This is a genomic window from Sporomusa sp. 246TCP1, from assembly GCF_057319775.1.
The window spans coordinates 450,001-507,516 of the sequence record NZ_CM170492.1 but is presented as its reverse complement, the minus strand read 5'-3'; the positions used below and the strand labels follow the sequence as shown (position 1 = coordinate 507,516).

Genomic DNA, 57,516 nt, shown 5'->3' with positions numbered 1-57,516 from the left:
GCTTAGGATTTTATTTTATTGGCAAAGCCAATATTATCCAGAAACAAGTAGAAAGTTATATCACCTCTGCCAAATCCTATGTGGATAATGTTGCCGAAAAATATCATGTTACTGCAAGTTTACAACTAGTCAATCAACATCAAATTTATTCTATATACTGCGCTTATCCAAGCAATACAGCCTATACCATCATTTTATCTGAATATTCATCGTTACCCTTATATGCTACATCTTCGGGAAAACTACTTATACTCTACAACCTTTATGATAATAATAAGCTATCAATAAAAAACCTCGAATTCAAAAAATATACACCTCATACGATTATGTCTGAAGAGGCTTTACTAAAAAATCTTGACGAAATACGCAAAAACAAATATGCTTCTGAAATTGAAGAATTTGAACTTGGTGTCAGTAGTCTGGCTGTACCTATATTGAATCAAAGCAATCAATTAATCGCAACAGTTAGTTCAACCTTTTTTGTTAACAACCTTATAAATATTAAAGATAGTTTACTTGCAGATCTTTCAGAAATTGCAAATCAAATATCAAATAATTTTTTAAAATAAGGGAGGTTAGAATGAGCATTGATTTAGCGCAAATTCGGCAATCTTTCGAAAAATTAAAAGTTATTGGTCAAAATGAAGCAGGCGGAATTACCCGGTTATCTTTTTCTCCTGAATTTAGGCAGGCACAGGTATTGATTAAGTCCTTTATGGAAACCGCCGGTATGAAAGTTGAAATCGATTCGATTGGTAATTTAATTGGAACCTATGCAGGGCGCGACCAATCTTTGCTTGCTGTTGTCAGCGGTTCACATCTTGATACTGTTCTGAACGGCGGAGCTTTTGATGGAGCATTGGGGATAATTGCTGCTGTGGAATGTGTACGTAGTTGGCATGAACAGAACTGGCGTCCATCAAGAACCGTAAAGGTGATTGCCTTTATCGAAGAGGAAGGAACACGGTTTGGAACGGTTTGTTTTGGCAGTCGGGCAATGCTTGGTGAATTTAGCGGGAAAAATCCCGAAAGTTTTGTCGATGCTTCCGGTCATTCGCTTTTAGGCTTTCTCAAAGAGATGGGATTGGGAGAAAAGCCATTTAGTAAGGACTCCTTTTTTCAGAACGGTTTTTGCTTTATTGAACTTCATGTGGAACAAGGAGGAAAACTTGAAAATGAGGGTATTGCTGTCGGCGTAGTGTCTGCTATTGTTGGTATCAGCCGGATTGTCCTGATCATACGTGGAAAAGCCAATCATGCCGGCACGACTTCCATGGATCTTCGCCAGGATGCTTTAGTTGCAGCCGCTTCTCTCATATCTTATATATATGATCAAGCTTTGGTATCAAAGGGAAGTTATGTTGCTACTGTTGGCAAACTGGATGTTTGGCCTAATGCTGAAAACGTGATTCCGGGAGAGGTTAGGCTGACTATTGAAATTCGGTCCGAAGATGTCGTCAGGCTTGAAGGAGTTCGAAAAGAAATCATAGGGAAATTGAGAGAAATTCAGAAGGATTATAAGGTAAATGTGGATATAATAACAGAAAATCAAGTACCACCTATCCCTATGGATGATAAAGTGATACATTCTATTTGCAATATAGGGAAACAGTTGGGAATAACCTGCAGAAAAATGCCCAGTTGGGCGGGGCATGACGCAATGATATTTGCCCAACATATACCTACAGGTATGATTTTTGTCCCTAGTATAGGAGGTATTAGCCATTCTCCTGCAGAGGAGTCCGATTGGGACGCTATAGCAAAGGCTGCGCAGATATTGGAAGGTACCCTAAAGGATTTAGCATCAAACAGCGAAGACTTATGATACCTAAAATGGCCCTTTACTGTATTTATTGTACATAATCGTGTTTAAGATTGTTTTTGACCATCAGGATCTTCAAAGAAGCATAACTGCCATTTGGCGGCTTATGCTTCTTTAAATTTTGCTATTTCCTCAATACTAGTAGTCAAACCCATATCTGTAATATTATTCTATAAATTGACGAATACTATCGTGAATACTGTCTGCAGGGGAATAGTCACCATGAATGCATCAAATAACTTTGTTACGAAAATAGCTATGAGCACAAGTTCCGAGACCTTAGTTTTTTTTTCATTGGAGATCTTTCGCTTGGTCAATATATAATCCAAAACGACCCCTACATCTGTTCCTACAATTAGACCAATCAAGCCCCAGATTTAAACCAGAAACCCAAGTGACTTATCGGGTAGCATTTTTTTGTTGTAGAGATTTTATAGTCTCCATGATAAATTTTAGCGTTACTGCGATGAGAGTATATAGGGGAAAACTATAATAATACTTCCAATTCAATAGTTCATAGATACCCATCCAAACTAAAATTGGTTCAGCTATAAACGCACAACATGCCGCCACGATAAGTGAAGCGATTATGAATGCCTTCCATTGTGAATAGGACTGATAAACCTGCATAAATATAATCGGCAATATGGTAATGTCTATGGACAACATATGAGAAAACTTAGGAATCAATCTAATAGGGTACGTCCATACGCCATTGGCTACTCCTGCTGTATCTGCTGCTTGCACTGCAATGAAAGTCATCGCGCCATAACACCAGATTTCTAACAGCCTCCTTTTGTCTACCATTAGCCACCAAAAATACCAAGGAATTACCAGAATAAGCAGCAAAATCCACCACTGCCAGGTAAACAAGGCATGTTGTATCCAGTAGTTATAGCTAAGCTGCAAATATAGAGCATGAGCCTCACCAATTTGGATGAGTAAATCCCGCGCTACTTCCATGGCATCTTCTCTCCTATCGAATCTATCCATGTCTTTTTAATAGCGAATTATAAACAATCCGCCGTGTCACAATTGCTCATTACTTAATTCCATGACTTATATACACACTCGTCTAAAGGTAGTATAACCGTAAAAATCGTACCTTTTCCGACAGTACTTTCAACTTTTATACTTCCACCCTGAAGGGTAGTGTATTCCTTAGATATTGCTAATCCCAGGCCTGATCCCCCACTATGAAGAGTTTTATTATTTTCTCCCCGGAAGAAGCGATTAAAAATATGTGGTAAATACTCTGCTGAAATTCCCGACCCATTATCTTTGACGGAAATTACAGCTGTCTTTTCACTTTTGTTAGCGCTCACATAAATACTACCACCTGGGACTGTATAACGCAGGGCATTATGTAAAAGGTTAACAAATATTTGTACGGTTCGATCCGCATCAACGTAAAGTAGAGCATTCTCCAATAAAGGATCTATATTTATCCCAAAATTGACCTTCTGTCTTCTGGCCACTTCGAGAAAGGGTTCTTCTATCCTGGCAAGAAGATCGCTAACCAAAAAGAGTTCCTTATGGAAGGTAAGCTGTTTATTTTCAGCTCTACTCAATTCGAAAAGATCGGAGACTAATCGATTCATCCTGTTTGTTTCTTCTTGCAGTGATGACAATGTTTTTTCATTCCAACTGATTACCCCATTTTCCAGAGAATCTAAAATAGCCTGGCTCACGGCTAACGGCGTCCGCAGTTCATGCACAACGTCGGCTTGAAGTTGTCGCTGCAATTGCCTTTCTTCTTGTAGTCGATCTGCCATAAAATTAAAGTCTGCCGACAATTCTTCAAGTTCATCATGAGACGTGATGCTAACTCTATGGTCCAAATTGCCGTTGGCAATCTTGCGAGCAGCTTCTGCCAATAACTTAATTTTTTCCATTAAATAATTGGAAAAGAAAAAAGCGATAAGAAAAGCCACCATTGAAGCAATAATAATCGTCCAAATATTGCGAAATACTAATGGCCCTAATAGATAGTTACGAGAAAACTCTAACACGCTGCTGTCCTTGGGTATAATCCATAAGGTGCCAACAACTTTATCTTGTATTATTAAAGGATAGCCTGGCCCCACATGGCTGTCTGCTAGATCCTGACCTAAACGAATATTCCCTTGCTCATCTTCAAGCAAAACACGCCAGATACCATCAACATGAACCTTGTGGATAGTAATTTCTCTATTAAGAAAGTGCTTAGAAAGTTGTACGTGTACTTCTTTTTGCAATATGCTCTCATCATTGATGTTATCAAAAGAACCATAAGTCTGATAGTAAGTAATTAATTGATTTATAATAGCTTTAGAATAAGCATCTTGTATAGCATTATTAAAGTATTCTACGGAACGCTGATTTAGATAATAATTAATCGATATATTAGTCATAGAAGTGATCACGATTAATAAAATAAGATATTTATGAATTCGCTTTCGCAATCTCATATCATGTCTCCAAATCGATATCCTATTCCGAAGACTGTTTCAATATAGCGGGGTTTTCCGCGATTTGATTCAATTTTTCTGCGCAAATTAAAAATATGAGTATCAATGACTCGCTCATAGTTTTCATAAGATTCTCCTATTGCTCCCTCTAATAATTGCAACCTGGTAAATGCTCTTCCCGGTTCTTTAGCCATCATACTCAGTAATCGAAACTCCGTTGGCGTCAGAGATATTCTATCACCATTTTTTAGTACACGAACAGTTTCAAGATCTATCGTAAGTTCACCCAAATACAGCACCTTTTTTAAAAATTGTGCCGGTAAGCGACGGCGCAGCACCGCTTGAATGCGCGCCACAAGTTCCCGCATCCGGAATGGTTTTACAATATAATCGTCAGCACCTTTGCCTAGTCCGGTAAGTATGTCCTCCTCAGAGCCCAAGGCAGTCACGATAATAATGGGAATGTCACTATCCTGCCGTACAATTTGACACACCTGAATACCGCTTAGTTCCGGAAGCATGATATCAAGTATCATTAGATCAGGTATTTCCGCTTTAATCTTCTTTACTGCATCCATTCCGTTATCAGCGCTGCAAACAGTAAATCCTTCACTGATGAGAAATTTTTCTACACTAATTCGCAACTTTTCCTCATCTTCGACTACTAATATTTTCGCCACTCCGATTCACCCCTATACAATTTTAGTATTCCAGCACGACCTTAGAAACCCTTTAGCCAGTTTAACCTATGAATTTATTGTCTATTAAGGAAAGAGGCCGACCTAAATTTTTTTAGGTCAACCTCTTATATCACTTATGGTTACATCATGAAAAATCGATGTTGATCATGAAATCCTTTATTATAAAAAGCTGTTCTGATATTTTCCATAGGTTTTATTGGGAAATTATCAAGATTTTTGAAGTATTAACTGTTTTAACTTAGTACTTATTCCCAAAAGAGTAAACCACCTAAACATTGGGTATTTATCAAAAAATAAAAAGATAATCGGAATCGCAATAAGTGTAAAGAAAGTAGATGAAAGCAGGCCGCCAATTATAACCCATGCCATACTGACTCTCGTTTCCGAACCAGCTGTCATTGCTAAAGCCGTTGGCATCATCCCCGAAATCATTGTTAATGTCGTCATACAAATAGGCTTTAACCTGGTTTTTCCCGCTTCAATGATGGCATCCTGGGCATTCATCCCACCTTCCATTAACGTTAAAGTATAATCTAACAACAAAGTACCATTTTTAGCCACAACGCCGTCCATAACCAAAATACCAATCAACGAATACAAATTGATCGTATTATAAGTAATTGCCAAAAAGGCTAATGAACCAATTAAGGGTAAAAGCGGCAATTCCTATGCAAAATATAATCACTATACCTATGAGCATCATAAGTTTTGTTCGTTTCCTGTTTGCGAAAAATTGGCGTACCATCTGTTTATGGCCTTCTTTCATCCCTTTTCCGGTGCATTGCATTAAGAGTTGAACTTTTGTTTTAAGATAACAAATATTAATCCAGATTTTATTTATAAATTATCAAGATTTTGTCAAGATTTTTTGTTCATCCCACGAATTTGGAACTTGCCCTATACCTTGGCTGCGTTTCAGTGCCCTCAATAGCAGTACGCTGACTGGTCGCCGCTTGTTGACCACCATCGACAAAGGTTGAATCTGTTCGTTGTTCCTTGCTGGTTATTCCGGTTAATTCAAAAAAATGGCGTATTCCAACGTTAAATGAACCACATCCACGCTGAAATATGGCTTGATAAAAAATCCCATATGCGAACAAACTATAGGAAACAACAAAAAAATCAGGCTAACCGCTTAGAGATAACCGTTGAAAAGAAAGTTGTTTTTTGAAAAAAATGGGGGGCAAAATGATTTGGAATTTTATTAAACAAATCGTTGAACTGGCTCAGTTTCTTATCCAAGGAAAAAATGTTCTGCCGCAGAGCAAAGCCGTTTTTGAAGCGTTAGCAGAAGCAATCGTACCACATACCAACAAAGTTACTGAAAAACAAGCTGCTGATAACAATAATGGAGCGTTGGAATTACATACTGATCAATTTCAAATATATATTCTGGACCATTCTATTTCGCTTAAACTTGTTCTAATAAATGTTCCGTTCTATCTCGCCAATATAACTGCATCATTGCTTAATGAAGCTGCCAGACAACTCATTTTTAAAGGGGAAAATGAAAAACCGGTAGACTCCTTAGCAGCGTCTGAAAAAGGTATATTTGCCGCACTTCATACAGAGGATCGCTGTCGAGCAATCCTGCTATTGGAACAGCTAGAAGTTAATCTTGCAAACTTACCCATCCCTTTTCGCAATAATCCGGGAGCTGTACTTGCCACAATCAGTATCATAACCATGCTAGCCACAAGCGGATACTATTCAGAATGGTCCGGTTATGGTTCCAGCCGTTTGGAGACGCCTGAAGAGCGTGAAATGGAGCAGTTCCCCGCAATCTGGAGGCAAATTGGATATCCAGGTCCTTCCATGGGCTATCATGGCTATCGAGGCCACTTAATCGATAACTTTACTGAATAGGAAGGGTACAGATGACATATGACGCTGATGTTATCATCATTGGAGCGGGTGGAGGCGGTCCTGTTGCTGCCAAAGAACTTGGTGAAAAGGGCCTAAAAGTATTATTACTTGAAGCAGGACCGTGGTATGGACATAAACAATGGCCTAATCCAAATAAGGAACAAGGTGCTATTGGCGATGCCGATCCGGAAAATTTAAGCCATGAACTCTTAGCTAAACACTTCACAAATCGCGAAGATGATATGAATAACTATGTAACAGGCAGATTTCGTTGGGGCCAGGCAGATAGAAAAAAACCACCTTGGTTGCGGCATGTTCCCCATGGCGGGTTTATCTGGCAAAGCGCCGGAGTTGGCGGCACCACACTGCTCTATTTCGGGAATTCACCGCGGGCGTACCCAGCTGCCGTAGAAAATACTTGGCCTATCTCCTATCGTGAACTGATCCCCTATTATGAAAAAGTGGAAGCAACACTTCCTGTCACGATTGCACCAATGACAGCCAAAGAGGAATTATTCTTTTATGGTGCTCAAAAAGCCGGGTGGTCACTTTTAAAAACACGAAATGTGACAAGTCCGGGATATCGTCCCCAACCAAATGCGATTTTACCCATTGATCCAAATATAAACGATCCGACTTTTACATTTGACGGTAAAAACCTAGGGTGCACGCTCTGCGGTCACTGTATTAACGGTTGTCACATTGGTCCCACAGTAAAAAAAACGGCCAAACGCTCAACATTGGTCAGTTATATTCCCCTTGCTTTGGATACAAGGATGGTAGCGGTTAGGCCAAACACCTTTGTAACAAAAATTTTGACCGAAGGCGGAAAAGAGGGGTTAAAGGCTGTAGGTGTCAGATGCCGGAATACATGGACAGGAGAAACGGGTGAGTTCAAGGCAAAAACAGTTATCGTTGCCGCTGGTGCCGTTGAAACTCCTCGTCTTTGGTTGAATTCAAAATTACCGGACAATCCGTGGGTTGGAAAAGGACTCACAACCCATTGGTTCGATTGTGTATCTGGCGTATTTGATGAGCAGGTTTTGCTAAACATATTAGGCACGCTTGATGTAAAATCATATGTGGGACAAAATTCAGCTGTAAGATTTGATTATCCGGGTGTCGGCGTTATTCAGGGATTGGGGTTAAGTCCGGGATTGTTTTCTTCATTACAATTTACCTTAAGTAAAGAATATAATTTTTTACGCCGCCCAAAACCAGAAGAGCCTTGGGATATCAAAGGGAAAATCGTCGGTCAGGAACTGATAGAATTGATGTTGGACTATCCAAGGATGCTAAGTCTTTTGATATTTACTGATGATGAAGTTAATCAGAAAAATGAAATTACTCTTACCTCCCTGCTTAAGGATGAGCACGATTCAATACCAACAATTAACCATCGACCAAGTAACAAGGATAAACAAAAAAGAGATACGCTGGCTACGATTGCAGCCGATATCCTCAAGAATGCGGGCGCTAAGAAAATTATTCGTTCCGACTGCGCCCCTTATCTATTTGTTCATATGCAAAGTACGATGCGTATGGGATATGTTGTTGATCGCAATTGTGAAGCTCTTCAAGTAAAAAGGCTGTTTATCACAGACAATAGTGTACTCTATAACGGCTTGGGTGGGCCAAATCCTACACTGACAACCCAGGCGCTATCAACCCGTACAGCGGAAAAATTGGCAGAAATTTACTTTAGCGGTACATAAAAATGTCGAACAACAAACTTCTTCTTCCGCGCACTTTAAGCAGTAGTCCCAATCGATATCATCATAGTGAGCAGCCATCATATATTGAGCCCATTCTTCTGGATCACCCCAATACGTAACGGCTAACAAACGATCTATGATAATATCTTCAATGGAGAGCATATATACAATTTCCCCAGACTCTAGTACCACCGGTAGCACCTTATCCCACGATCCACCTAGAGGGCTCCGCGGAAAATCGACGATAATCGTTGGATCTTGTTCAAATACCCATGCACTATCACATTTTTTAAATCCTAATGCAGGTATTATTTCATTTGCATAAGAATCACCGGTATGACCATGTCAATATCCTGAGTAAGGTAGCTGGATAATGTATAAAATTCTACAGCTAATCCGCCTACTACGACCGGGGTAAGTTTATACTGTTTAAATGCTTCGCTAATTATCCCGGCAACCGTCATTTGTTTTTGCAATATCTCATGAATCGCTTCGCACTTCAAGAGTAAAATTCCTAGAATGACTTAAAAATTAGACCATTTTTCAATGGTTTCCGCCTGTCCCCATGTCCCTTTAAGTTACTTATATTTTATTCGCAACCACATATGCCCATGTCAAACATGCTTACTCTTGCACATCAAATAAGCACAAGCCTTAGTATAAGTCGCCAGTAAACAGACCGCCTTTACAATAATAAGTTTTTCTCAGTTTCTTGATCAAATAAATGAAAAGATTCCGGGGTGAAGGCAATATTCACACTTGTACCCATAGAAAACGCTACGTTTTGAGTTACTCGCGCAACAAGCGGCCTGTCACTTATTCCCCTAAGATACAAGTACATTTCTGAACCAAGGTTTTCAACTAATTCAATGTTCCCAACAAAAGTATCCTGCTCTGGCTGTAGATACACCTGGATATTTTCAGGACGTATACCGAGAATAACCTTACGATTTACAACGCTTTCTCGAATAATATAAGCAGCGTTTTGTCGTGGAATCTCCATTCTGAAAGATTGGTGCTGGAAGTATAGCTCACCATTTTGTTCACTCAACTCCCCTTCAAGAAGATTCATCATCGGTGAACCAATGAAACCAGCCACAAACAAATTAGCAGGCGATTGATATAGTTCGATCGGCGAAGCAACCTGTTGAATCATTCCGTGTCGCATGACAACAATCCGATCACCCATGGTCAGGGCTTCGGTCTGGTCATGCGTTACGTATATGGTTGTCACTCCCAGTTTTCTTTGTAGTTTACTGATTTCAGCACGCATCTGAACCCGCAGTTGCGCATCAATATTTGAGAGGGGTTCATCCATCAAAAAAACCTGTGGCTCCCTTACGATAGCTCGGCCCAATGCCACCCGCTGCCGTTGTCCCCCGGAAAGTGTTTTTGGTTTTCTTTTCAGCAGATGGGCAATATCAAGTATCTGGGCAACTTCATTTACTCTTTTATCTATTTCCTTTTGAGGAGTTTTACGTAAGGAAAGTCCAAAAGACATATTATCATAAACACTCATCTGAGGATACAAAGCATAACTCTGAAAAACCATGGCAATATCCCGCTCTTTTGCTGGCACATCATTAACACGACGGTCACCAATATACAGTTCTCCCTCCGAAATTTTCTCTAATCCGGCCGTCATCCTTAGCATGGTAGACTTACCACACCCAGAGGGACCAACCAATACCAAAAATTCATGGTCGTTCACTTCCAGGTCGAAGCTTTTGACCGCAATCATATTATTGTCATAATGTTTGCAAATTCCCTTATACTTTATAGATGCCATCATAATCGCCTCACTTATTTATAAAAACTGGATCTAAATGCTCTTCCCGTTAGAACAAATACTATTCAATTTAACAATTTATTTGCTTCTATGGCTGCATCGCTCAATGCCTGTGTTGCAGTTTTCTGTTGAGCAAGGGTTGCTTGAATAGCATCCTGTGTAATTTTATAAATGCGTGTACCAGTTTTTCCCGGGAAATTATACCATTTAACCATGTCATTTACCTGGAGATAAGTCGTATTAGCCGGAGGATTTTCCTCTCTCAGATACTTGCCTAGCATTTGGTCGTCGTCAACCACACTTTTACGGGAAGACATATACCCCATCCCTTTCGCCATAATTCCGTAGCCGTCCTTAGACGTAAGGAATTTCACAAATTCCCAGGCTGCCTGCTCTTTTTCTGGTGTCGTTTTTAAAATAAATAAGCTATTACCGCCTGCCGGAACTTTCCTTTTATGAACTCCATCTACCGGAAATACAGTTGTGGCTATGGTAAATTTGCTATCTTTCTGCAGTTGAGGCAAATACATTATTGTACTAACAAAAATACCTAACTTGCCACTAGTAAAGCTTTGCATAGCCTGCTTACTATCAATGACCGGCATAGATTGATCAGTAACTAAGTCATTCCAATACTGCAGGGCATTTACGCCTGGCGCTTGATCAAACATAACCGTTCTCCCGTCGTCAGCGATCATCTGTCCACCCATAGTTTCCACCATCGCCTGAAATAGCCAATTACCGCTTATAGCATAATCAAAATATATGCCTTTCTGATCGCCTTTAGTCAACTTGGCGGCAGCATATTTAAGTTCAGCAAAAGTTTTCGGAGGATTTTCCGCATCCAGACCAGCTTCTTGAAACATTTGCTTATTGTAGTAAACTACTGGAGTACTTACGGCAAAGGGAAGGCTATAAAGTTTCCCATCTTTTCCCTTGCTTAGTCCGAGCATTGTCGGATAAAAATCAGTTAGATCCACTTTATCCCGGTCAATAAGGGGTTGCATGGAAACAATCGGCATATTTTCTTGTATATACGATGTATAAGTAAATCCCACCTCCGTCAATACCGGAAGTTGTTTTGTTGCAGCTTTAGCTTGCAGCTTTTCGATGATTCCTTCATACGTCCCCTCAATAAATACCGGCGTAACGTGAATCTTATTTTGCTTTTCGTTAAACTCTTGCGCTAGTTTCTTAATTACTTCCCCATGCACTCCACCATGAATGTGCCAAAATTCTATTTCAACAAGATTTTTTTTATCGGCTGCAGCTTCTTTTGATGTAGAACTAGAATTGAAGCAACCAGTGAGAGTGAAAACCATAATTAACATAATCATTAACAATACAAAAATGCGTTTCATGTCTTTTTTCCTCCTTCATCTTCGTAAAACCTTACCCTTTAAGACCGCTGTTAGTGGACCCTTCGACAAATTTCTTTTGCGTAAATAAATAAAGAATCAATACTGGAATCGTCGACAGGGTTGCAACTGCCATTGTTGGGACCCATTCCGTAAAACCTTCGCTCTGGAAATGAACTAAAGCAATCGGCAACGTTAATTTTTGTTCATCTGTAAGCACAAGTAACGGCCAATAGTATTCATTCCAATGATTCACAAACAAAATAATACTAAGCGCCGCCACTGCTGGAATCGCCGCAGGCAGGTATACGTGCCAAATAATGCCGAGTTCTCCGCAACCATCAACAGCTGCTGCATCGGCAAGTTCTTTGGGAACGGCTAAAAAAGACTGCCGCATTAGAAATATTGCATAACCACTTGCCAGGTACGGAATTATAACTCCGGCAAGTGTGTTAATCATGCCAAATAAGTTAATAGTAATAAATGTAGGAATCATCAGCGCCTGAACCGGTATGATCATGGTAGCCAAAACAAAATAGAATAATATGTCTCGTCCCGGAAAGTTAAACCGTACAAAAGCATATGCCGCTAAAAAAGCGATGACCACTTGTCCGCAAGTCGATACTCCCGCGATGAACATACTATTGTACATCCAAGTAAAAAACTGAGTTTCCTCAAATACTTGCCTGTAACCGTCCAAAACAATTGTTGTAGGAAAAAACCACAGCCCCCCTTGAAATACTTCATTCGTTGGTTTAAAAGAAACGCTTACCATCCATAAAAAAGGTAGCAACACCGCTATGGTAATGAGAATTAAAAAAAAATTGTTAACTATCCCTACGACGTATTTGCCTTTCATTTGGTCCTCCTACTGATAATGAACTTTGGATTCACTAAACCGTATTTGCAAAATGGTAATTAGCAACACCACTATAAACATCACCATAGATAGTGCACTAGCTTTGCCAATATCAAAAAACTGAAACGCTTCCTGCCATACTTCATACACTAAAACATTGGTAGCGTTATTTGGTGCACCGTGGGTCATTATATGAATCGTAGTAAATAACTGAAAAGAATTAATTATACTTACGAGCAACACGAAAAAATGGACTGGTGACAACATTGACATCGTTATAGCTGTGAACTGCTTCCATTTCCCGGCGCCGTCCATTTCCGCCGCTTCATATAATCGCTTATCAATACCTTTTAAACCGGCAATATAAAGAACTATGTTATAACCTAGCGCTTTCCATACTCCGATGATCATTAAGCTCAGCAAAGCCCACTGGGGATCATTTAGCCAATTAGGCCCTGCAATCTCCAGATAAGCTAATAGGGCATTGATTAGCCCATTCGTAGGGTTCATAAGCAACATCCACACATAGCTAGTCACCGCAAGCGAGGCAACCACCGGAATGAATAACAAAAATCGGTAAACTTCACGATAACGTCCTGCACCTTCAACTAATACTGCCAATCCCAGCCCCAGCAACATGGAAAGGGGAACCGTAACAACTACATAAAAAGCCGTGTTGGTTAATGAAATCCAAAAAACTTTATCAGCAAACAGGTTTTGATAGTTTTGCAAACCAACAGGTTCAATATCCGGGCTAATTAAATTCCATTGCATAAAACTTAAATAAAAAGTAAAAAAAAACGGAAAGATAAAAAAAACTCCATAAATAACCAGCGCCGGCAGCAATAACAACACTGGCCAGAGTAGTTTTTTTGTTTTTATCATATCCAGTAATTTTACCGGTTTCCACACCTTTCTTCCTTTAAGCAGGACAATTTCTGCTCCCCCCTCCATAGCTCTCACTCCTTAATTGTAATAATTGATTTCAGAATTTTGCCATCGGCAATCGCAATTTCTATGCCAAAAATACCAGCGATAGTCGGCGCAATATCAGCAATATTGCCTTCGGGAACAACACAACTTGGTTTAATGCTTGGGCCGCAAGCTACGAGTATTCCCTTCATCTCATCTTTTTCCGGTAGGTATCCATGAGTTGCCTTTTTATCAAATTGCCTACTCACTACCTGATTATCTCCGCCAGCATCTTGTATTAAATAACCAGGAGCAGCTTCGACAATAAGATCAGCTTGATGCGGATGGTCTTCAACATTTGGTAATCCCAGCCTCTCAAAATGCTGGTTTTCAAAAACTCCTGCCACACCTTCCGTTGCCAGCAGCAATTTCTTTATTTCTTGCACCAACTGATCCTTATATTCTTCATCAAAAACATATATATAACCTGAGCCGTCATTGGAAATTGCGATAACTCTGCTCTGTTCAGGTGAAAGCGAATTGTACCAGCCTTGTTGCTTAAACAGCACATTGGGGCGAATTGCACTATGAGCATCCATGAAACCATGATCAGATATCACAAATACATCGGTACTGTCATACAACCCCTCTGCTTTCAATTTTTCGATAATCTGCCCCAAACGTTCATCCAAGTATTCCAGCGACCAAAACACTTCCGGACTACATGTCCCATAGTCATGCTGAAAGCTGTCAGCTAGCAGAAAATGTGCTAGGATCAAACCGGGTTTCTGTTTGCCTATCAAGTATTTTACGACTTCGGTTGTTAACCAATCCTGCATTTGTCCCCGTGAATGCTCTTTACTCCAAGGGCCATAATTGTTTACTAGTATCCCTTGTTCTTTGAGTTCCTGCCAGAAAAGCGGCGTAGAGTGCTGCTCAAATAGTTCCTGTTCGTAAAACTCGGGAATATTAAAATCGATATGTTTGGCACCACGGGTAAGCGGCCAACAAATTGCTGCAGTTTGAATACCCTTTTGATGAGCTAGATCATATAATGTTGGAAACTTGACCACATCTTCCTTCTCAAATACCCGATCTCCATAATACTCCTTAACATGACGCGAAGACTTTTCAACTACCCAGTTGCCAAGTATCCCATGTTTGCTTGGTGAAACACCAGTTACAATCGTAGTATGGGCCGGCCAAGTGCAAGAAGGATACGTAGACGTCATTTTTTCCACTTTTGCTCCTCCAACAAGCAGACTTCTTAAATTAGGCATCTTGCAGCGATCATCGCTTAAGTAATATGCTGCCATCCCATCAATACAAACTACTATAACTCTTGGTTGCATTCTTCAGCCTCCTAGCTTATCGCTTATTTGGATTCACAAGTTCGTCCAATAACTCGCCGATGGTATTCACCACAATGTCTGGTTTACATTTAGCGTCCCTGGGAAACTTATTTCCGTGAGAAATCCACACCGTAAACATTCCGGCAGCGTGAGCCCCCTGCATATCAGTATAAGGATTATCACCAACCATCACACATGCTTCAGGGTCGACTGCTATCTGCTTAGTAATCATCTCGAAAGAGTAAGCAGCAGGTTTTCCTATTGATTCCACTTCACTAATACCAGCGACAGCCTTTATGGCTTCAACGAAAGCGCCTGTCTCCGGAATTCTATGGCCGCCTTCTCCTGGGTGATAAAAATCAAGGTTTGTAACTACCAGCTTCCCCCCAATAGCCAGTTTCTGTGAGCAATCGCAAAGTTTCTGATATGTAAACGATTGATCGAGACCAACTACCAAAACATCACATTTCTCCTGACTTCCCAAAGGAAACACCCGATGCCCCACTTGTTGCAAACACTTTTTAAGCTCTTCCGAGCCTACGGCTTGAAGTTGTAAAGCACCGTACTTATCCATTAAATATTGGCCAACAAGTTCCGTTGTCGCCAAAATTGGTGCACGTTCTACCGGCAATCCCATGGATAATAATTTTTTACGGATTGTATCTGAAGTTTGCCAAGAATTGTTACTGAGAAACAGCACGTGTTTGCCAACCCGCATTAAGCTGTCAAGCAATTCCTTAGCAGCGGGATATACCGTATTACCGCTATATATGCATCCATCCAAATCAAAAATAAAAGCTGCATATTCGTCCATAGATAAATTCATTTAATATCGCACTGCCCTTCTATAATTCGTGTACGTCTACAATACTAATGTCCAAAGCTGCCGTTCGCCTATGGCAACCGCGTAGGCTCCTGCATCTAAAGCCTGAGCTATTTCTTCCTGCGTTTTTATTAATCCAGCGGCAACGATTGGGCAGCCAACAGCTTGACTCAGCTGCCGGATTATCCGCGGCATAAGACCAGGCATTATTTCAACCATATCAGGCTTGGTGTCTAAAACGTTTTTTATAGCGATCTCATAAGCCTGTGTATCAATTAAAAACACTTGATGTATGGTAAGTAATCCTTCCTTTTTTGCTGCATGAATCAGCTGATTTTTCGTTGAAACGATCCCATCGGGTTTTATCCTTTTCGCAATGTACCTAAGCCCTTCTTTGTCATTGGCGATTCCCTTAATCAAATCAATGTGCAGAAAAATTTTTTTTTGATATTTCCTCGTTGCAGCGACGCACTCCTCAATTGTAAAAATGTCCCCGGACATAAGAAAGATCACCTCAACCCTTGATTCAATGGCCTCTTTCATGTGGTTTACATCTCTGACCGCAGCTATAATAGGATACTCAAGCTTTTCCATTTGTTAATCCCTCTTATAATTAATAAAAAATACCCTCGTACAATACCAATAATTCCCAATACACAGTTAAAAGTCCACAACTGTGTATGTTGTTCGGCTGCATTGTACATGGGTATTCTCATAAACTCAACCCATTATTCAATTTGTCTTGTTTTCATTTTATCAAAGATTAACACCAAAAGTATTATGCGTAAGTTAAATGTTTGTAAAGTTTCATTTTCCCTGGTCTTACTAAAAGTCCGCAAATCACAAACGCAGGGACAGGGACTCGTCTGACATCAAATCCCAGTCCTCTTTTCTGTTTTTAAGGTTCGTTTTAATACTATTATCGGTCCCACACTTAGTGCCTGGCCAGAGAATGATCATGATACCCACCCAGAATTATTAAAGCCGTGGATTGCTCCGACCAACGCGAGTAACATATCCCAGTGTGTATCCCAAACATCGCCTTGGGTTCCAAGAAAGACTTGCGCGGCTTCCCCTGTGCTAGAGCAACGCCAAACTCGATTAACTCATAGCTTGCACTAATGGCCAAACAAATACAAACGACGATAAAAGCAAGCCATTTCCCCAGCTCTAAAGGCGACTTTCGCAACAATATCTCCCTTGCAATAATGGCAGAAACAAAGCCTTGCGCGTGGATCCATAGTAAGATGTAAGCAAGGTTAGTAAGCCTTGAACTTACTATAAAACGGCAACTTGACATAATTAAAGGACTTGTGATGTCCACAAACCCTTGATTTCTCTGGCAAGCCTGGAAGGAATTGAACCTTCGACCAACCACTTAGAAGGTGGAAACATTGCTTTTGTTTACGTTTTGTTATGTTTGAAAATGCTTGTTTTATACGGGTTTCAAGGTTTTTGGTTCTTAGAACATTTGTTCTTTTTTGAGCTCTTTTTTGAAAATAAACGGCAAATAAACGGCAAGTTTACATAGTTGTTATGTGGCGTATTGCTTGGATTTATAAGGCCTTGAAAATAATAATAAACGGCAGGATTATATCATCGTCTTGAACTTAACAATATGTCAATTTCAACTACTCTATTCCTGCTCAAGAGATTTTAGCAGTTTATAAAAGTACTGCGGATCCTGCAATTTATGAATCTTGTACCAACAATCCAAGGTTTCATCCGAAAATACGGATAGTTTCTTGAAAACCTGATAAGCCAGTTCTAGCGGAGCCATCCCTCCAGCAGTAATCAGATTGCCATCACTAACCGCGCTCTCGAATCGATAGTTCTCTTCTCCTTTATAGTCTGGACAAACCTTTTTTAAATACGGAAGATCATTGCTTGTATGCCGGTAAGTATCCAAAACGCCGGCTGCTGCAAGTGCCATAGTCGCACCACAAATTGCGGCGACAGGAATACCGCAAGCCAAAAATTCTTTCGCCTTTTCCAACACTATGGCATGAGTTGACTCCAGCCAAGTTTCGCCACCGGGTAACAGTAATAATTCGCAATCCTGAGGGCCAATTTCATCAACGCCTAAATCAGGTATTATGCGTAGTCCGCCCATGGTCGCAATCGGTTCCTTAGTTAGAGCAAAAGTCTTAATCGTAAATGGAGGAATTCCTTTCTTGAAAAACCGTCCGGTTTTCAATTCAGCAGTTACGTATCCCCACTCCCAATCGGCCATAGTATCAAGGATGTACATGTATACCGTGTTTTTACTCATAACGTCATCTCCCGTATTCTAAACTATCGTTTTTGGTAATTTCATTGCTCTTAGTTAGCATAAGCTTCAAAACTTCTCTCTTTTTTCTACTTTCACAAATTTTGATTTATCACTGTTAGTCTACCAACATTTTGCATTTATTCACCATCTATTTTCTTCTTAATATTGTGTTTCCCTTTAAATAAAATCGTACACCAGGTACCTTTTTTATAGTAAAATAGCGCTTATATCTCTGGACAATTTGGACATTTTGCCAAATAAATGAGTAATCGACGGTAAGTTAATCCCGCCGATATACATACAACCTGATCTACTTTATTTAACTAAAGCATTTTCACGACTTCTTCATGTTTATTTCTTCTAATTTTTTTAATAAAATCATCAACTATTTCCATAGTTAATGTAGTATTTTTCTGGAGATTTGTTACATATTTATCATTTTCCACTAACAATGCACAATGATATGGCGTTCCTAATACATGGTATTGCTCTGTTAATTGCCTACTCCTTTCTATTACATCAACATCCTGAAGCGAGTAAACTTTATCTTCTAATTCTACATATCCAGATCTAATATCATTACTATCAACTTTGTATTTACCATTAATTATTGAAATATCATAACACTGCTTCCCATCAAGTTCATACTCTTCAAGAGGACTTAAATCCAAAATTAGTACATCATCATATTCAGAATCTCCTATATACACCCACACTCCATTAAGCAACGCTTCTATCTCATTCATAACTAAAATTCTACTATCCGAATTATATTCTAATTGTAATTCAGAAATATACATGTTCCCTGTTCCTGTGTTGAACCAAAGATATTTACCAAATTCCTTTCTTAAAAGATTTTCTATTAACCGCTCTAAGATTTTAGGATCACTAACGTACGTTATCTTCTTGTAGATTTTGGGAAATGATGCTCTTAGAGCATCGTTAAATTTATAAATTGAATCCCATGGATCTTCCTTAATCTTGCTCTTTTTTAATCTTTCATAAGTCTCTATGATTTCCTCAATACTTTGGAATCTTTCATTCTGATCCTGCATAATGCATTTATTAATAATTAAATCAAAAATATCCATATCTTGCTCTTGCATTATTGAAGTAAGTTTTTTTCTTCCAGTCCCCTTATGTGTTGAACTAGTAACAAACCATTGACAGACTTGCCCTGCAGCATAGATGTCCATATTCGGATGTGGATCCTTTGGCGCACTATTTTTGTAATACTGTTCAGGTGCTGAGAATTCATAGTTTCCAATTCTCTCACCCTTTCCAGTCTCCGCCTTTATTAGATATCGTTCCGAGTCATAGCCAGCAATCCCGAAGTCAGCTAAAACAAACTCTCCATCCGCATTTACTAAAATGTTTTCTGGCTTTATATCTCTATGAATTACCCCATGTGAATGTATATATTTTAAAGTACGAATTAAAAACTTGAATAGTTTAACAAACTCGGTATAGTTAACATCAAATTTTTCCTTATATTTTGCTAACGAACAATCATACTTTTTCATCACGATAACTGGAATTAATTTATCCTCTAGCTTATATTCCTCATAGTTTATATACTTAACAATATTTTTATAATTATTAATTAAACTTATATTAAAATATTCTGCCTTAAACCTTAATAATTTTTGTGAATCCTCCTGAACTAAAAATTTTATTGCTACATCATGACCATTTTGTTTACCACCATATACAAGACTATTTCCTCCTTGACCAATCTGGATAAGCTTATCACACTCTCCTAAAAGCAAACTCATATTATTGTTATTCTGTTTAATGTGTTTACTAATAATACTTGCTAACATTGTATCCTCCTGTTTGGGTAATCCTTCCATATTCTTTATAGCACTTGAGTCTATGAGCCTTATGATGGGAATACCATAGCTTTAATTTTTTATTTTTACCTTAAATATTTTTGCTTTGAGGAAAATATAGTCGCCTATTCTCTTAATGTCACTATAAATTTTAACACTTCCACTACTTCCTCACGTAATGTCGATACTTCGCCAACAAATTTGACAATCTCAGCACCGTTAACATATCCACCAGTAGCTCTTGCTGACGATATAAAACGCGCCAATGAATCAAACCATAACACAATTGTATCTTGGTGCTCAACGGAAATGTAATCAAGTAAAATGGCTAAATGCTTATGCCATTCTGAATCATAGATTGTATGTTCAACATAGAACAATTTATCAAATAAGTTGTTTGTTGTGACTTGTTCATATAATATATCAATTTTAAAAAGACTGAATTCAATTTGCCGGTGTAATTGAGCTTGAGCAGTAAATTCTTGTACTCTTTGTGTGAAAAATATGTTTCGCTTAGTAGCATTAACACTGCCAAAGTAGCTACCTATAGCACCTATTAATCCTCCAACCAAGGCACCTAGAAATCCAATCCATGCAGCACTAGTAGCGTCCAAAGTATACTTCCCCCTTAGCAAAAGCCCCATATTCGTTTTCTAGTTTTTATTATAAATCACCAAATCTTTGTATCACTCAATTTATAACAGTCCGTCTTGAATTTAATTCCACGCCTACCAATAAAGCCCTGCACATAAATTCTTTTTTGCGTCGCTTACATGTGTAAATCGGACAATTACCAAATTAGAAAGATCGACGAGAATTAACCCCGCCGATCTTTCTAATTTGCTATCTTTTTATTTACTGGCACAATCACCGCTGCCGCTAGGCGCTCAATCTCCCTGGCGATTGCTGCCGCTTTCCCGCTCTGCATACCATGCCGCTTACCGGCCACCACTTCTATAAGTATTGTTCTAAGACAAAGCAGCTCTGCCCAAACAAATCTTTCATCCACTTTTAATTTAGGCACCGCTCATACCTCCCCTTTTAGCCTGTTCCGACTTACCCCAGGCTATCAAATCATCAGCAAACCTACTGCTATCCCGAGAAAATCGGAATGTCGTATTATCTTTAAGTACTACGGCCATCATTTTATCTTGCCATTCGTCAACTGTCGAAGCACCTGCAATAAATACCCGGCTTTGCTGCTCATCCGCAGACATAACTATGATTAAGTTTGTTGATTTACTCATTTCGCGCCTCCCGGCCAACGCAATCCTTTAAAGAATCGCTAAAGCCTTGACCAACAGCATTAAGAATATCCCTTACGTCCACAACATCCTCAATACGCCAGCACCTGTGGACATCCTCGCCTGGTACCGTTCGGGCTATCGCCTTTAATATGCACGACGATCCCTGCCGATCAAAATCTACTTTTCCGACCGGTAACATTATATAAGTGGGCGTATACTTGCCATATTGCCATACTTCTAAAGTACCGCCTCTATTTAAATGCTCTTTATATGTAAGCCCCGCTATATCCAGCATGCTATCGCGCATTCCATCACTAATGACCATGCTACACCCTCTCCCCACCTGTATTTTAAGCACCAATAGGTATCTTTCTCTCATTCATATATGGAATGGCCTGATTATAGGCGCTGTAATGCCGCGCTAAAACATTCCGTCCCTCCGGCTTTATAATCACATCATTTGCAAAAGGTTTCCGTTCTATATACCCGTCAGCCATCTCGTTTATAGCGCAGTTCTGGCATACAAATACCAGCGGTGTAGGCGAACCAGTAATAACCGGCGGCCACGACCAGGTAACATGTAGACGGTGCCCACATACAGGGCAGGTTTGATTTGATAAAAACATCTTATTGCCCCCCATCAATATTCATTTGGTGATTTACCACAGTTAGTAATTCAACCACAGCCCTAGCCAAAGCACCAGCAGCAGCCTGCTGTGAGTTCTCTGGGTACCGCAAACCATCGGTAATGACAAACAGCCACTTTTCTGCATCGGCTATATACCGGTCAAGGCGTTGACGCTCAAGCTCTTTCATGTCATGTTACCTTCTTTCCGGTTAGAGTCTCAATGATAAAGTGTATTCCATCAGAGAATCCATATTTATACATGGTATCAATTACAGTGCACTCAAATACCGTGGCCTGGTTACGCAAATTCTCAATCTCTACTTGTTTAGCGCCTGTTTCAAGTAATTTATTTATCATCTCTTGCAATTTATCGTAAGCTTGCTTCCATTCCGGCAATTTGCTCGGTTGATATGTGTTTACTGCCCTATCTGCGCCAATCGCTGCTAGTAATTCAAATATTGATATGTTGTCACGGTTTGAAGGAATATTACTAGTCATAGCATCACTCTCCTATCATTTGACTGGTTCCCCGCCGCCTGATAGAATGGACTTGACGGCGGGTTTCTTGTAGGTTCCTTGCTTGTCCTTGGCTGCTGAGTGGTGCAAACACTTAGCGGCCTTTTCTATTGCTTGACTGGGAATACTCGCGATTCCTTTAGAACGTATTGCCCATACCTCACAATATCGACTGCCCCCGCCTCCCTTAGTTTTATAAGTAGTTTCTGCGCTGCATTCCTGCCCCGCCCGGTTATAATCGCTACTTGCTTTGGCGTTAGCGGCTTCCCGGCGTTGCTTAGTGCTTCTAATACAGCTAACCGTTCAGGACTTAACTTGTTCTCACCCCGGGCTCTGCCTTTATATCTAGGCTCTATTTGCCTGGCATTCGGCACAGAAGTCAGCAGGTGCTTGAAATCTTGGAGATCATCCCCCGTTTGGCGCTCAGTTTTTGCAATCGCAGCCATTAAGGCTTGCTGCTCATTCAGACCCATAGCCTCAGCGAAGGCTTTACCTGTGAGTATATTCTCTTTAAGTATGTCGGCTGTGGTGCCTGGTGGTGGGAGTTGCTTTTCTTCGCCCTGGTCTTTGGCCCGGAAGTAGCTTTTGACCAGCATGCGTTGGACTTTCCAGGCTAGATCGTCGTGGAAGGATTTAACTACCATTAAGTAGCCGGACTCAGTAAGTAAGATAACTTTCTCAGGCGTGCCACCCTGGGGACGCTCCAAACCAAGCGTCCGAATTTCGGACGGCTGGTTAACTTCGAAATAATCCTCCTCTTTTATAAAATAAGTAATGTTGTCATTAAACCTCTTTCGCGCCGTTCCCTCCGGGCGCTGATGCACCGCATCAATATCCCGAAAGGTTATCACTCGCTGCCCCCTGTCCTTTTCCACTGGCAACTTACCATTTACCAGTTGCAAATTCATTGATCACACTCCTTTCATTACCGGGCGAGACCACCGCCCAGAGTATAACTAAAATTAAGCCCGTATCTTCCGCTCACCCCCGCCCGTAATGCTCTCCAGTGTGGCCACCAGTTTTCCGCCGAACTTGTCCAATACCCGGGCTAACAGGTTGGCGCCTTCTTTCGGCAGATATCCGGCCTTGTATTGCCCTTTATCGGCCACCGCAACAACCACGGCCACCGCGTTGGGATCTACCGGGTTATTGCCCTCATGCATCAGGTACACATGGACCAGTTCCCGTCCGTATTGCGCCAAGCGCATAAGAGCTTCCTGACGGCTGCCGATAGTCACGCCGACAGCTTTGGCAAAGAATCTGTTTTGCCGGGCCATACGCCAGGATTTTTGGAAGGCATGCGGGCGGGATATACCGCGCTTTACCAAGGCATTGCCAATAGTGGCTACGATAGATTTTAACATTTTTAACCCTCATTCCTGCTCATTCTAGTTATCATTTTGCTTGCTTGTACTATCTTTATGATAGCATGTCTGCGCATGCAAGTCAATACATTTTGCTCAATACGTTGCGCATTTTACAAAAATCATGGTACAATATGTTTAAAGGAGTGATTGTATGGCGATTAAATGTCATCTTAGCCGAATATTAGGCGAAAAGAGAATAAATATATCTGAACTATCAAAAATGGCAGGCATAGCTAGAAATACAGCAACAGCACTATACCATGAGGATGCTAAAGGTGTTACATGGGATGTATTAGAGAAATTATGTGCTGCCCTCAGCTGCCAGCCAGGGGATTTGCTGGAATACATACCCAATATGGGTGATGATAATGGCCGACCAGAATAATTCTGCTTCTCAAAATAACACTATGAGCACTGAAGATAAAGGTAAAGTAATACATTGCTTCCATTGCGGAAATGAAACTTTTGCCCATTTAATTGCTAACTATAACAAAATGAGAGAGTATGATTTAATTTGGCTGGATGATACTTGGAATTTATATTTATGTCCTGTTTGCTATAAGGTAACTCTGGAGCACATTTTTGTTGAAAGTGAAGATTGCGATTATGAATATGACCCCATTAATGATGAGCAGGTTATTAAACCTCGCACTGTGATTTTGTATCCTATTAATCCGATCAATTCATTGCCCGAGCCCCATAAAGATTTGCCAAATGAATTAATTAATGACTATGAAGAAGCACGTTCAATTGCAGACCTTTCTCCCAGAAGTGCCGCTGCTTTACTAAGGCTACTTGTAGAAAAGCTATGTGTCCATTTAGGTGCCAAAGGTAAAGATATTAATGATTACATTGCTTACCTGGTACGTAATGGCTTACCTGAAAATATACAAAAGACTTTTGACATTGTCCGCCTCATAGGAAATAATGCGGTACACCCCGGTACAATTGATCTAAAAGATGATATTGAAACTGTCAGCAAACTCTTTACCTTGATTAACAACGCTGTTGAATATCAGATAACCCAGCCAAAACTAATTGCAAAACTTTATTCTGGATTACCTCAACAAAAACTAGATGCTATTGCCAAAAGAGATGGTAAATAAATAAGTATTTGTACCGCTCTCAACTGCCAACCTGGCGACCTTATTGAATACATACCCTCTAAAGAGAGTCCTTAATGACCAAATTGGCGAGGTGATACCGTGGAACGAGTTGAACCTATCCAAGCAATAAGAAAAATTCTACCTGTTCGCAAAGCAATGCCGGATTACTTTGATTTTGAAACACAGTATCTACCAAGAAAAAAAAGGCAGTTTAGAGCCAAAAAATCCATAAAAAATAACTCCAAGCCTGATCCCTATAAGCAGCGCTCTATCGTGGATGGCGTTGGAGATCGGGTTGATTATAAGGTTTAGGTCCCGGTATTTACCGGGGTTTTTCCTTTTTTAGTCACAGTAAAATATGTCAGAATTTGTGAAGAGGTAAATGCTGCTAGTTGCCGAAAGGTGTATATAAATGGTAATACAGCAGATTATTCTTTTGGTTTGGAGGAAAAAATATGTTTCGCAGTCTAAATTTAGGTGATTTTGAAAAATTCATATTTTCATCTTCGCACTCAAAAAATTGGATAGATAGTCTTTCACATATAAATTTAATCGTTGGTACAAATAATTCTGGTAAAAGTCGGCTTCTTCGAAAAATCTTTCAAATTGATAATTTAAAGGGACTAAATTATACAATTGATCATGAAAAAATAAATGAAATAATTTATAAATATAAACAGGCTATAGGTAACTGTATTGGATCACGCAGAATAAGAGATTATAATAGACTTCGCCATACTTTAGATGTTTTGAGTGCAATTCCTTCAGGAATAAACAACACAGATTTTGTAATGCCATATATACAATTTATAGATTCTTTATTAAGAGATTCATCTCAACTAGATCGCGAATATCCAATTGATTCAGATGGAATTGGATTAAACGATCCTTCAAGCCTAAATTCGGAACTTCATAATCTTGCATCATCGTTTGAAACTGATTTATTTTCTGCCATAAACACTACATGCAATTGTAAAAAAGTATATATTCCAACTCTTAGAGGGCTGCGAAATCTTGCAAACAATATCGATCTTTATAAAAAGCGTACAATTCAAGACTATTTTCAAGATCATCAAGATCATCAAGAAAGTATTTTCACAGGATTAGAACTATTTAAACAAGTTCAAGATTTATTACTCGGCACATTAACAGAAAGAGAAAAAATTTCCAATTTCCAAGACTTCTTAGGTAATAACTTTTTTGATGGCCAAAAAGTAGCGTTAATTCCTCGTAATGGCTCAGATGTATTATTTGTAAAAATAGGTAATGAAGCTGAGCGTCCTATTTTTGACTTAGGAGACGGTATTCAATCAATAATCATCATAACCTTTCCTTTGTTTGCTCATTCTGAAGAAAGTTTATTAGTTTTTATTGAAGAACCCGAAATATTCATGCATCCTGGGTTGCAAAGAAAACTATTAGAAACGCTTACACGACCAGAGTTCAAAAATTTTCAATATTTTATTTCTACGCATTCAAATCATCTATTAGATATAAGCTTAGATATCGATAATATTTCAATCTATTCAATAAAAAAAGAGTTTGAAGAAACTAATTCTAAAGAGCTTGAACCTAGATGTATTGTTGAAACGGTAAGTACTGGTGATAATCAATTGTTAAGTCTACTCGGTGTAAAAAAGTCTTCAGTTTTTTTATCTAATTGTACAATCTGGGTGGAAGGCATTACAGATAGGCTTTATTTGCGTCATTATTTTAAGATCTATCAACAGAACTTAAAAAATGAAACTGTATATAAAGAAGATATACACTTTTCATTCGTAGAGTATGGAGGAAATAATATAACTCATTGGTCCTTTTTGGATAATGAAGAAGAAAGTGATTTATTATCCACTATAAATGTTGACAGACTATGTAGCAAACTATTACTCATAACTGATAAAGACAGCGATAAAAAACTAGGCCGACAAAATAAATTAAAAGAAAAACTCCTTGATCGTTATTATTGCTTACCATGTAAAGAAATAGAGAATCTATTAACTAAAAATGTTTTAATCAAGGTAATCGAGGAATATGAAAAAAAACCTCCTCTTTTCCATATATCGTTTGCCGAAAAAGATTACTCAAATAAATATCTCGGCAAATTCATTGAACAAAATTTAAGTGATAAAAATAGACATGGCTCCTATGCATCAAAGTCAGGTACAGTTTCCGATAAGCTTACTTTCTGCAAAAGATCACTTCATCATATTAATAATATTAATGATCTTACTCCTGAAACCATAAAGCTTTGCCAAAAAATATACGAGTTCATAACGGCGAATAACAAATAGATATGATCTGGGTATTTCCATTACCACCTGGGAACACCATCAAATACTTAGGGCGGGATCTTAGTCCCGCCCCTTTATACTTTGCATGAATATATTGACCCTATTCTGAGCCAGCAACTACCTTTCTCGGCCTGCCCCGCCCGACAGCATACTTATTAAACCCACATTTCGGACATGAAGCACAGAAAGACAGTTAATAACGATTATTGATAAATACAAACTCTATACAACCATTTTATAGTGATTATTTGTCGATTATATGCTCTCTGTCCGTATTAAAAGATCATACGTATATTCTAAATAGACATAAATTGTTGTAGATTTCTTGAGTCAATGATCGTTGAATATAAAATAATATGTAGTTTAACCAAAATCGCTTTGTACTCCCCAAAAATATTTTTGTCTATTGCAGATGGTATATGAGGCGATAAAGTCTGAAAAAGTGATTAATCTGGTAATATAAATTTATGCTACTTATTAATAATTGTTATTAACTATAAGAAATTTTTCGACCTCCGAAATGTGGGATTAAACCAGCCCGGCCGCCATTGCAGCTTATAAAGCGTAACCCCATGAATGCAGATAATCCACACATTCCTGAGGTTTACGACTCAAATGAGGGAAAGGACATAATATGATTACTCGTGATGAAATCGAAACCAGGTTCCGTGAGCTTGGCTTACAAAAAGGCATGTATATTGAAGTCCATAGCTCTCTCAGCAGTTTTGGTAATGTCGATGGTGGCGCTGAAACAGTAATTTCCGCATTGAAGAATATTGTTACACCGGAAGGCGCAATTATTATGCCTTCATTTCCCATGTCAAAACCATTTGAACTCACAGATGATGATAAGCAAAAAGGTTTAACCTGCAAAATAAAAATATTAGATCCCAATTCTAGCGAAAGAACCGGCATGGGGATTATTTCAGATACGTTTCGGCAAATGCCTGATGTAATAACCGGCAAGGGAATGCATAGAGTGTCGGCCTGGGGTGCGGAACAGGATAAGAATAGTGAAGGATTATCAAATCTACACGTTAAAGATGGATATGGCTTATTATTAGGCGTCGATATATATAAGCTCACTAGCATGCATTATGTAGAAGATAATCTTCCATCTGAAATCCAAGACATTTTTAGGCCGACAGCGGAAGTTCAACGTTATTACCCTAAAGAGCAATGGTATATCGAAACGGGAAAACCTCCCGAAAAGGCTTGGTATAAAATACAAGATCAAGCATATGCCAGAGGCTATATAAAAGATATCACTATCGGAAAAGCAAAGTGTATGTTTTTCAAAGTTAATAATGTAATAAATCTTTATAAAGATGCATTGGCAAGCGATGCTTTAGGTTTATATGGAATTAAGAAAAGTTCTCGGCATTAGCCGGTTTTTTCTTTTCCGGCCACAGAGGATAATGTCGGAATTTGCGAAGAGGTTTTTCTCTAATAATTCTCGAAAAACTATTAGCAGGTAACTATATATCTGTTATAAAAGCATCAGGAGACAAAAAATGAAAAAACTTATTGCCCTCACATTAAGCCTTCTTCACTACTGTAAAAGAACTGGGGATTGGGAGCCAGAATCAATAGCTCCCGTTGTACTAAACCTATTGGAAGTACTATCCACACACATTGATTTTGATAGTGTTTTTGAAGCTGACATTGCATATGCGGTGATCTTATCGGTATTATCACATGTAGAAGAACAACTTCCAAATGAATTTACTAATAATGATGCAACTAACTTCATTGAACATCTGAAGCTCAATCTAAGTGTCAACATAGATGACCATTGGATTATTATCCCTTTAAGGCATGCGACATTGAGTAGTAGTATTGCATTTAATAACTTTCACTTCATTACCGGTTCACGAGATGACAAAATCACGCTATTAAGGGACCTATGTCAAATAACCACTGAAACAGCTCACGATCGCGCTAACCATACTGAAAAATCAAGATCCCCAGGCTTTTTTGAACATCCACTGCTAGCAATCAACGTACGGCACCAGACCGGGTACGTGTCGAGAATCGCTCATTCTTTCGCATACGGTAGTATAGTCGCACTTGAAGCGCTCTATTGGGCTTGTGTATACCCAAATTACCCTAAATCCCTCTCCAATCATATCGTTCGTCAACCGACAAAGCATTTAGCAGTTTGGGCTCAAGACAACTGGCGCTGCAGACATGAATCTTTGAACTTTAACAACGCATGCCGTTTGAATTTAGATTGGTTAAGTAATACGGACTTTCAAGACCAGTTTTATAATGTATTTAATTGCTTGATCGCGAAAAGATCTGCAGATGGCTTATCAAAGCGTTTTTATAAATCTATAAGGTTTTATGGAAAATCTATTGCTACCCAAGAAATTAAAGATCATTACGACGGTTTAGGAGTTACTATTTTATATTTGATGATTAGCGCTGAAAGTATATTGCTTGACGGAGATAGCGAAAAAAGATCACGTCTCACCGCATTGTTACCGCGTCTAGCCCCGCTATCAGATATGTCCATAGAACATTGCGCTCAGGCTATAGACTGGGCGTACAGAGCCCGCTCGGATTACGTCCACGCCGGTAACGAGACCTATCCTGACTGGGATGAGGATTTCAACGACGGAGAAAACCAACAAAAAGCAATCATCGTGCAACGTATGGTTGCTAAACTCATAGTTGATTCACCGCAACATATTGAAATTGCCAAATCGAACTGTGAGTCTGATCCAATTTCAGCATGGATAAAACTATTACGGTGGCAATGGACTAAGATTTTATACGGCACCGAATAAACTACATAGGAAAACATTCTAACTCGGAGGTACTAATGGAAAATTATGTGGAACCACAATACGGATTAACGGGATTTACTTGCCCCCATTGTCAAGCATATACCCAGCAATGCTGGAATCACGAGCATGGGCCTTTAAATGAATGGCTACATAATTTATTTGAAGGCTTAGAGTTCTCTAAATGCTTAAGATGTAATGGTTTTACAGTCTGGGTAAATCAACAACTTGTTTATCCTTCGTGTAATGTAGCTCCTCCGCCACATCGTGATCTACCAACTGAATTGATGCAGGACTATTTAGAAGCACGTTCTATAATCCATCAATCTCCACGGGGAGCAGCAGCAATCTTACGACTACTTTTGCAAAAACTTTGTAAACATTTAGATGCGAAAGGTGAAAATATCAATGACGATATCAAGTATCTAGTAAGCAAAGGACTACCCCAAACATTGCAGCAAGCATTTGATATCGTTAGAGTTATAGGTAATAATGCAGTCCATCCAGGACAACTTGACTTAAAAGATGATACTCAAATCGTAAATAAATTATTTTCCCTAATTAATATAATCACGGAATACATGATTACGCAGCCTAATGAAATTGCAAAGCTTTATTCGGAACTACCACAAAGACAACTCACTGCGATTGAAAAACGAGATAAAACTGTATCTAACGATAAATAAAGAGAGATGCCCTAACAGTCAAGTAACCGCGCTACACGCCAATAACCGGATGAAAGAGATTGGTCCATTGGAGTATTATATTGAGTAGAGTACGCTGCCAAGGTATTAGATATATAAATAACTTGAGGTGAATCCAATGATTTCTGTTTTCCTAAGCTACCCCAAACCACATCTTGCTAAACAACAAGAGTTTATTGATTTATTATGTAGCTATCTAAAAAGCCGAGATTTCTGTCCGCGAACATTAGGTGTTACTGATTACGATATGGATGAACCACTAATTGCAATCCGTCGACTAATGCTAGAATCAAATGGACTGCTAACAGTTGCTTTTCGACGAGCTTATATAACCAACGGAACAGGAAAACTCAACTCTGATATACCCGGCATTGCTACTTATGATATATCCGGTTCCTGGCTAACGAGTCCGTATTGCCATATTGAGCCTGCGATGGCTTTTCAACTTGGCCTGCCAATATTGATATTCAGAGAAAATGGAGTTCTTGATGATGGTATTTTACAGCATGGCGTTACGGGCACCTACTTACCTGTATTTGACTTGGACAAACAACCTATAAAAGATTATTTTACTTCGCCAGAATGGACTCAATTAATTAATAAGTGGGAATCTTTAGTGCGTAAGGTATCAGACAATAAAGGACGCCCGCCAGTACTATATTAATTAACTCCATTGTAATCTTTGACTGAATATGTCTCGCATAATTTTAAAGTATTATAATCCGGGTCGAAAAACATTTTAATGACTACGTTAGGCTCGCATGGTATGCTTGCCTAATCTTATTTCAAAAGGAGATGTATGCGCATGTTAGATTTAAACTTAATTAGTATTGTTTGGGTATATTTAGGAACTATGTCTACCCTACGGCAACCAGTATACTCAAAAAAAGCCAACCAACAATCGCTATGTTTGGATAATAAGATTCGGCAACGTGTGGAGAAGCGTTTATTTGGACTTTTGGGCGCACTGTTTATAATGTTAGCGTTTTTGTGCCAAATGTTAAACACTATAGAGTATTGGAAGGTGCCTATTCCCAATTGGTGGTTATCACTAAGCTTTTCTCTAGGCGTATGGCTATTCTTCTTAGAAATAATAGAGCGATTGCAAATATGCTTAATCTCGTCAATAATGAAGCGGCATCACCCTTGTTAATTTGTACTTTCGCCAAAATCACGGCAATTGATATTTACACCTTGGAATAAACTCTTAAGTTAGTTCCTTGAACAACAGCCTTCTTTGTTCTGCCTCGCCCAACCGCATACTTATTACCAACCGGCCCGCCCCTTGCCGTCGTGATTGCCGGCGGCATTGATTTTTAACCAAGTTAAGGCCGTCATCATTTTTATTCGATATTAGTATTGTAAAAGAAAATCTAGGACTAACGAACCAACTCCAACCGGAGGGAAATAGCTTTGACAAACGAAAGAGCCGCTTGCCCATGTTGTGGTTACCCCACATTGCCTAGAAGAATCCATCCTCAAATGCCTCAGTGGGATATTTGCGTTTTGTGTAACTGGGAGGATGATGGTCAAACGGATACTGATGCTGATAGGGTATATGGCGGAGCAAACGGAGTATATTCTCTAACCCAGGCGAGGGAGAACTTCAAAAAGTATTTAATAATGTACTACCCCGACAATGACACAAGAATTATGCCTGGCAATTGGCCCGGGGAGTTAGATACTAAACAATTATTAGTTAAATACTTCGAAGAACTAAGAGCAACGGATGATGAATTAACAAAACAATCACTTTGGCAAGAAGTCCTTAAGCTCGAAGATAAACTACACAGCATTACCAGCGAAAAAATCAGAGAATACGAAGCACGGCTTAAAAGGTGAAACATGAGTATTGATTCGAATATCGTATTAAGGGCTTTCGTCAAATGATATACATGTGAGTTTGAAGTTAGTGGAATTGCCCCCTCAGAATAGCCAGTTAAAACTGCTCAGATAAAATGGGAGAGAACAATGGAAAAGATACAAGGATTGGATTATTACTTACAGAGTTTTTCTTGCAGAGATATGATTGCTGATAAATGTGTGTCTTTACTCCAAGGCGATATTTCTGGTGGACGCCTTACTAAAAATGATATTGATAGTTTAAAGGATTGCGATGCAACTGAAATATGGATTAGTGGATTAACTCAGGATACATTCGAGTACTTTATTGAAACTTATGGGCAGCAATTCAAAATTATATATTTCTGGAAGTGTCCTTTAATAACTGATTTCAAAAAGCTTGAGACCCTTAAGAATATTGAGTATTTGATATTTTTTTGGAATCAGCGAGTCACACATCTTTGGGATTTATCAAAAAATCCGAAATTAAGAGGTCTTAGTTTTGATGACTTTACACGGATGCATACGTTAGAGGAAATCCCCTTGGCACCTATTTTAAAAGAGTTGTATTTCGGAAATATGATATGGAGTAACTATATTTTAGATTCTTTAACACCGCTTTCACGCACAAAAAAGTTAAAGAAACTTATTTTTTCAGCTAAAAAAATTAATGATAATGATATTACTCCACTTGCCAAAATTGCGAATTTAGAAAGGTTAGATTTTAATAGTAATTTGTTTTCAACTGAGCAAATTGCTTGGTTGACAGCAAATACTGCTAATATCACTTCATTTGTACTTGCACCTTACAAAAAAATTAAGAATCCGCTTAAAACCAAGGAAAAGACAAAGGATGTTTTAGTTATTGGTAAACGAAAACCATTCTTGAATTCGCAAGAAGATAAGGTACGTCTTGAAAAGTATGTAATGGAATTTAATGACCTAATAAACAAGTACCGAGGATGTGAAAGACCGTAATTGACATTTTCCAAGACCAAATGACGGCCTTTATTAGCAATTTCTCCATTGGTAGTAAACTCTTTCCCAATTTCTTGGGAAGGCCAGCATATGAATATTAATACTTAAGGGCGGGATCTTAGTCCCGCCCCCATTTATATGCAAAAGTATGCTTACTCCAAGCCGGCTGCCGGTATTTCCGGTCGGCCGCTCCCTGAAAACGCAATCATTCACAGCGCAATCAATCGTTGCGTTTTCTTAGCGGTCGCCCCGGGCTACATTCCGTAATTGGCTAATATTAAACCGGTATTCCTTTCAGCCCGGGCCATCTTAATCGCCCGCCGGCAGTACAATAAAATATTATCAATCATAGCAATTACTCCTCGCCTGCCTTAGTATAAATGTTCAATCCAATCTTATAATCTGTCTCCGCAATAGACTGATTGCCTTCGCTGCTGGCCACAATCACATTCTTGCCGCTGCTGCTCTTGCCATAGCGTTTGGACAGGTCAACTGTGATCGTCAGAATATCGCCGGTTACTTCCATCTTTACATTTTTCATGAATATCTCTCCCCATTTTAAGCCCATGGCGGGCTTTTTATATTTTACTGGACAATTTACCTATACTTAATAATTCGCAGCTTTACGGGCGGGAAACGCACTCAGGTGCATCCTTTTTTTATGCATCTTATTTGCATCCAGCCAGGGTGCATTTTTGGGTTACAAAGTATACAAAGTATACATGCAAAATTCATCACCGCGGCCTACTGCAGCTGGCTTTTCAACTTCAAAAAAACCATAACTTTTCATAACTCAAAATACCATATTATTTGTGTCGGTTTCTGAAATTCGCTAACACAATTAGATGCATCACTTTTTACACATTCATAATGAAAACCCCGTTAATATCTGCAGCCTGACCGCTCCTAATATCCCCACAGCGCTCCTTTATTTATTACGGGAACGCTCCGAAACGGAATGTTTTTTTGGAGCGCTCCCCTATAGTACTGCTTATTTGTTGTACTCCAAATTAATGCAGGGCAACAATCCCGTTGTTACTCTTGGCGTTACCAATAACATTACCAGTTAGATGACCGCGTTACCAATAAACGTTACCGAAAAAACGAGCGTTACCATTAATGCAGGCCTAGTTTATGTCGGCTTATCCACCTTCCCTTTCCTCACCTGGCCCTTCTCGAACCGTAGCACGCCTTTCCCCCGCTTTAATGCTGTTGCCCACAGATCAGTACGGCCTTTAAGCATTTCCAATACCTCATCCTCGCTCAGCGCGATAATCTGCCGCGGCCGCCGAATAATGATTAGATTCATGCAACCATCCCGCCCGTTTTCAAATATTCACGTAGGTGATAGTAAAATGTGTGATAAATGAAGTTTCCTGCACATACAGCAGGGATAAAGTTAATCCCTAACCCATCTGGCTTCGTAAGTTTTTAACGCAGCTAAGAAGGCCTTTGGCTCATACTGCGTGCGGTACTTATGGCCCACAATATCTGCATAGCTGGCATCCTCGATCAAGAGCAGCAGCTTTGCTTTATTGGCCCGGATAAGCTCAGATTCAAACCGCGCCCGGTCCTGCGTCAAATTACCGCTGAGCTCTTCAAGGCCCCCTTTACGTTCAATGACAATATCGCCAACAAAGTAAGTGTCTCTGACTATACCCAGGGCGGGACTGGCCGGCAGCATAAGACTGTAATCGCCAAAATCAAGTTTGCGGCTAATATATATAATCTTCTGCTTATCAAAGTAGCTTATTATATGGCCATTCTCCTGCTCCCTAGTATCAATCAAAATGACAATACTCCTTAAAAGTTGCTTTAATTCCGATTCGCTGTAATGATATTGCATCATCTTCCTCCTCACGCTACGCCGATTACGCCGTTAAAGGCACGTTTGACATTAACTACCGACTGCAAACCTTCTATTTCCTGCAAAGCGGTTTCTACGATTACCTTGAACTCTTCCACAGTAAAGACCAGTTCCTGCTCAGTATGCCGCTTTTTAGCCGCAGTTTCCATCTTTGCACACACCCAGCACGCTTGTCCCAAAATTTCCTGATAAGCCGGCAGAACCGGTATTAAGGCGGCCCCCTTAAAAGTACCTTCATATATCGCCCGGATAACATCTTCCGCCGTGTTATAAGCTGGTGTTGACCGGGTATCCTGCCACCGCAAATACTCTATAATTCTCACCTTATTATCTCGAAGCGCCTGAATAAGCAGCTTGTCCGGTTCACCATGAAAGGAAACTTTTAGAGTCCCATTATCATTTAACGTTAAATTCCATATTTTTACTCTTAGCCATATCCAATAATACCTCTATAGAACCATCCATATATATACCCCCCTTATATATAAATAAATATATATATATATTCTCTTCTTATAGGCATAGTAGGCTATGTAGGCGTAATAGGCAGAGTTGGCAGAGTAGGCAAAATAGACTATTTTGGGTGTAAGTCTGCCTGTTGGGGACTAAAGTCTGCCTGACATTTTCTAGGGAGGCAGACTTTAAGCCCAGTATTTACGCGGGTTCGCGGGAACTCTGCCTACTTTGCCTGTTTGTACTAGAGAAGTACAGTTTTTTGCTGTTCAAAGTCTGCCTGAAGTCTGCCTGAGGCAGACTTTGAGGCAGAGTTCGAGGCAGAGTTTTGCTCTTTTGCAAGGTATTTACCATAGCCAACATTAGAAGCTAACCCAATTTCTACTAATTTTATTAGCTGCTTTGTAACAGCATTTGTCGTCTTGCCAATTGCCGTAGCAATATACCTTGGTGTCAAAGGTTCATTACTTGTCCTAAGTATTTCCAGAACATCCCTCCGCTCTTGGCTTTGCTGCACCTCGATTGCACTGCCAAGAAGATTAAACTGGCAAAATTGCTTATCGAACTTTAACGCCAGCTCTTTTTCCTCAACATCGCGCCCGGTTATCGATAGAGTTGCCGCATCGTCCATCCTGGCCCGTTTGAGTACCATCATTGCATCTGCAGCACCGCTTAAACCAATACTTCCGGATATCTGATTAAAAATATCTGTCTCACTACCTTTTTTTAAGTGGTGCACTAAAACAACAGCAACACCGCATTTATCCGCAATCTGTTTAAAACCACTCATGGCCGTATAATCGCTTTCATAAGCGTTTTCATTACGTCCAGGCTTGCGCTTGATTTTTTGCAATGTATCCACGATCACCAGTCGGCAGTTATTATGTTCCAGGAGCCATTCGGCCAGTAAGGTTAAGCCGCCCTCTCCATCACCTGGCCATTCTGTAAAAAGATGCAATCCCTCCGATCCATTGTCTCCCCCTAACACTGTTTTCAGCCTGTTTTGCAACCTTCGTTCTGTATCCTCAAGCGCCAAGTAAATAGCCTCTGCTTTAGGTACCTGTTGGCCTAAAAATACGCCGCCGCTTGTCACAGCAACACATAGCCCAAGGGATAGCCAGGATTTACCCATTTTCGGCGGACCGGCAAGTATGGATAGACCGGCCGGCAATAACTCCGGTACAATCCATATCGGATCTGGCAACTGCTTTTTAAGCAATTCTGCAGCCGTTATACCCTTAGGCTTTTCCCTTGCCGGTTTTGGCTTAAACTTACCGCTTTCAATAACTACACCTGTTTTTGTCGGCTCACTAATAGATTTACTGACCGGAGCTGTAGGATTTATTCCTGCTTTAGCCAACTCCTCAGGAGTTAAGCTATGCAAAAAACTCAATTCGTAATTGTTCTTCGATTTATGCATTCCCGGATATCCTCCACCCCACATAATCCCCTGTATTGAATTACAACGTCATTTGAATATATATAATCAATTAGTATTTCAACTTTGCCTAGAGTTTGAATAGCTCCAATTACATCAGGCTTATCTAAATCCGCAGCATATTTTGCCTTTGTTTTAAGGTCTTTTTTTATAATTTCATAGAAATTTCTTAGAAATCGTGAGTCTTCTTTAACCTTTTTTGCAAAATTATCAACTTGCACTTTCTTTTGTCTTGCATCATGAATTTTCTCTAGCGTCTCACGCCGGGCCTTAAAATCATTAGGTATCTTAATGCCCAAATCCTCAGCTAGTAATTTAATGGCATCTGCTAAGGACAGTCCCAGGACTTTAGCCACTAGATCTATTGCATCACCGTGCATCCCGCAGCCAAAACATCTAAAACGGCCAGTATCCGGAAGAATAACAAAGCTTGGTGTTTTTTCACAGTGAAAGGGGCAACAGCCCCAAAGTTTCCGACCACGCCGCCTAAGTGTAAGACCGGGTATGTAGCGACTTATTACGTGCTCAATAGGCGATGATTCTTTTATGGCTTGTATTAAATTAAAATCGGTAGTCATTTGCATGTATATCGCCGTCCTTCACTGATCGGCTAATTTAATCAATTCTCCTAATTCCATTGACGGCTGTCGTTGCATTTCCCGAAAGAAAATTTTCAATATCACATATGCGAAGTAAATACCGATTACCCAATTTAGTAACCGGAACGTTCCCGGAACGCGCCAAATTATAAAGCGTGGTATAGCTTTGAAATATCTTAGATAAACCCTCCGCTTTCGCAATTTTATTAATTTCTCTAATCGTATAAACATTATCTCTGTAACTCATTATCCCGCCCCCTATTTATACCTTTCCGTTTAAAAAGTTATCTAAAGCCTGTACCGATATTAGCCAGCGCCTTCCTGCCCTAACCGCCTTGATCTTGCCTGTTTTGATAAGCTTTAAAACAGCATCCCTTCCTAACCCCGTAAATTCTTGTACCTCTTTTGTGCTATATGCCTTTTTCTCCATTCGCTTTCTCTCCTTATTGTTGGGATACATAAAAATAAACCAGGCTAAATAACCTGGTTTTAAGTGTTAGAAAATAGAAAAACCAGGTTTCCAAAAAAACCTGGTTTTTGTTGCTGCACTGAATGGTTTTTCAACCGTGTAGATAACAATATAACTAATCAGGTTTTTTTTATATGCGTTATAACTTTGAGGTAAATAAAACAGGCTTTTTTTTACCTGTTTACCTCCAGCTATTACGCATTATTAAAAACCTAGATATACTTGTATGTTACACCAAACCTACGTTCGTGTCAATACTGTCTAAGTTGCCTTATACTTTAGTAGTCCGGCAATGATTGAATTAATACGTTATTGGTGATATAATTCCCTCAAACTACTTACTAGAAGGTGTTAGTATGGCAGGTACGAAACAATACCCCGGCGTCCGACAGCGCGGAGATTACACTTTTGAGTTAACCATCACGGATGGCTATACGGAAGTAGACGGCAAGAAACAGCAACGGCGATATTATAAAACTGTCACTGCTAAAAATGCCAAAGAGGCTGCTGACCTCCGAGCAAAATGGATTGTTGCAGTTAAGGGCGGGGCAATATTATCTAATACTAGAATGACACTCAAAGAGTTTTATGATTACTTTAAAAAGCACACAGAGAAATTAGCCCCTAAAACACTATTAGCCTATGATGGTTTTTTTACTCGCATTGAAGCGGCTATTGGCCATAAGCAGCTTGACGATATAACGCCTAACCATATTCGGGCTTTTATTAATAACCTCAGCGAACCAGGAGTTTATAATGGCAGGCGTAAAGGTCAAGACAGGTTATCTGATACCATGATACAGAAGCATCACAAGTTACTGAGTTTGCTCTTTAATCGCGCTATTAAATGGGGATTAGCTTCTACAAACCCTTGCGAACGTACCGACACACCAAAAGCTACTTCACCCCACATAAGCGTATATGACGAAAAAACATTATCCGAATTTCTTGCTAAACTGGACACCGAAGAAACAAAGTATCAAGCCTTAATGCTGCTAGCACTATCAACAGGCATGCGGCGAGGCGAATTATTTGCCCTTAAATGGAATGCTATCGACATTGAGCACAACACAATAGAAATACGCCACACTCTGCAATATGTACCAGGCAAAGGTTTAACACTAAAAGAACCTAAAACCGAATTATCTAGCCGTAAAGTATCAGCGCCGCCAAGTGTTATGGCAGTATTGAAACGACACAAAGTAGAACAAGTTGCTCAAAGATTGAAAACCGGCGGCACTATCGAAAAAGGCGGTAAGTGGGAAGGCGCAGAAGAACCAGAAAATGATTTTATATTCTGTACCTGGAATGGCAAGGCCATGCACCCCGACACACTAAATAATTGGCTAAGTAAATTCACTAAAAATAATAACCTACCACACATCAGTCCCCACGCCTTCCGGCACATGGCTGCCAGCTTCCTAATAAAAAGCGGCGTAGATGTTAGAACCGTTAGCGGCAAACTAGGTCATGCCCGAACCTCTACCACTACTGATATTTACGCTCATGTAATTCAATCTGCCGAACAGCAGACCGCCGATATAATGGCAGGTGTATTAGCCGACATCAAAACCAAGGGTAAAGAGTTACTAGAGAAACAAAAAAAGCAGGCCAATAACCTGCTTGACTTTTGAATAAATTCCTCAGCATGGGTCTAAACTAGTGTTATCTGCCACTTAGCTAAGATCCGTCTTTGTATTTATAATTTCGAATGGATTGTCCGGTTGATTGCGATCCCCTCCACTTTGATGATCATAAGTAAAATTATTTCTACTAACGACTTTGTCAAAAAATATTGTATATTAAACTAATTAGGGACACCCTCCTTATGACAGGTTGCCCCTTTAATGTATTTCTATCGATGCCAAATAATTAATTATAATATAAATTCTTCCCAAGCATTGCTTTCCTTTGAGAAATTTAATAAAGAATTCACTATAATCCGCCATTTCTTTCAGTTTTTTAATTGTTCTCTAAATTCCCATCTGGAGTCAACTTAACTACTGAATGTAAATTTACTTTGTGATTTGCTAAAGTGTATCTAGCATTTTTAATTGTCGGTTCAAATAAAACTACACAGTCTGTAACTTTATACCCAAACGAACGAAGATCCTTAATTACCTCAATAATTTTCGTACCTCCAGTTGTACTATCATCTAATAATAACGCAGTACTTTCCTTTGGAGGAGCCTCTCCCCAAAAGTCAAACTTCTGAGAGAAAAGTTGTTTTTTGGATGAAAATTTTTCTTTTCCTGTATGTAGTGCCAAAGGCTTATTTACAATTTTTGAAAACTCATACGCAAGCAATGGACTTCCGCTCTTTGGTGTTACAATAAAGTTGTACTCTGGAGTAGCAAAATTCCCCCCCTCTAATACTATTCGCGACAGGAAAGTACTCAAATATCGTGCATACAAAATCGCACAAGACTCCTTTGTAGTATGTCCCATAACATCTACAAATCGAGTGCACGGACTTTGACTTACACTACCAACGGAAAACTCACCTTCAATTGTTACTTTAACTAAATCCTTTTTTACACCGTCACTTAATTCTTCACCTTGATAATAACTTGGGGTATCACTTGATATATTTTTTCTTTTGTGCTTATCTATATCAATCCCCATTTCTTTAAGTAGCATTAGACTAGTCATCATCTTATTACGATTTATTATTTTAGATATGCGAGCAGGCATGAAACCTGATGCTTCAATAATAAATACTATAGTCGATATGTTTAAAATCCACAAAGCTGTTTCACTTAGATTACTTGGTAATAAACTGACAAATTTCTCCCACATATATTACATCCCCTATTTTTGATGAGTAAGTTGGGAGTAGAAATTGACAAAAATTAATCAGACACATATTTTATGAAACCTACTCTTTAATCTTTCTCCTCACCCTTGTTGTTACTCTAATAGACTATTGGATTATTTAATATTCTATCGCGCATCTAGATTTTCGCATATAGTTTTTGTCAGATTGTTCAAATCTTCCTCACTTTTTGCGTAATCTACTTTAGAAACATCAACATTGATTATTTTTAACTTATTCCTTTCAGTTTCTAACCAGTCACTATAAAACTTTTGCTGACCTATATACAACGCATTAAACAATGAAAAATTAAACACAAATGCGGTCGACGGTCTTAAGCGGATTACGATTAATATCATTAATAAAAGCAAATACAGCATTAGCAATTTCCTCAACTGATTTGAAAAAAACATTGTAGATGCAGGTGCGTTTGAGCCAACCCCATACTTTTTCAATTGGATTTAGTTGTGGGCTATATGGGGGTAAAAAAACTAACTCAAGTACTTCTTTGTTTTGTTGCAAAAAAGGTTGAAGCAGTTTGGCATGATGAATGCGGGCATTGTCCAAAATCATCACGATTTTTTGACCAGGATATTTCTCAAGCACCAATTGCAAAAATGCGAGAAATTGCTGTGCATCATAACTGGTAGAGTGACTACATACTACTTCTCCGGTTTCATAATCTAATACGCCGATTAGCTTTACACCACTGTGTTTTCCGTAGGTTGGAACTATTCTTTGCTTTCCTTTAGGAAACCAAGTCCGAAAAATGGCTTGATAGTCCCTAATCATGCACTCATCTTGAAACAGCAGACGGTCGATTGTACCATGCAAAAGCGAATCTTTCAGTTCATAAAGTTTTTTTAAACTCTTCTTGTTTTTGAGGATTTGCATTAGCCAGAGTGTATGTGGGCCGGGTACAGCTAAATCCAAGGCTATGCAACAAATTTAACGTACCGCGTATACTGTAAGTTACACCAAAAGTTTTCTCAATCCATTGCTGCAGTAAGGGAGCTGTCCAGTTCATTTCTACCGAAAATCCAGCGTCTTTTGGAACGTGATGTGCAACCATATCATACACTTGTTGGCATTGCTCTTCGCTTAAAAAGGTTGGCCGGCCTGGCGAATGGTTCATTCGTAAGCCTTTTAATCCGCAATTAACATAAAGATTAATATATCGATAGACTGTGCTAAGAGCCCGCCCAGTTATTTGAGAAATTGTTTCTTTTGAATACCCTTGCAAATACAGGTAAATCGTTTGATAACGTTCCTGCATCCGCGAATTCTTACATGACTTCATTTTTCTTTTGAGGCGTTTGACTCTTCGATGGATTACTTCTGATGGTAATTGGCGGATGTCTCGCATGTGTCTACCCCTTCGTCATGAATTAATTGACAAAGGATTTCGCCATAAAATCCAAAAACCATTTTCTTAACAAATAATAATTATCAATAGTTGCTTCTTTTTGATATTTTTTTACTCTTTAATGCGTCATATATAGAACAAATTCGAGAGTCACATATTTTTCATAGTTGCGCGCTCTTTGTCGTATTCGACTTAATATAACGTCAGCGGGAGCATGTAAATGCAAAATTAAATCTGGTTTTCTATCTACATTTACTGATAAAAGATCAAAAACGTCCTGTAATAAAGACATATCTTTGGAATTAATGTTGCCAATATCATAAAGATGTTTGGTAAAAACGTTAAAACAATCAAATATACTTCTTTCTTGGATAATGTTTCTCGTTTCCTTGTTTAATATTAAGTGTTGCTTAGAAAATTGGACTAAAAAGAATAATTGCGAATGAAAAGCCCATTTCTTAAAGTTTGCAAAAGCCTCTTCTAGATAAGGGTTTTCCACAAAAGGTTCGTCAACAAATTTAGCTTCGAATTTACTTGCTAATAAATTTGCTATTGTTGATTTACCAATCCCCGTACATCCACAGATAACAAGATACAAAGTGCATCTCGCCCCCTTTAAGTATTCACTTTTGAATCGCCTAAGTTTGTACGATTCCAGTGGTATGCAAAGTAGATAGTAAATCTCTATAAATTCCTCCAGATTTCAGTTAACATCCTAGATTAATACAACTACTCAGTTGAGCTAGTAAATCTATATCACTTTCAAAACACAACATACCATTTTCTTCGGCTACTTTTCTTAATTTAATTCTATAATCGGTTTCGCAAACTAGCCACGTAGGGTGATTCTCAAGCCAATTAACAGTCCTCGTTGTAACACTATATCTATCTTTGATATACAGCTTATAAAAATCCGATTCTTCATCTAGGTACAAATCACCAAATAGAACATGTTTCGAATAACGGGATGTGTCCCGAATTATCTTGACATATTCCTCTATAGGTATGAAAGGCAGAATTGGTTTAATAGTAACTGCACGTGGAATCCCATAGTTAGCAAGTAAGCGTAAAGAATCAATTCGTTCCTCATAGTTAGCCGTACCTAACTCTATTTCCTGTATTCGTGAAATATTACTAAACGAGATGGCGAACTTAATATAGCCTAGCTGACTTTCTAGCATTTTTTGGTTCAAAATCGCTAATGATGCAACATTCTTTTCAGATAGGCGACTTTTTGTTGACATGCTAACTATAAGCTTTTTCTTACTTCGCCGAACGAGATTAACGATTTTATTTACTTCTTTTTCACTTAAAATTAGTTCAGCGTCGCAACTAGGGTATATTATGTCACAGTTCCCTATTCTATCTTCCGAGCAAGTAGGTTGAGAATTGTACTTATTCCAATTTGCAAAGCAATACAAACATCCGAAAAGGCACTTGCTTTCCCCGGAAAACAATACTCGCTTCATCAAATCATCCTTTCTAACATCTTTATATTATACAATTTCTAATCTTAAATTACACCTATTATTTCAAACAATACCAGATATAGTCTAGTCACGATACTAAAAAATATATACTCGTATCTATCCATCGAAGCGATAGAGCAGTTTCATGTGTCGCATGTAACGTACACACAGAATTCAAAGAAACACGTCTCGAAATTAAGCATATTGAAGGAACTCACAATGACTAAATTTAGTAACGTAACATTCAACAACGGACAAGCAGCGGAGAGTTTTGAAAAAAGGACTACAATGTATTAATCGACATGGACACCATCTTCAGAGAAGGCGTCCTCAATTTTGAGTAGGTTTTCTTCCAGACAACATTCTCTGAGGCTTGTGGCAGAGACAATGGGTATTCTCATAAACCGGTAAATTCCACACGCTCTGGGGTTTGCTGGTTCCAAAGCGATACAACGGAAACTGAGGTACATCTAGGCATTCAACGAGATGGAGAAGAAAATAGCCTTCGCACTCTCTAAGAGATACGCTGAAGCAACCTAACAAACTAAAAGCAGGGCAAGTAGCCTGCTTAACTTTTTATATCTTTATATCTTTATATATTTTTACTGTTTATTTGTGGTGTTTTTTGAAAATAAACGGCAAATAAACGGCAACTTGACATAATTAAAGGGCTTGCATCACCCGCAAACCCTTGATTTCTCTGGCACGCCTGGTTGGAATCGAACCAACGGCCAACCGCTTAGAAGGCGGTTGCTCTATCCGCTGAGCTACAGGCGCATAATGTTATTAGACATAAAATGGAGCGGGTGAAGGGAATCGAACCCTCGTAGCTAGCTTGGAAGGCTAGTGCTCTACCATTGAGCTACACCCGCAACAATGACTTTTTTTATCCTAAGATAAAGTGGTCGGAGCGGCAGGATTCGAACCTGCGACCCCCTGGTCCCAAGCCAGGTACTCTACCAAACTGAGCCACGCCCCGTAGTCACAAAACATATTATACTGATATTTCATTTGTTTGTCAAGCAGGGTTTCAAGGTATTTTTTGGATGCCGCCAAGCCTTTGGTTTTGCGGCATCCAAAGATTCATTAGCAATTGATAGTACGGTATTTTTCTTGTCCTTGTTCATAGAAGTTTCGACCTTCGCTGTCAATGACAACGATTGCCGGAAAGTCCTCCACAGTTAAACGGGCCAGTGCCTCAGGACCAAGGTCCTCATACGCCAAAACCTCATATTTTTTTATAGTTTTAGCAATCAGGGCAGCCGCACCACCGGTAGCTGCAAAATATACGGCACCATGTTTTTTCATAGCCTCAACAACAGCCGGGGAACGGTAGCCCTTACCGATCATTCCACGCAAACCTTCCTCAAGCATACGCGGCGCATAGGCATCCATACGACTACTGGTAGTTGGTCCTGCTGATCCAATTGCCTGACCTGGTTTGGCAGGAGTTGGGCCAACATAATAGATAATTTGATCTTTAAAGTCAACCGGAAGCTTTTCACCTGCGGCCAAGGCTTCAACCATGCGTTTATGAGCGGCATCCCGTGAAGTATAAATGGTGCCGGTAATAAGAACAAAATCACCGGCTTTAAGCTTACGGGCTTTATCCTCGGTCAACGGAGTGGCAATTTTTATTGTATTTTCCATCTCTATTACCTCTCTATAACTCAACTTCAGCATGGCGCGTGGCATGACAATTGATATTGATCGCCACTGGCAAGCCAGCTATATGAGTTGGATAGTATTCGATATTAACAGCAAGTGCCGTTATCTTTCCGCCAAGCCCTTGCGCCCCTACTCCTGTTTGATTGACTAGACTTAGGAATTCTTGTTCAAGTTCAGCATATTCAGGATGGGAATTTCGCTGATTGACAGGGCGAATTAAAGCTTTTTTCGCCAAAAATGCCGCTTTCTCCATCGTACCGCCGATACCAATACCAACAACAATTGGCGGACAGGGATTAGGACCCGCATTAAAAATAGTGTCTACAAGAAACTTCTTAATTGCCGGCAAGCCATCTGAGGGCTTGTACATTTTGAGTGCACTCATGTTCTCACTACCAAAACCTTTAGGGGCCAAAACAATCTTAATTTTATCACCAGGAACGATAGTGGTATGTAATACTGCCGGCGTATTGTTGCCGGTATTTTTACGGTTAAACAATGGTTCTGAAACCACTGATTTTCTTAAATAACCTTCGGTGTAGCCCTTAGCCACTCCCGCATTAACGGCATCAGACAAGCTGCCGCCAACAATGTGAACATCTTGGCCAATTTCCATAAATATGACAGCCATTCCCGTGTCTTGGCAAATAGGAACTTGTTCGTCACGGGCAATGCAGGCATTTTCTACCAGTTGTCCAATAATAGCTTTCCCCAGCGGCGACTCTTCTTGCTCCTTGGCTGTTTCTAATGCACTGCGCATATCGTCAGACAAATAATAATTAGCATCAACAGCAAGCTTGGCAATAGCCTCTGTGATTTGTGAAGCATCAATTGTACGCATTCTTCCTCCTAACTTAACGGTTATGCTTAATCCGTTCAGTTGTTCTTTTACGAATTTCTTCAGGATCAACTTTGATCCGGGCTACCCCTGTCTCCATAGCAGCCTTAGCTACAGCGGCAGCAACAGCAGGTGCAATACGTGGATCGAAAGGATCAGGCACAATATAGTCTTCTCTGAGCTCATTCTCAGGAATTAAACTACTAATCGCCTTAACGGCCGCAACCTTCATAGCTTCATTGATTTGACGGGCCCTTACATCAATAGCTCCCCGGAACACACCAGGAAACACAGTTACATTATTTACTTGATTGGGAGCATCAGAGCGTCCTGTCCCAGCTACTTTGGCTCCAGCAGCTTTGGCATCCTCATAGCTTATTTCAGGTATCGGATTAGCCATGGCAAGCACAATAGAATCCGGGTTCATGCTTTGGATAATATCTTTGGTAAAGGCCCCTGGAGCCGACACGCCAATCAATGCATCTGCATGCTTGGACACAAATTCAAGATTGCCTTCTAGTTTAGTTAGATTGGTGACCTTAGCTAATTCAGTCTGAACACGGTTAAGGCCTGTCATACCTTTGTGCAGCGCGCCGTGAACATCAACCATAAATACATTTTTTGCACCGGCATTGACCAGCAACCGCCCAATGGCAGTACCGGCAGCGCCAGCACCATTAACAACAATCTTAGCTGTTGCCAGCTCTTTTTTCACAAAACGCAGTGCGCCCATCAGCGCCGATACAGCAGCAATAGCTGTTCCATGCTGGTCGTCATGAAAAACCGGAATATCCATTTGTTCTTTCAACGCATCTTCAATGTCATAGCACTTTGGCGAGGATAAGTCTTCCAAATTAATTCCCGCAAAAGTAGGCTGCAAAAGTTTAACTGTTTCAATGATTTTATCAGGATCTTTGGTGTCAAGACAAATAGGTACAGCATCAATATCACCAAACATCTTAAATAAAACAGATTTGCCTTCCATTACCGGCAGAGCTGCCTCCGGTCCAATGTCACCCAGACCTAAAACGCGGGTACCGTCAGAAACAACGGCAATCATATTGCCCCGGCAGGTAAGTTCAAACGACAACTCCTTGTTAGCTTTTATTTCCATGCACGGTTTTGCAACTCCTGGCGTATAAGCCAAACTAAGGTCATGTCTGGAGGATAATGGTACTTTTGAAGTTACTGCCAATTTTCCTTGATTATCACGGTGAAGTTTTAATGCTGCTTCGCCTATATCCATTTATTATAAGCCCCCTATTTTGGTAACAATTCGTGTTTTCTGCTAGAGTAAGCAAATTACACATTATATATGCTATATTGTACCTGTCATTGCATTAAATTTCAATGCCGCGAATCCAGTGCTTTAATAGTAGCAAGCACCGGCTGAGCTTCTGGCGAGATTAGATACTTGTATGTAGTATCAGGAACCAGTTCTTTAATTGCCGGCCAGTTATCCTGACGGATAAACTCCCGTACCTGTGATGCACTGATAACCTTGCCACCAACAGTAATACGGGGTATAGTCTCAAGACCAATCCCGTATTGTGGCAGGATATCAGACAAGGCGTCATTATAGCTGCAAGTCGTTACGCAATAAGGTTCCTCTCCCACATAACGCCTGGTGATGCCCAGAGCTGGTGCAATGTAGCGGGCAAATATCGTGGCATCAAGACGTGTCTGTGCCATAACAGTAGCTTCTCCACGCGTAAAGTAGCCAGGAAAGGTTGCTGCGGAAATAATGTATTTACCGGCAGGCAAAACCAAAATATTGTTGAATTGAGCCAGTCCCTCCTGCACCAGGCGAAAGCGGACAGCAAAGGGAAACAACGAGCGTTCTTCGCTGACAACAAGCACAACAACGGCTTGATTATCTTGGGCTGCTTTAGAGATTACAGCCTTGTGCCCCAACGTAAATGGATTACAATTGACTACTAATGCGGCCCTTGAACCAGACGGCAAGCCTTCGACTTTTCGGGATATTTCCCGGCAATACTCGTCAAGTGTGCCTATCCCGGCCTCCAGTAGAATAACATGTGGCTCACTACGGGCTAGCTCCTTAAATCCTAACGCAGTAAACATAGGTGCAGCACTGGGTTTTGTATAGATGAAGTAGTGATAAATACCGCGCTGCCCGGCTTGCTGTATCAGACGGCTTACCACATCAGCGGTCAAACCCTCGCCTTGCATTTGAGGAGAAACAGCAATATTCCGTAGCACTTCCCCCGCTAGCGAGCCGGTAGCAATCATTTCATTATTTTGATAAAAAGCAATCGTGTAGTCAACAGTAGCAGTAAAAGTAAGATTAAAAGCAGCAAGGAAGGCACGAACACTTTCTACTTCTCTGGGACTATCCAGGTTAATTTCCCGTATATCATAGTTTTCCCACATGCCAGCGCCTCCTTAACTGCCAGGTGTATTTACTTTGTTTGACGCACTACATCAATCACAGTACCGTCACGGTATTCGACCACGGCCACAATTTTTTCTCCAGTAGTAATAGTTTCAGGTATACCCGCCATTTTTTCAGCCAATTCCTTGAGTTCTTCTACTGTTTTTATCGGCAAACCTGCTGCTTTAAATTTTTCATAGAGATCTGTACGGTTCGGATTAACTGCTATGCCGCGTTCGGTAACCAGCACATCTACTGTCTCGCCAGGAGTAGTTGCCGTTAACACTTGACCCTTGATGATCGGCAGACGACCGCGCAGCAAATTAGCGACAATAATGGTCATCTTGGCACCGGCAGCTGCATCACTATGTCCGCCTGAGCCACCCATAACAACACCATCAGAACCAGTAACTACATTAACATTAAAAGCTGTATCAATCTCAGTGGCCCCAAGCACCACTACATCCAGCTTATTTACAGCAGCCCCCATAGTAAAGGGACTGGCATAAAAGTCGGCGCCTACTTCCAAGTGTTTGGGATTGGCCGCTATAGACCGCACAGCATCAAGATCAAAGCTCTGCACATCAATCAGCTTTCTAAAGAGTCCAGCCTCTAGCATCTCCACCATATAGCCGGTTATACCGCCTAAGGCAAAGCTGCCCGTAACACCCGCTTCTTCCATCATCTGCCGGACATAATAGGCAGCTGCGAGTGACGCACCACCAGCTCCTGTCTGAAAGGAAAAATCATCTTTAAGCAAACCAGCGGCTTTAATAACTTTGGCCGTTGTTTCTGCAATTTTAAGACCGACAGGATCGCGTGTGATTTTCGTCGTACCGGAGACAATACCTTTCGGATCACCGATACAATCTACTTTAACAATATAGTCGACACGTGTCTGCGGAATAGAGATAGGTGATAGCGGATAGGGCATCAGATGATCTGTAATGGCGACAACATGGTCGGCATACTGGGCGTCAGGAATAGCATAGCCGAGTGAACCGCAGGCAGCAGGACCTTCTACGCCATTCACATTGCCATAATCGTCAGCCGCAGGAGCAGCAACGAAGGCTACGTCAATTTTCAACTGCCCACATTCTATCGCTCGCGCACGACCACCGTGGGTCCGCATCACTACAGGTCGAGGAAATATGCCGTTCGAAACGGCTTGTGCTACAGGGCCCGACATATAGTTTGTGTCAAGCCCTACAACCACACCCTTTTTAACATATTCCACCAGCGGAGCATGTACCGGAAATACCGAGCTCACTGCAACGGTTAGGTTCTTAAGTCCCAACTTAGCAGCAACAGCAAGCACCAGGTTGACAACGCCATCGCCATTTCGTAAATGATGGTGGAAAGAGAGTGTCATGCCATCTTTTATCGGAATTCGTTTAAATACTGTCTCTATATCATTTACCAGTTTTTGCTCACCAGGCAATGCCCGTTTTACCTTTGGTGCCTGGCGCGGCATATCAGGCAGTGTGGCAAAAGCACCGGCAAAAGGCCGCACCTTACCATATCCTTCAATAGATTCCGGCAGGTCACGACCAATTGCATTTGTTAATTTATTCATAATTAAGCCTCCTCTGCCAAGCCCAACAAACGGGCCAGATACAGTATGAGTTCCGCTCTGGCGACAATAGGAGCATCTACCATCTTACCATCAAGCGAAGCTACCCCTGCGCCTTCTGCTTCCGCCTTACGGATCGCTTTAATTATCCGCTCAGCCCAGTTAATATCTTGCGCAGTCGGGTTAAATATGCTATGGATATCGTCTATTTGCCGTGGGTTAATAGTCAGCTTACCTTTAAAACCAAGCTGTTTAGCAAGTTGGGTATCTGCCACAAGCCCCTCACGGTCATTAACATCAGTAAACGGGGTATCAATAGACTGGATTCCGGCGGCAGCGGCACTATTCACTACTATTGTCCTGGCAGTAAATATTTCGGTACCTTCTTTTGTACGTTTAGCCCCCAATGACGCCGTATAGTCTTCCGCCCCAAAAGCCAATGCTACTACCCGTTTATCTGCTTTAGCAATTTGATAAGCTTCAGCAATGCCACGCGGGGTTTCTAACAGAGCAATCAGTTTTACCGGTGCCTGCCCTGTTTTTTCAGCAGTTGCCACTAAGTGAGCTACTTTCTGTATATCTTCCGGACTTTCTACCTTTGGTACCAAAATGGCGTCCGGACAGCAAGGCACAATGGCCGGGATGTCTTTACGAGCAAACGTATCTAACGGATTAATCCGTACTACCTTTTCACTGGTACCATAGTCAACAGTTTTCAACGCCTGGGACACCAATAGCCGTGCAGCATCCTTTTCCTGAGGAGCAACAGCATCTTCTAGGTCAAGAATAATGGCATCAGCCCCGAATACACCACCGTTTTGGAGCATGCCCGGATTATTACCAGGCATAAAAAGCATAGTTCGGCGCAAATTCATTATATCAACTCCTTTGAGGGAATGACGCCCATCCGGGCAAGAGCAGTCAGAGTTCGAGCCTGAATGGTACAATCAAGCGCCCCTCGATCAACCGCTTTGATATATATATCAGTAACGTTTTGTTCTGCAACGACTGCAGCAATTGTTTGCTTTATCGCCAGGCCGTACTGCGCCAATACAATGCTTTCAAGATCCATAACGACGCCGCTGCCCTGAGCACCTGGCGCCATTGTTATCATAATATCATTTGACTCAAGAGTACCGGCTTGCGCCGGTTTTAGTTCATTCATAGTAACCTCCCTTAAAGAAAAAAAACTGATTAAAAGCTATAACAGCCATCAGTCTCTTGTCATTGATGGCGTGCTAAAGCATAAAACCATCAAGCGTATCAGACACGGGGCCAACAAGACCAATAATCAGGTATGTCCGGGTCTTAGGGTCATATTTATATTCAGGAATGAGGCGAAAGTTTTCTATTTCCTCCGTATTACGCACATGGGTGCGCGGACCCGAGCAACTCCACGTCATCTCGTCAATTTTAATATGTTCTTCATCACAATAGCTAATGTTGATACCTTCGTCAATCATCCGTTTCACCTTGCGTTCAATTTCCGGTAACGCTACCGATAATTCCAACGGATATTCCAGTACAAAGCCGTGGTGAACGTCACGATGGCGAAATTCCAAGATAGCACCATATTCTTTAACTAAGATACGGTTAGTAAGGTCTTCTGCCGTATGGGCCATTTTTCGGTATTGCAAGGTTTTTACAACAACATCACGTATTTCCTGCGGTATAGGACCAAATATCGTAGGACGTACAACAATAACCTCGCCGCCAACGCCGATAAGTACATCGGCGTTGGTTTTGAGTATGGGGTACAAAAGATCAAAGTGCTCCACAATAACCCGTTTACCATGATCCAGTGCTTGCTGAACGACTTCCGCTAAAACATGAATTTGTGTGAATGCCAGTTCAAACCGGATATCCACATGGTAGGTATGGCTGGAAAAAAATCCTCTATCAATATTCTTTAAGAGCGGCAGCGGTCGGATATTGACACCATCATCATCATTGGTGAGTTCCAAACCAGGGAACATACCTTTTACCAACGAAGACTTACCGGCACCGGCGTCACCAATGACACCAATTAGCCGGTCGAGCGGCGATAAATAGCGTTCGCTTATTTGCTGCCCCAGAATATACATCCGATTGCGGCCACGCGGGGCAAAATAACTGGCATACATAAGTTGGTCGCCAAGACCCATAGTTACTGTGGACTTCATCTAACAAGTACCCCCAAATTCTCACATTACTTCCGTGATTTTCTCACTGCAAGAATACGTTGCATTTCATTATAAACAATCATATAGCCTTCATCTACGCCCATGCCTGGCTTAGCCAGCATTTGTGCCGGTTTGGTAGCCATAGCCACATGCACACACACTTCTGCCGAGCGGTTAGTCTCGTTGCAAGTACCGCCCTGGTAAGCACCAACACCTTTTTTCTGGCAATATAGTACTGCTTCAATAATATTGTTTATGCCACCAAGGTCAGGTGTTTTGATTTGCAGCATGTCGCCTGCACCATTGTCCGCAAAGTCTTTAATATCTTGCAAAGTATTGCACCACTCGTCAGCCACAATTTCAACGTTAATGTTTTCTTTGTGAAGGCGGGAGGTAATTTCAGCAAGTACTTTAATCTGCTGTTCGCGTTCTTCCACGTCAACAGGACCTTCAATGCGGAGGTGTAAAGGTGCAGCAGCTTTTTCTAACTGACGGAAATATTCCACTATGCGGTCAACGTTATTTTTGAATGCCAAACCAATAGTTCCATAAACGTCAATGTGTAGTACAGGTGCATAGTCAGACGAAGTTTTAAGCTTCATAATACGATCACGAAGCCAGCCAACATATTCTAATAACAGTTCACCGTTTTCGCCCAATTTTTCCTTAACATTATTGATAAGGCCATGAGGCAATACCTCGGCATGTTTAATAATCATCTTGTCAACATTATTATATCTGTCATCACCTGACTGAGTAAAGATAGCAATTCCGGTTTCACTTACTTGCGTCTTATATTCGTCAGCAACAACCTCACACATAAGCTGTTTTTTGGCTTTAGCAACAGCGTCAAGAATGGCTTGAGTCACGCCATAGCGTAGTGCAGTATGAATACGGTTGCCATTTTCGTCGTCTAAATTGTCGATTTCTTCGGCCAGTTCTTTAAAGGAATTCAGTTCGCGGCCAATTAGGCGAGGTTTAATCATTTTCTCAATAACCGGGATAAAGTCTTCCGCCAAGAACAACGGGTCACGTCCGCCAGCACCGCTGTACTGAACAGCTGCACAATCACCATAACCGATTTGGCCATCTTCCACAATGATCATAACCGACACAGCTTCACCAGCTTGACGTACCGCTTTGAAACCGTCAGTAACCGGCTTTCCAATATAGGTAAAGCCATCATGTCCGGCACCTGCTTTAATAGCCCTTTGATCATCAAAATAAAAGCCAGTACGGCCTTTTGAACAAACTACATCAAGTATTTTCATTATCCAAGCTCCTTTATTTCCTTTTATTTAGTAAGCAGGCGAGATGCTTCCCCCGATTTTCCCGCCTGCTGTTTTTTATAGTTTCAACTATGGATAGGTGATTCTAACGCGGACGACCTACCAAATGGCCTTTGGAAATGGCATAAATATCATCAATAACCATTTGGAAGCTAGGTGCACGCCCTTCGGCTTTGGCCCGTTCTGCCATTTTTCCCTGGTGGAAAGCAACAAGGTCGGGAGTAAATGGCAGGTTACCAACCTCGAACAAACGTACAGCACCGTTATTATCGCGGGCAGGCAGGATTTTATTTAAACTGAATTTGCTTGGCGCAAATGGTACATCAAGAACACCGGCTTCGAAAGCGCGAACTGAACCAACCGCATAATCGCCATTACCCAATTCAAATACCTTGTCAAGAATGCAACGGGTTTCCGCTTTAATGATGTTAATTTCTGTCTGCAGCTCACTGGTCAGCGGGAAGGCCTGATCTTTGAGCATATTGATCATTTGCTTGGTGGTTCTAAGCCCCTGAGCATTGGCCTCTTTCGTAGGAATACCCAGCGCCTCATGCGGAGTTTTTACAATAACCTTGGTAGCTTTAGCCAGTATTGCCGTTGCTGCGCCCCAGGAAATAACACCAAAGGCTTTGGCCTCATCCTGTGGGAAACCGCCCATCCACTGATGGAATACGGTAGTAAGTACACAATCGGCATAGCCATGTTTGAGCATATATTCTTCCGCAAGCTGTTCAAGGGCTTTAATAGCTGCAATATCCTGAATTAAATTGCCACATTGACCATAACCTAAGGTAATATTCTTTACCCCTTGTTCAGCGGCCAAAATACCTTCGATGATAGCAACAGCATGAGAAACGCTAGGCGGTACCAACGTACCAGTCAGTGGACCAAACGGCTCCCGGTTAATCTCAATCCCATGTTCAGCATACAATCCAATCATGCGATCGCAATACTGCCAATCAAAAATTGTTTTTTCCAGTGAAACACTCTTAGCATAAGGGATATTATAGGAAATACCGCCGCCTTCATAGGAAGTATAACCAGCAGCAATCGTAATCTCGCCTAAGAGACGGGCATCCGGGGTACCATGACGAACCTGCAGCGGGGCATCAACACTTTCAACAACCCGGCGCACGCCGGCTACACCATGATTAACGGCCGGAAAGCCATTTAATAACGAACGACCTGCTTTAAGACTTTCATCAATGCCTTTTTGACAAGCTTCATATTGGTTTTGACGAGTGTAGCTGTCAATGGTGGTTGGCAGCAGGTCGGCTTCCCCTTCTTTTTTCAAGAAATTTAATAGATTAATATGTTCATCAATAAGAGCAACACCCGCGCGCGGTTGGGTCAGTGTTTCACCATTTTTCTTAGCCTTAACCAAACGTTTAGCAAAATGACGCTTGGCAGGAATGGTTTCATGATATTTTACAGCTTCTTCAAAATTAACGTCTTTACCTGTCGGCCATTGGTTGAGAACCTCTTGGCGAATGGCATTAAACTCGTCATGAGTCCACTTTTTATTTTTAAGTTCCATGTGGAAAAGCCTCCTCTAATCTCTATTAACAATATATTTTTTCATCATTCGCACAGCCACTGCTGGATATTCTTCGCCCAACAGTCCCATTGATGCCATAATGTAGTCCTTATCAATAAAAAACTCAGGCTGCTGAGGCTTAAGTACTTGAGGGGTGGTCTCATCAAACACAATGCCCTTCAATATTTCCTCAGGCTTATGATGGTTGACAATAACTCCGCCAGTGCCAATTACAGTGGCCACTTTGGTCAAATCCTTACCTGTCTGGACAAGGCTTGTACCAAACGGCGTAAAATAGGTTTCCAGATGACCAACATGCCTATCTGCGCTCAACCGCACACAGGCTTTACCCATAGCAATCTCAATATTGTCTTCTGTATCTGTTTGTGGCAGATGGTCAATATCGGCTTCCACTTTAGCAATATAGGCAACTACTTCTTCCGGCGAAGTTCCAGCATAGCCGGCAATCATCTGGGCTCCGGCTGCCTTTAGGAGCGCCCCGGCACTATATCGCATCCCCAGATCACCTTCAACCGTACGTTTACCAAAAGGCTCAGACAAACCTTTGAGCGATACCCCGCCGGCTGTAGGATCACCTTTGGCAATAGAATACACATCAGTAGTAGCCCCGCCAATATCCATAACCATCAAATCGCCCAGTCCCGGCTCTCCGTCCCCGCCTTGACTTAAAAGTTCAGAGGCTGTAAGAACGGCGGCTGGTGTTGGCATTACCAACCGGTCAACCATTTTATTCGCACGATTTAATCCTTTTGCTTCAGTTATTCGCTTCAAAAATATGTCACGAATAGCAATACGAGCGGGCTCAATATTGAGTTCATCCAACTTAGGCATGACATTTTCAGTAGGCCGGACTTCTGTAATCTTTTCTGATAGAATTTTGACGACTTTGGGTGTAACTGATTTATTGCCAGCCACCACCACTGGTACATCCATTTTCAATCCGGCAAGCATTCCGGCATTATGCATAATAACTTTCTGATTGCCACCATCAGTCCCGCCGGCAAGGAGAATAATATCAGGCTTTAGTTCTTCGATTTCTTCGATCTCATATTCACTTAGTTCATGAGTAAATACCTTTAGCACCTTAGCACCAGCACCTAATGCGGCTCGTTTGGCTGCTTCGGCAGTCATCTCCGGCACTAAGCCAACAGCTATCATTTTCAGTCCACCCGCAGCGCTTGAACAACCTAACACTTGACTAAATTCGAGCTTACCTGTTTTCGCAAACAAGGCCGACAGCGCCTGATTGAGACCATCCATAATATCTGTTTCAACCGTTGTGATACCCCTGGCTGTGCCTAATACTTTTTCTCGATCAACATCTACTGCCGTAATTTTGGTATAGGTACTACCAAAATCAATAAGTAAAATGTTATTCAAAGCACAAGACCCCTTTTATTTCAAGTCCTCTTTCATGTCTGCAATCACTCTGTCAGGTAATGTACCTGGTTCATACACCCGATTATATCCCATGTCGAGGAACTTTTTCTCAACCTTTTTAAAGTCTGTTTTACCAACAACCAAGTTACCACCAACATAGAGCATAATATCTTCAATACCGGCTTCGCGGCAGCGATCTCTTAGTCCACGACAATCAATTTCACCATGACCATAAAGCGAAGCTACCAGAATTGCTTTGGCATCAGTTTCAATAGCTGCGTTAACAAATTCCTCCTGTGGAACCAGAACACCTAAATTAATTACTTCATAACCGGCTGCTGTTATAGCATGGTTGAGGATTTTGTTGCCAACAGCATGACAGTCAGCACCAATTACGCCTAATACAACCTTTACTTTGTTTGCCATTTTTACTACTCCTTTGCTTTATCAGTCTCGGCAACCAACCGGCTAGCAACCTGTTGGAGCGATCCCTGGTCGATTTCATAATAAAAAGTGATGATATCCTGTGTAGCAGTTGCTACCTGACGCACGACATTCTGCAAATCCCAGGCAGTAATAACCGCATTATAGTTGACTATAGCTGCCCTTATCTGTTCCCGGTCTTCCCCGATATAAGACGTTAGCTTAACACCGTTACACCCAATCTTAGCAAGAAGCTGTTCCAACGCATTAATAAAACCCTGGGTTTTGGCAATAACAGCCACCTCGCTGCCAATCGGCAAACGAGCCAACTTGATTACCGCCTCCAGGTTTGGCGTGGTAGCCACAGCCATCAATTTGGGACTGTTGCCAAGAATCTCAGCAACTGCGGACTGATGATCCATCGTTGTTACCACTAAATCACAAGCCTCAAGATACTCAGTTTTTACAGCACCTGTTGACAATTGGAGTAATGTTACCGCTTCAAAATGTGCATTAGCTACTTGCCCAAGCTGAT

At 40.6% G+C, this 57,516-nt stretch carries 64 protein-coding genes, 3 tRNA genes and 1 pseudogene (2 of these 68 cut by a window edge); 16 read left to right on the top strand and 52 right to left on the bottom strand.

Translation table 11 applies throughout. From position 1 onward, the window contains the following. Together AC1ECB_RS02520 and AC1ECB_RS02515 are read left to right on the top strand one after the other, a co-directional pair. Window positions 1-569 carry the 3' portion of an IclR family transcriptional regulator gene (locus AC1ECB_RS02520; protein ID WP_485667312.1) on the top strand. 202 nt of this gene lie to the left of the window's left edge, so 569 of the gene's 771 nt are visible here — the last part of the coding sequence; its start codon lies beyond the left edge, outside the window; the stop codon is at window positions 567-569. A gap of 11 nt (window positions 570-580) precedes the next feature. Continuing rightward, window positions 581-1,825 (top strand): allantoate amidohydrolase, encoded by a 1,245-nt coding sequence (locus AC1ECB_RS02515; protein WP_485667311.1) that lies wholly within the window; start codon window positions 581-583, stop codon window positions 1,823-1,825. Window positions 1,826-2,221: 396 nt separating this feature from the next. Here AC1ECB_RS02515 and AC1ECB_RS02510 read toward each other — a convergent pair whose 3' ends face one another. The 4 genes from AC1ECB_RS02510 to AC1ECB_RS02495 all read right to left on the bottom strand — a co-directional run bounded on the left by AC1ECB_RS02510 (window position 2,222) and on the right by AC1ECB_RS02495 (window position 5,564). Next, on the bottom strand, window positions 2,222-2,785 hold the full coding sequence (locus AC1ECB_RS02510) for a CBO0543 family protein (RefSeq protein ID WP_485667310.1): 564 nt from the start codon (window positions 2,783-2,785) through the stop codon (window positions 2,222-2,224). An 83-nt stretch (window positions 2,786-2,868) separates the two neighbouring features. Further along, on the bottom strand, window positions 2,869-4,272 hold the full coding sequence (locus AC1ECB_RS02505) for a sensor histidine kinase (protein ID WP_485667309.1): 1,404 nt from the start codon (window positions 4,270-4,272) through the stop codon (window positions 2,869-2,871). Further along, window positions 4,269-4,952: a response regulator transcription factor gene (locus tag AC1ECB_RS02500; protein WP_485667308.1), complete on the bottom strand. Its 684-nt coding sequence runs from the start codon at window positions 4,950-4,952 to the stop codon at window positions 4,269-4,271. The genes AC1ECB_RS02505 and AC1ECB_RS02500 overlap by 4 nt, the downstream gene beginning before the upstream one ends. Window positions 4,953-5,180: 228 nt before the next feature. Next, window positions 5,181-5,564: an efflux RND transporter permease subunit gene (locus AC1ECB_RS02495; RefSeq protein ID WP_485669258.1), complete on the bottom strand. Its 384-nt coding sequence runs from the start codon at window positions 5,562-5,564 to the stop codon at window positions 5,181-5,183. Window positions 5,565-6,161: 597 nt separating this feature from the next. Here AC1ECB_RS02495 and AC1ECB_RS02490 point away from each other — a divergent pair. After that, window positions 6,162-6,839, top strand: coding sequence for a hypothetical protein (locus tag AC1ECB_RS02490; protein ID WP_485667307.1), 678 nt, complete (start codon window positions 6,162-6,164; stop codon window positions 6,837-6,839). A gap of 11 nt (window positions 6,840-6,850) precedes the next feature. Next, entirely contained in the window at window positions 6,851-8,554 is a 1,704-nt protein-coding gene (locus AC1ECB_RS02485) for a GMC family oxidoreductase N-terminal domain-containing protein (RefSeq protein ID WP_485667306.1), read from the top strand. Between the two features lie 308 nt (window positions 8,555-8,862). Here AC1ECB_RS02485 and AC1ECB_RS02480 read toward each other — a convergent pair whose 3' ends face one another. The 20 genes and pseudogenes from AC1ECB_RS02480 to AC1ECB_RS02385 form a co-directional block, all read right to left on the bottom strand. Then, window positions 8,863-9,057: a hypothetical protein gene (locus AC1ECB_RS02480; protein WP_485667305.1), complete on the bottom strand. Its 195-nt coding sequence runs from the start codon at window positions 9,055-9,057 to the stop codon at window positions 8,863-8,865. A gap of 182 nt (window positions 9,058-9,239) precedes the next feature. Further along, window positions 9,240-10,346: an ABC transporter ATP-binding protein gene (locus AC1ECB_RS02475; protein ID WP_485667304.1), complete on the bottom strand. Its 1,107-nt coding sequence runs from the start codon at window positions 10,344-10,346 to the stop codon at window positions 9,240-9,242. A gap of 62 nt (window positions 10,347-10,408) precedes the next feature. Beyond that, on the bottom strand, window positions 10,409-11,704 hold the full coding sequence (locus AC1ECB_RS02470) for an ABC transporter substrate-binding protein (RefSeq protein ID WP_485667303.1): 1,296 nt from the start codon (window positions 11,702-11,704) through the stop codon (window positions 10,409-10,411). Window positions 11,705-11,735: 31 nt separating this feature from the next. Continuing rightward, window positions 11,736-12,560, bottom strand: a complete 825-nt coding sequence (locus tag AC1ECB_RS02465; RefSeq protein WP_485667302.1) for a carbohydrate ABC transporter permease — start codon at window positions 12,558-12,560, stop codon at window positions 11,736-11,738. A gap of 9 nt (window positions 12,561-12,569) precedes the next feature. Next, on the bottom strand, window positions 12,570-13,514 hold the full coding sequence (locus tag AC1ECB_RS02460) for a carbohydrate ABC transporter permease (RefSeq protein ID WP_485667301.1): 945 nt from the start codon (window positions 13,512-13,514) through the stop codon (window positions 12,570-12,572). A 5-nt stretch (window positions 13,515-13,519) separates the two neighbouring features. Further along, the gene (locus AC1ECB_RS02455) at window positions 13,520-14,824 is read right to left on the bottom strand and encodes an alkaline phosphatase family protein (RefSeq protein ID WP_485667300.1); all 1,305 of its coding nucleotides are present in this window, start codon (window positions 14,822-14,824) and stop codon (window positions 13,520-13,522) included. A 16-nt stretch (window positions 14,825-14,840) separates the two neighbouring features. Next, the gene (locus AC1ECB_RS02450) at window positions 14,841-15,650 is read right to left on the bottom strand and encodes an HAD-IIA family hydrolase (protein ID WP_485667299.1); all 810 of its coding nucleotides are present in this window, start codon (window positions 15,648-15,650) and stop codon (window positions 14,841-14,843) included. A gap of 36 nt (window positions 15,651-15,686) precedes the next feature. Then, window positions 15,687-16,241, bottom strand: coding sequence for a glycerol-3-phosphate responsive antiterminator (locus AC1ECB_RS02445; protein WP_485667298.1), 555 nt, complete (start codon window positions 16,239-16,241; stop codon window positions 15,687-15,689). A gap of 362 nt (window positions 16,242-16,603) precedes the next feature. Continuing rightward, a pseudogene (locus tag AC1ECB_RS02440) lies at window positions 16,604-16,947 on the bottom strand (DUF2238 domain-containing protein). A gap of 336 nt (window positions 16,948-17,283) precedes the next feature. Continuing rightward, the gene (locus AC1ECB_RS02435; protein ID WP_485667297.1) at window positions 17,284-17,919 is read right to left on the bottom strand and encodes a type 1 glutamine amidotransferase family protein; all 636 of its coding nucleotides are present in this window, start codon (window positions 17,917-17,919) and stop codon (window positions 17,284-17,286) included. 323 nt (window positions 17,920-18,242) lie between these two features. Beyond that, window positions 18,243-19,742, bottom strand: coding sequence for a protein kinase domain-containing protein (locus AC1ECB_RS02430; protein WP_485667296.1), 1,500 nt, complete (start codon window positions 19,740-19,742; stop codon window positions 18,243-18,245). A 134-nt stretch (window positions 19,743-19,876) separates the two neighbouring features. Continuing rightward, the gene (locus AC1ECB_RS02425) at window positions 19,877-20,365 is read right to left on the bottom strand and encodes a hypothetical protein (RefSeq protein WP_485667295.1); all 489 of its coding nucleotides are present in this window, start codon (window positions 20,363-20,365) and stop codon (window positions 19,877-19,879) included. A gap of 221 nt (window positions 20,366-20,586) precedes the next feature. After that, complete coding sequence (locus AC1ECB_RS02420; protein WP_485667294.1) at window positions 20,587-20,775, bottom strand: hypothetical protein; 189 nt, start codon at window positions 20,773-20,775, stop codon at window positions 20,587-20,589. Further along, a complete protein-coding gene (locus AC1ECB_RS02415) occupies window positions 20,768-20,998 on the bottom strand; it encodes a hypothetical protein (protein ID WP_485667293.1) in 231 nt (76 codons plus the stop codon). The genes AC1ECB_RS02420 and AC1ECB_RS02415 overlap by 8 nt, the downstream gene beginning before the upstream one ends. After that, window positions 20,991-21,323, bottom strand: coding sequence for a hypothetical protein (locus AC1ECB_RS02410; RefSeq protein WP_485667292.1), 333 nt, complete (start codon window positions 21,321-21,323; stop codon window positions 20,991-20,993). Before AC1ECB_RS02410 ends, AC1ECB_RS02415 begins: the two co-directional genes overlap by 8 nt. A 25-nt stretch (window positions 21,324-21,348) precedes the next feature. Then, window positions 21,349-21,624, bottom strand: a complete 276-nt coding sequence (locus tag AC1ECB_RS02405) for a hypothetical protein (RefSeq protein ID WP_485667291.1) — start codon at window positions 21,622-21,624, stop codon at window positions 21,349-21,351. 1 nt (window position 21,625) lies between these two features. Beyond that, window positions 21,626-21,814 (bottom strand): hypothetical protein, encoded by a 189-nt coding sequence (locus AC1ECB_RS02400; RefSeq protein WP_485667290.1) that lies wholly within the window; start codon window positions 21,812-21,814, stop codon window positions 21,626-21,628. 1 nt (window position 21,815) lies between these two features. Next, window positions 21,816-22,124, bottom strand: coding sequence for a hypothetical protein (locus tag AC1ECB_RS02395; protein ID WP_485667289.1), 309 nt, complete (start codon window positions 22,122-22,124; stop codon window positions 21,816-21,818). A gap of 125 nt (window positions 22,125-22,249) precedes the next feature. Beyond that, a complete protein-coding gene (locus AC1ECB_RS02390) occupies window positions 22,250-23,050 on the bottom strand; it encodes an ORF6N domain-containing protein (protein WP_485667288.1) in 801 nt (266 codons plus the stop codon). Between the two features lie 54 nt (window positions 23,051-23,104). Beyond that, entirely contained in the window at window positions 23,105-23,506 is a 402-nt protein-coding gene (locus tag AC1ECB_RS02385) for an HIRAN domain-containing protein (protein ID WP_485667287.1), read from the bottom strand. Between the two features lie 154 nt (window positions 23,507-23,660). Here AC1ECB_RS02385 and AC1ECB_RS02380 point away from each other — a divergent pair, with 154 nt between their 5' ends. From AC1ECB_RS02380 to AC1ECB_RS02330, 11 genes are all read left to right on the top strand, one after another. Further along, a complete protein-coding gene (locus AC1ECB_RS02380; RefSeq protein ID WP_485667286.1) occupies window positions 23,661-23,894 on the top strand; it encodes a helix-turn-helix domain-containing protein in 234 nt (77 codons plus the stop codon). After that, window positions 23,878-24,615, top strand: coding sequence for a DUF4145 domain-containing protein (locus AC1ECB_RS02375; RefSeq protein WP_485667285.1), 738 nt, complete (start codon window positions 23,878-23,880; stop codon window positions 24,613-24,615). The genes AC1ECB_RS02380 and AC1ECB_RS02375 overlap by 17 nt, the downstream gene beginning before the upstream one ends. Beyond that, window positions 24,616-24,690: a helix-turn-helix domain-containing protein gene (locus AC1ECB_RS02370; protein WP_485669257.1), complete on the top strand. Its 75-nt coding sequence runs from the start codon at window positions 24,616-24,618 to the stop codon at window positions 24,688-24,690. Window positions 24,691-24,714: 24 nt separating this feature from the next. Next, window positions 24,715-24,927: a hypothetical protein gene (locus tag AC1ECB_RS02365; protein WP_485667284.1), complete on the top strand. Its 213-nt coding sequence runs from the start codon at window positions 24,715-24,717 to the stop codon at window positions 24,925-24,927. Window positions 24,928-25,070: 143 nt separating this feature from the next. Beyond that, the gene (locus AC1ECB_RS02360; protein WP_485667283.1) at window positions 25,071-26,906 is read left to right on the top strand and encodes an AAA family ATPase; all 1,836 of its coding nucleotides are present in this window, start codon (window positions 25,071-25,073) and stop codon (window positions 26,904-26,906) included. Between the two features lie 634 nt (window positions 26,907-27,540). Beyond that, window positions 27,541-28,293 (top strand): AAC(3) family N-acetyltransferase, encoded by a 753-nt coding sequence (locus AC1ECB_RS02355; RefSeq protein ID WP_485667282.1) that lies wholly within the window; start codon window positions 27,541-27,543, stop codon window positions 28,291-28,293. A 127-nt stretch (window positions 28,294-28,420) separates the two neighbouring features. Continuing rightward, window positions 28,421-29,698 carry a hypothetical protein gene (locus AC1ECB_RS02350; RefSeq protein WP_485667281.1) on the top strand — a complete coding sequence of 426 codons (1,278 nt, stop codon included), beginning with the start codon at window positions 28,421-28,423 and terminating at the stop codon, window positions 29,696-29,698. Between the two features lie 35 nt (window positions 29,699-29,733). Continuing rightward, a complete protein-coding gene (locus AC1ECB_RS02345) occupies window positions 29,734-30,381 on the top strand; it encodes a DUF4145 domain-containing protein (RefSeq protein ID WP_485667280.1) in 648 nt (215 codons plus the stop codon). 136 nt (window positions 30,382-30,517) lie between these two features. Beyond that, the gene (locus AC1ECB_RS02340) at window positions 30,518-31,063 is read left to right on the top strand and encodes a hypothetical protein (RefSeq protein ID WP_485667279.1); all 546 of its coding nucleotides are present in this window, start codon (window positions 30,518-30,520) and stop codon (window positions 31,061-31,063) included. Window positions 31,064-31,812: 749 nt separating this feature from the next. Further along, window positions 31,813-32,241 carry a CPCC family cysteine-rich protein gene (locus AC1ECB_RS02335; protein WP_485667278.1) on the top strand — a complete coding sequence of 143 codons (429 nt, stop codon included), beginning with the start codon at window positions 31,813-31,815 and terminating at the stop codon, window positions 32,239-32,241. 129 nt (window positions 32,242-32,370) lie between these two features. Next, window positions 32,371-33,219, top strand: coding sequence for a hypothetical protein (locus tag AC1ECB_RS02330; RefSeq protein WP_485667277.1), 849 nt, complete (start codon window positions 32,371-32,373; stop codon window positions 33,217-33,219). Between the two features lie 355 nt (window positions 33,220-33,574). On the opposite strand, the gene AC1ECB_RS02325 is transcribed toward AC1ECB_RS02330, so the two are convergent. The 8 genes from AC1ECB_RS02325 to AC1ECB_RS02290 form a co-directional block, all read right to left on the bottom strand. Then, window positions 33,575-33,760: a hypothetical protein gene (locus AC1ECB_RS02325; RefSeq protein ID WP_485667276.1), complete on the bottom strand. Its 186-nt coding sequence runs from the start codon at window positions 33,758-33,760 to the stop codon at window positions 33,575-33,577. 591 nt (window positions 33,761-34,351) lie between these two features. Then, window positions 34,352-34,528, bottom strand: coding sequence for a hypothetical protein (locus AC1ECB_RS02320; RefSeq protein WP_485667275.1), 177 nt, complete (start codon window positions 34,526-34,528; stop codon window positions 34,352-34,354). A gap of 90 nt (window positions 34,529-34,618) precedes the next feature. After that, complete coding sequence (locus AC1ECB_RS02315) at window positions 34,619-35,008, bottom strand: ERCC4 domain-containing protein (RefSeq protein WP_485667274.1); 390 nt, start codon at window positions 35,006-35,008, stop codon at window positions 34,619-34,621. Between the two features lie 68 nt (window positions 35,009-35,076). Then, complete coding sequence (locus AC1ECB_RS02310) at window positions 35,077-35,409, bottom strand: hypothetical protein (protein WP_485667273.1); 333 nt, start codon at window positions 35,407-35,409, stop codon at window positions 35,077-35,079. 374 nt (window positions 35,410-35,783) lie between these two features. After that, the gene (locus tag AC1ECB_RS02305) at window positions 35,784-36,959 is read right to left on the bottom strand and encodes an AAA family ATPase (RefSeq protein WP_485667272.1); all 1,176 of its coding nucleotides are present in this window, start codon (window positions 36,957-36,959) and stop codon (window positions 35,784-35,786) included. After that, window positions 36,929-37,561, bottom strand: coding sequence for a CHC2 zinc finger domain-containing protein (locus AC1ECB_RS02300; protein ID WP_485667271.1), 633 nt, complete (start codon window positions 37,559-37,561; stop codon window positions 36,929-36,931). The genes AC1ECB_RS02305 and AC1ECB_RS02300 overlap by 31 nt, the downstream gene beginning before the upstream one ends. Window positions 37,562-37,592: 31 nt before the next feature. After that, the gene (locus AC1ECB_RS02295) at window positions 37,593-37,823 is read right to left on the bottom strand and encodes a hypothetical protein (RefSeq protein ID WP_485667270.1); all 231 of its coding nucleotides are present in this window, start codon (window positions 37,821-37,823) and stop codon (window positions 37,593-37,595) included. Window positions 37,824-37,838: 15 nt separating this feature from the next. After that, window positions 37,839-38,006, bottom strand: a complete 168-nt coding sequence (locus AC1ECB_RS02290; protein ID WP_485667269.1) for a helix-turn-helix domain-containing protein — start codon at window positions 38,004-38,006, stop codon at window positions 37,839-37,841. Window positions 38,007-38,401: 395 nt separating this feature from the next. Here AC1ECB_RS02290 and AC1ECB_RS02285 point away from each other — a divergent pair, with 395 nt between their 5' ends. After that, the gene (locus tag AC1ECB_RS02285) at window positions 38,402-39,679 is read left to right on the top strand and encodes a tyrosine-type recombinase/integrase (RefSeq protein WP_485667268.1); all 1,278 of its coding nucleotides are present in this window, start codon (window positions 38,402-38,404) and stop codon (window positions 39,677-39,679) included. A gap of 328 nt (window positions 39,680-40,007) precedes the next feature. On the opposite strand, the gene AC1ECB_RS02280 is transcribed toward AC1ECB_RS02285, so the two are convergent. The 20 genes from AC1ECB_RS02280 to AC1ECB_RS02185 form a co-directional block, all read right to left on the bottom strand. After that, a complete protein-coding gene (locus tag AC1ECB_RS02280) occupies window positions 40,008-40,844 on the bottom strand; it encodes a hypothetical protein (protein ID WP_485667267.1) in 837 nt (278 codons plus the stop codon). A 325-nt stretch (window positions 40,845-41,169) separates the two neighbouring features. Beyond that, window positions 41,170-42,226, bottom strand: a protein-coding gene (locus AC1ECB_RS02275; RefSeq protein WP_485665795.1) for an IS630 family transposase whose coding sequence is annotated in 2 segments (ribosomal slippage) — window positions 41,170-41,719 and window positions 41,718-42,226 — 1,059 coding nt in all. Because the reading frame shifts where the segments join, the coding sequence is not laid out codon by codon here. Between the two features lie 118 nt (window positions 42,227-42,344). After that, window positions 42,345-42,824, bottom strand: coding sequence for a deoxynucleoside kinase (locus AC1ECB_RS02270; RefSeq protein ID WP_485667266.1), 480 nt, complete (start codon window positions 42,822-42,824; stop codon window positions 42,345-42,347). Window positions 42,825-42,933: 109 nt separating this feature from the next. Next, on the bottom strand, window positions 42,934-43,695 hold the full coding sequence (locus AC1ECB_RS02265; RefSeq protein ID WP_485667265.1) for a radical SAM family protein: 762 nt from the start codon (window positions 43,693-43,695) through the stop codon (window positions 42,934-42,936). A gap of 701 nt (window positions 43,696-44,396) precedes the next feature. Next, window positions 44,397-44,472: transfer RNA gene (locus AC1ECB_RS02260), tRNA-Arg, on the bottom strand. Between the two features lie 21 nt (window positions 44,473-44,493). Beyond that, window positions 44,494-44,567: transfer RNA gene (locus tag AC1ECB_RS02255), tRNA-Gly, on the bottom strand. Window positions 44,568-44,597: 30 nt separating this feature from the next. After that, window positions 44,598-44,674, bottom strand: a tRNA-Pro gene (locus AC1ECB_RS02250). Window positions 44,675-44,781: 107 nt separating this feature from the next. Then, the gene (locus AC1ECB_RS02245) at window positions 44,782-45,345 is read right to left on the bottom strand and encodes a Fe-S-containing hydro-lyase (RefSeq protein WP_485667264.1); all 564 of its coding nucleotides are present in this window, start codon (window positions 45,343-45,345) and stop codon (window positions 44,782-44,784) included. A gap of 13 nt (window positions 45,346-45,358) precedes the next feature. Further along, window positions 45,359-46,204, bottom strand: a complete 846-nt coding sequence (locus tag AC1ECB_RS02240) for a fumarate hydratase (protein WP_485667263.1) — start codon at window positions 46,202-46,204, stop codon at window positions 45,359-45,361. Window positions 46,205-46,217: 13 nt separating this feature from the next. Further along, window positions 46,218-47,447, bottom strand: coding sequence for an NAD(P)-dependent malic enzyme (locus tag AC1ECB_RS02235; RefSeq protein ID WP_485667262.1), 1,230 nt, complete (start codon window positions 47,445-47,447; stop codon window positions 46,218-46,220). Window positions 47,448-47,548: 101 nt separating this feature from the next. Next, entirely contained in the window at window positions 47,549-48,595 is a 1,047-nt protein-coding gene (gene citC, locus AC1ECB_RS02230; protein WP_485667261.1) for a [citrate (pro-3S)-lyase] ligase, read from the bottom strand. Window positions 48,596-48,624: 29 nt separating this feature from the next. Then, window positions 48,625-50,172 carry a citrate lyase subunit alpha gene (gene citF, locus AC1ECB_RS02225; protein ID WP_485667260.1) on the bottom strand — a complete coding sequence of 516 codons (1,548 nt, stop codon included), beginning with the start codon at window positions 50,170-50,172 and terminating at the stop codon, window positions 48,625-48,627. Window positions 50,173-50,174: 2 nt separating this feature from the next. Further along, window positions 50,175-51,044 carry an HpcH/HpaI aldolase/citrate lyase family protein gene (locus AC1ECB_RS02220; protein WP_485667259.1) on the bottom strand — a complete coding sequence of 290 codons (870 nt, stop codon included), beginning with the start codon at window positions 51,042-51,044 and terminating at the stop codon, window positions 50,175-50,177. Further along, window positions 51,044-51,334 (bottom strand): citrate lyase acyl carrier protein, encoded by a 291-nt coding sequence (citD, locus tag AC1ECB_RS02215; RefSeq protein ID WP_485667258.1) that lies wholly within the window; start codon window positions 51,332-51,334, stop codon window positions 51,044-51,046. Before citD ends, AC1ECB_RS02220 begins: the two co-directional genes overlap by 1 nt. Window positions 51,335-51,407: 73 nt before the next feature. Then, entirely contained in the window at window positions 51,408-52,331 is a 924-nt protein-coding gene (locus tag AC1ECB_RS02210; protein WP_485667257.1) for an alanine-tRNA synthetase second additional domain-containing protein, read from the bottom strand. Window positions 52,332-52,357: 26 nt separating this feature from the next. Further along, window positions 52,358-53,602 (bottom strand): methylaspartate ammonia-lyase, encoded by a 1,245-nt coding sequence (locus AC1ECB_RS02205; protein ID WP_485667256.1) that lies wholly within the window; start codon window positions 53,600-53,602, stop codon window positions 52,358-52,360. A gap of 103 nt (window positions 53,603-53,705) precedes the next feature. Beyond that, on the bottom strand, window positions 53,706-55,157 hold the full coding sequence (locus tag AC1ECB_RS02200) for a methylaspartate mutase subunit E (protein ID WP_485667255.1): 1,452 nt from the start codon (window positions 55,155-55,157) through the stop codon (window positions 53,706-53,708). A gap of 15 nt (window positions 55,158-55,172) precedes the next feature. Next, entirely contained in the window at window positions 55,173-56,558 is a 1,386-nt protein-coding gene (gene glmL / locus AC1ECB_RS02195; protein WP_485667254.1) for a methylaspartate mutase accessory protein GlmL, read from the bottom strand. Between the two features lie 15 nt (window positions 56,559-56,573). Beyond that, a complete protein-coding gene (gene glmS / locus AC1ECB_RS02190; RefSeq protein WP_485667253.1) occupies window positions 56,574-56,984 on the bottom strand; it encodes a methylaspartate mutase subunit S in 411 nt (136 codons plus the stop codon). A gap of 5 nt (window positions 56,985-56,989) precedes the next feature. Continuing rightward, window positions 56,990-57,516, bottom strand: partial view of a GntR family transcriptional regulator gene (locus AC1ECB_RS02185; protein ID WP_028972131.1) — the 3' portion only. Its footprint extends 451 nt past the window's final position; the window shows 527 of its 978 coding nt (coding positions 452-978); its start codon lies beyond the right edge, outside the window; it ends in the stop codon at window positions 56,990-56,992.

Excerpts from the sequence above, each read along its gene's own strand:
- AC1ECB_RS02515 (WP_485667311.1), top strand. The coding sequence starts at position 581 with ATGAGCATTGATTTAGCGCAAATTCGGCAATCTTTCGAAAAATTAAAA.
- AC1ECB_RS02510 (WP_485667310.1), bottom strand. The coding sequence starts at position 2,785 with ATGGAAGTAGCGCGGGATTTACTCATCCAAATTGGTGAGGCTCATGCT.
- AC1ECB_RS02505 (WP_485667309.1), bottom strand. The coding sequence starts at position 4,272 with ATGAGATTGCGAAAGCGAATTCATAAATATCTTATTTTATTAATCGTG.
- AC1ECB_RS02490 (WP_485667307.1), top strand. The coding sequence starts at position 6,162 with ATGATTTGGAATTTTATTAAACAAATCGTTGAACTGGCTCAGTTTCTT.
- AC1ECB_RS02485 (WP_485667306.1), top strand. The coding sequence starts at position 6,851 with ATGACATATGACGCTGATGTTATCATCATTGGAGCGGGTGGAGGCGGT.
- AC1ECB_RS02475 (WP_485667304.1), bottom strand. The coding sequence starts at position 10,346 with ATGATGGCATCTATAAAGTATAAGGGAATTTGCAAACATTATGACAAT.
- AC1ECB_RS02470 (WP_485667303.1), bottom strand. The coding sequence starts at position 11,704 with ATGAAACGCATTTTTGTATTGTTAATGATTATGTTAATTATGGTTTTC.
- AC1ECB_RS02465 (WP_485667302.1), bottom strand. The coding sequence starts at position 12,560 with ATGAAAGGCAAATACGTCGTAGGGATAGTTAACAATTTTTTTTTAATT.
- AC1ECB_RS02460 (WP_485667301.1), bottom strand. The coding sequence starts at position 13,514 with ATGGAGGGGGGAGCAGAAATTGTCCTGCTTAAAGGAAGAAAGGTGTGG.
- AC1ECB_RS02455 (WP_485667300.1), bottom strand. The coding sequence starts at position 14,824 with ATGCAACCAAGAGTTATAGTAGTTTGTATTGATGGGATGGCAGCATAT.
- AC1ECB_RS02450 (WP_485667299.1), bottom strand. The coding sequence starts at position 15,650 with ATGAATTTATCTATGGACGAATATGCAGCTTTTATTTTTGATTTGGAT.
- AC1ECB_RS02445 (WP_485667298.1), bottom strand. The coding sequence starts at position 16,241 with ATGGAAAAGCTTGAGTATCCTATTATAGCTGCGGTCAGAGATGTAAAC.
- AC1ECB_RS02435 (WP_485667297.1), bottom strand. The coding sequence starts at position 17,919 with ATGAGTAAAAACACGGTATACATGTACATCCTTGATACTATGGCCGAT.
- AC1ECB_RS02430 (WP_485667296.1), bottom strand. The coding sequence starts at position 19,742 with ATGTTAGCAAGTATTATTAGTAAACACATTAAACAGAATAACAATAAT.
- AC1ECB_RS02415 (WP_485667293.1), bottom strand. The coding sequence starts at position 20,998 with ATGAGTAAATCAACAAACTTAATCATAGTTATGTCTGCGGATGAGCAG.
- AC1ECB_RS02410 (WP_485667292.1), bottom strand. The coding sequence starts at position 21,323 with ATGGTCATTAGTGATGGAATGCGCGATAGCATGCTGGATATAGCGGGG.
- AC1ECB_RS02405 (WP_485667291.1), bottom strand. The coding sequence starts at position 21,624 with ATGTTTTTATCAAATCAAACCTGCCCTGTATGTGGGCACCGTCTACAT.
- AC1ECB_RS02400 (WP_485667290.1), bottom strand. The coding sequence starts at position 21,814 with ATGAAAGAGCTTGAGCGTCAACGCCTTGACCGGTATATAGCCGATGCA.
- AC1ECB_RS02395 (WP_485667289.1), bottom strand. The coding sequence starts at position 22,124 with ATGACTAGTAATATTCCTTCAAACCGTGACAACATATCAATATTTGAA.
- AC1ECB_RS02390 (WP_485667288.1), bottom strand. The coding sequence starts at position 23,050 with ATGAATTTGCAACTGGTAAATGGTAAGTTGCCAGTGGAAAAGGACAGG.
- AC1ECB_RS02385 (WP_485667287.1), bottom strand. The coding sequence starts at position 23,506 with ATGTTAAAATCTATCGTAGCCACTATTGGCAATGCCTTGGTAAAGCGC.
- AC1ECB_RS02380 (WP_485667286.1), top strand. The coding sequence starts at position 23,661 with ATGGCGATTAAATGTCATCTTAGCCGAATATTAGGCGAAAAGAGAATA.
- AC1ECB_RS02375 (WP_485667285.1), top strand. The coding sequence starts at position 23,878 with ATGGCCGACCAGAATAATTCTGCTTCTCAAAATAACACTATGAGCACT.
- AC1ECB_RS02360 (WP_485667283.1), top strand. The coding sequence starts at position 25,071 with ATGTTTCGCAGTCTAAATTTAGGTGATTTTGAAAAATTCATATTTTCA.
- AC1ECB_RS02355 (WP_485667282.1), top strand. The coding sequence starts at position 27,541 with ATGATTACTCGTGATGAAATCGAAACCAGGTTCCGTGAGCTTGGCTTA.
- AC1ECB_RS02350 (WP_485667281.1), top strand. The coding sequence starts at position 28,421 with ATGAAAAAACTTATTGCCCTCACATTAAGCCTTCTTCACTACTGTAAA.
- AC1ECB_RS02345 (WP_485667280.1), top strand. The coding sequence starts at position 29,734 with ATGGAAAATTATGTGGAACCACAATACGGATTAACGGGATTTACTTGC.
- AC1ECB_RS02340 (WP_485667279.1), top strand. The coding sequence starts at position 30,518 with ATGATTTCTGTTTTCCTAAGCTACCCCAAACCACATCTTGCTAAACAA.
- AC1ECB_RS02330 (WP_485667277.1), top strand. The coding sequence starts at position 32,371 with ATGGAAAAGATACAAGGATTGGATTATTACTTACAGAGTTTTTCTTGC.
- AC1ECB_RS02325 (WP_485667276.1), bottom strand. The coding sequence starts at position 33,760 with ATGAAAAATGTAAAGATGGAAGTAACCGGCGATATTCTGACGATCACA.
- AC1ECB_RS02320 (WP_485667275.1), bottom strand. The coding sequence starts at position 34,528 with ATGAATCTAATCATTATTCGGCGGCCGCGGCAGATTATCGCGCTGAGC.
- AC1ECB_RS02305 (WP_485667272.1), bottom strand. The coding sequence starts at position 36,959 with ATGCATAAATCGAAGAACAATTACGAATTGAGTTTTTTGCATAGCTTA.
- AC1ECB_RS02300 (WP_485667271.1), bottom strand. The coding sequence starts at position 37,561 with ATGCAAATGACTACCGATTTTAATTTAATACAAGCCATAAAAGAATCA.
- AC1ECB_RS02295 (WP_485667270.1), bottom strand. The coding sequence starts at position 37,823 with ATGAGTTACAGAGATAATGTTTATACGATTAGAGAAATTAATAAAATT.
- AC1ECB_RS02290 (WP_485667269.1), bottom strand. The coding sequence starts at position 38,006 with ATGGAGAAAAAGGCATATAGCACAAAAGAGGTACAAGAATTTACGGGG.
- AC1ECB_RS02285 (WP_485667268.1), top strand. The coding sequence starts at position 38,402 with ATGGCAGGTACGAAACAATACCCCGGCGTCCGACAGCGCGGAGATTAC.
- AC1ECB_RS02280 (WP_485667267.1), bottom strand. The coding sequence starts at position 40,844 with ATGTGGGAGAAATTTGTCAGTTTATTACCAAGTAATCTAAGTGAAACA.
- AC1ECB_RS02265 (WP_485667265.1), bottom strand. The coding sequence starts at position 43,695 with ATGAAGCGAGTATTGTTTTCCGGGGAAAGCAAGTGCCTTTTCGGATGT.
- AC1ECB_RS02245 (WP_485667264.1), bottom strand. The coding sequence starts at position 45,345 with ATGGAAAATACAATAAAAATTGCCACTCCGTTGACCGAGGATAAAGCC.
- AC1ECB_RS02240 (WP_485667263.1), bottom strand. The coding sequence starts at position 46,204 with ATGCGTACAATTGATGCTTCACAAATCACAGAGGCTATTGCCAAGCTT.
- AC1ECB_RS02235 (WP_485667262.1), bottom strand. The coding sequence starts at position 47,447 with ATGGATATAGGCGAAGCAGCATTAAAACTTCACCGTGATAATCAAGGA.
- citC (WP_485667261.1), bottom strand. The coding sequence starts at position 48,595 with ATGTGGGAAAACTATGATATACGGGAAATTAACCTGGATAGTCCCAGA.
- citF (WP_485667260.1), bottom strand. The coding sequence starts at position 50,172 with ATGAATAAATTAACAAATGCAATTGGTCGTGACCTGCCGGAATCTATT.
- AC1ECB_RS02220 (WP_485667259.1), bottom strand. The coding sequence starts at position 51,044 with ATGAATTTGCGCCGAACTATGCTTTTTATGCCTGGTAATAATCCGGGC.
- citD (WP_485667258.1), bottom strand. The coding sequence starts at position 51,334 with ATGAATGAACTAAAACCGGCGCAAGCCGGTACTCTTGAGTCAAATGAT.
- AC1ECB_RS02210 (WP_485667257.1), bottom strand. The coding sequence starts at position 52,331 with ATGAAGTCCACAGTAACTATGGGTCTTGGCGACCAACTTATGTATGCC.
- AC1ECB_RS02205 (WP_485667256.1), bottom strand. The coding sequence starts at position 53,602 with ATGAAAATACTTGATGTAGTTTGTTCAAAAGGCCGTACTGGCTTTTAT.
- AC1ECB_RS02200 (WP_485667255.1), bottom strand. The coding sequence starts at position 55,157 with ATGGAACTTAAAAATAAAAAGTGGACTCATGACGAGTTTAATGCCATT.
- glmS (WP_485667253.1), bottom strand. The coding sequence starts at position 56,984 with ATGGCAAACAAAGTAAAGGTTGTATTAGGCGTAATTGGTGCTGACTGT.